Origin of the sequence: Erwinia sp. HR93, from assembly GCF_034555055.1 — a bacterium.
Taxonomy (GTDB): domain Bacteria; phylum Pseudomonadota; class Gammaproteobacteria; order Enterobacterales; family Enterobacteriaceae; genus Apirhabdus; species Apirhabdus apintestini.
Genome location: NZ_JAXUDP010000001.1, coordinates 458764 through 516434, shown reverse-complemented (window position 1 = coordinate 516434; position 57671 = coordinate 458764). Strand labels below are relative to the sequence as shown.

The following is a 57671-nucleotide window of genomic DNA, read 5'->3' as shown; positions in this document are numbered from 1 at the left end:
ATTTTTGGGTGGAAAAACAGCGATTATTTATTGAGAAATTATTTCTTCATGTAATCATTTATGGGTATGGGTATGGGTATGGGTATGGGTATGGGTATGGGTATGGGTATGGGTATGGGTATGGGTATGGGTATGGGTATGGGTATGGGTTCATACTTATTTTTTTACCGAAGGCGCTGTTACATTGCCGACAGAAAATAAGAAGATAGTATTTATTATTATCGAATGTTATCTATAGACGATTAAGAATAAATTGCTATAAGGGGGGAGGTGCACGTTTTATATCCCATAGTTTGGCGATGTAAAACGGGTAAGTGGTATTCATATCTATTGAAGGTCGGCACATAATCACTGAATGAGAATGGACCAGGAAGGTTATAATAAATCTGGTAGAGTAGATGGCTGTTTCTGTCGTTCTATCCGGCAATCGCTGCCGGATAGAACTACCTTATTACAGCGGGCCACCGCCGTTTGCGGTACTACCTGGGCCAAATTTGTCGCGGTAATCCGCTAACAGAGAACCGATGGTCTTATCATCGAAGATTGCTCCAGTCACGAATCCATATGCTGCGCCCATCATAGTAGGAATAATGAGACCGACTAACTGTGAAAGTGCGCCGAAACCCCAGCCGCCCGCGCCGCCCCATTTCCCGCCGATAGCCATACCTGTCGCCATGCCTTCAAAAAGGCCGTAGATAGCGCCGTTAACGGTTGCACCGCTGGCCATTGTAATCTCAGTAGCGTTTAGTTCTCTCATAATAATATCCTGATTGATCTGGGTTATATCCTTAGGTTTATACAAACAAACTTAATCAGCCTGTTTGTATAGATTAATTTAAAGCTAATCTGTAAGAGCGATAAATAGTAAAAAGCATTATTTTTGTAGATTAGGAAGCGGAATAGTGTATTAATTATAAGGGAATACCCCCTTGATTTAGGAATAACCTTTTGAAAAACGCCTAAATTCTATTATTAGCAATTGAATTTCGTCCGGGCTGGACTGCTCATATAAGATGCTATCTGCTGCCAGCGGTTATTATTTAATATTTTTGGTGTTATTTTTTGTCCATGACTGTTTTGAATAAATAATTCCTGTATAGAATAATAATATTTCATCGGTTGATATTAGTATTCTCTACCCTAAGTTGTATCTAAACTTTTGGTTCAGCGATTATTGTTGATGAATAAGGGGATTCATCCTGTTTCGGTTTATAAAATGATTGATGACTTAGTGGGTGGAGTATTTGAAAGATAGTGAAAATTATTTCCCCTGATGCCGATATTTATCTCTTTTCTAAGTAGCCTGATTGATTGTATTTTTTTCTGAATTTTTTATTATATTTACCAATATTGGCTGGGGAGTATAAGTATCTTATTGTTATGCGGTGGGGTTAGTTTAAGCCATAAAATATATTTTATAAATATATAAAGGTGGGCACTATTAATATACTGAATCACTACTAATTACCAGGTATATTTTTTGATGTTTCAAATAGAGAGACCTGAGAGTTTTTTCAACTTGAAGTAATATGAATGAGAACGTTAAACAATATTTTGGGCGTATGAACGGCCTTAGTCAGTGTAAAGGAGGCCATTGCAGAATGCGGTATCCTGGCAATGGCTTCCAGTAGAAAAGGGCCGCTATCCGGTATTACGCATACCCGCGGCGACACCGGCGATTGTTATCATCAGCGCTTGTTCCACGCGCGGATCCGGCTCCTGGCCCCGCTCTTGCGCATAACGGGAGCGGTGCAGTAATTCGGCCTGTAGCACATTTAGTGGATCGGTATAGATATTACGTAGCTGAATAGATTCTGCGATCCAGGGCAAATCTGCCATAAGGTGTGAATCATTCGCGATATCCAGAACGACTTTAATATCTTTTTCCAGCTGCTGGCGTAACTCTTCGCCTAAAGACCAAAGTTCACGCTGCACCAGGCGCTGATCATAATATTCGGCCAGCCATAAATCGGCCTTTGAAAAAACCATTTCCAGCATGCCAAGCCGCGTTGAAAAAAACGGCCAGTCGCGGCACATCGTTTCCAGGTCACTTTGTTTCCCGTTTTCCACCACTTTTTGCAGCGCGGCACCGGCGCCGAGCCAGGCGGGCAGCATCAGGCGATTTTGAGTCCAGGCGAAGATCCAGGGGATCGCGCGCAGCGATTCGACGCCGCCGCTAGGGCGACGTTTTGCCGGGCGCGAACCAAGCGGCAAACGCCCCAGCTCAACCTCAGGCGTGGCGGATCGAAAGTAAGAGACAAAATCGGCTTTTTCACGGACATAATCGCGATACATTTCGCAGGAGCGAACGGAAAGCTCATCCATAATTTCACGCCATGCCTGCTTCGGCTCCGGCGGCGGAAGCAGGTTTGCTTCCAGAATCGCGCTGGTATACAGGGATAAACTGCTAATTGTGACTTCAGGCAAACCGTATTTGAAACGAATCATCTCTCCCTGTTCGGTCACGCGCAGGCCGCCCTTCAGGCTTCCCGGCGGCTGGGAGAGCAAGGCGGCGTGTGCAGGTGCTCCGCCGCGCCCAATGGAGCCGCCGCGCCCGTGAAACAATGTCAGAGCGATATCGGCTTTTGCACAGGTTTTAATTAATGCATCCTGCGCCTGGTATTGCGCCCATGAAGCGGCCATAACGCCCGCGTCTTTTGCCGAGTCGGAGTAACCGATCATCACCATCTGTTTGCCCTGGATGAATCCGCGATACCAGTCGATATTGAGCAGTTGCGTCATCACGGCGTCGGCGTTATTCAGATCGTCGAGGGTTTCAAACAGCGGCGCGACCGGCAGCGCGAAGCGTATGCCGGCTTCTTTCAGTAAAAGATGAACGGCGAGTACGTCGGAAGGCGTTTTCGCCATTGAAATCACGTAGGCGGCAATCGAGCCCTGCGGCGCTTCAGCGATAACTTCACAGGTTTCAAGAACTTCTCGCGTTTCCGCACTGGGCTCCCACTGGCGCGGTAACAGCGGGCGCTGAGAATTGAGTTCCCGGATTAGGAACGCCTGTTTATCGGTTTCAGACCAGCTTTCATAATCGCCAAGCCCCAGATAACGCGTAAGTTCACCAAGCGCTTCGCTATGGCGCGTGCTTTCCTGGCGGATATCGATACGCACCAAAGGAACGCCGAAGCACTTTACCCGGCGCAGCGTATTCAGCAGATCGCCGTTCGCGATGATCCCCATGCCGCAGGCAGCCAGCGAAGAGTAACAGGCGTGCAGCGGTTCCCACAGCTGGTCATTATGGGTTAATAATCCCTGAGGTTTCGGCAGGCGCTCGCCTTTAAGGCGCGCTTCGAGCCACGTTTGCGTGGCCAGCAGCTGGCTGCGCAGGCCTTTCAGAATATATCGGTAAGGTTCAGACTCGCCGTTTGGGCCAACGCGCTGGCGCAGCGCGTCGGTGCATTCCACCATCGATAGTTCTGAAATCAGAACCTGAATATCTTTTAGAAACAGATCGGTTGCTTTCCAGCGGCTAAGCAGCAGAACGTGGCGCGTAATTTCAGCGGTTACGTTTGGATTGCCGTCGCGATCGCCGCCCATCCAGGAGGTAAAACGTACCGGGACAAAATCAACGGGCAGGCTATAGCCGATATGGATTTCCAGTTGCTCGTTTAATTCACGCAGATAGTCCGGCACGCCTTGCCATAGGCTATTTTCAACGACGGCAAACCCCCATTTCGCTTCATCAACGGGGCTAGGGCGCTGCTTGCGAATTTCATCAGTATGCCAGGATTGCGCAATAAGTTGACGCAAGCGGCGCATAATATGGTGGCGCTCATAGTCGGCAAGATCGGCGTTATCCAGCTGGCGCAGGCAGTTGTTAACTTCCACCATTTTATGAATCAGCGTGCGGCGCGTAATTTCCGTTGGGTGGGCAGTGAGCACTAATTCCAGTGAGAGAGATTCAACGGCGCGCTGAATGGCGGCGTTATCCAGATTCGGCTGCGATTTCAGCTTGCGCAGCGTCTGGGCGATAACTTCCGGGCTGCTCGCCGCTTCGCCTTTAGCAGAAATGCTGTGATATTGCTCCGCCGTATTGGCCAGGTTAAGGAACTGGCTGAACGCGCGGGCTACCGGCAATAATTCATCGTTAGAGAGATTTTGTAAGGTGGTAAGTAGCGCCTGGCGGTTGGTTTCATTGCCTGCGCGAGAGGATTTCGATAACTTGCGGATAGTTTCTACTCGTTCGAGAATTGTGTCTCCCAGCGCGCTTCGAATTGTCTCTCCGAGAAGTTTACCGAGCATACTGACATTGCTTCGCAAAGCGGAATATTGTTCGTTCATATGGCCCCAGACACCCTTTACCCGTGAATTCGGAAACCGCAGCCCGCGGTTTAACGTTATCGCTTTTATTCATTTTCCTGTTGCCCTGAAGGGGCATTGCCGTCTTTTATAAAGCCATGTAACACCGGATTCGTCAATGAGGGCGAAATCGCTTCAGCATAAGAACGAGGAAGATTTATGGCGCGAACGTCGATATCAATTTTACTCATCGACATTCGCTGAAAAAGCGTTAGCAAGCTGAGAAAAATTAATGCCAGCAAAAATGGTGTATCACCTGTGTGAGCAGCTCGCGGGTGGGTTTAATAAAGCGTGTTTCCAGGTACTCGTCTGGCTGATGGGCCTGATTAATGGAGCCCGGGCCGAGTACCAGCGTAGGACAAATCTCCTGAATAAACGGCGCTTCAGTGCAGTAGTTTACTGCGCCTGCGCGCGCGCCCAGCAATTTTTCTACCACTTGCACCAGTTTGCTATTCGGTGGGCATTCGTAGCCTGGAATCGGTGGATGTAATTCAGACAGGGTAAGGCGCCCGGGCCAGCGCTCGCTTACCGGTGCTAAGGCCTCAGCAAGTAATCCATCCAGTTCGCTCAATGTCATCCCCGGCAGCGGGCGAATATCCATGTGCATTTCACAGCAGGCGCATATTCGGTTTGAAGCATCGCCGCCGTGGATATGCCCCAGGTTGAGCGTCGGGTAGGGCACGGTAAAAGCGTCAAAACAATAGCGTTCTTTTAATGCGTCTCGCAGCGCCAGAACCGGCCCGATGGCGGCATGCATCAACTCAATAGCGTTGACGCCGCGTTCGGGATCGCTTGAATGGCCGGATTCGCCCAGGATGCGTATCGCGGTAGAAAGATGGCCTTTATGCGCGCGAATAGGCTGCAGCGATGTGGGTTCGCCGATAATGGCGCATTCCGGGCGCAGTGTACTGGTTGAGGCAAAATAGCGTGCACCGGCCATGGATGTTTCTTCATCCGCAGTGGCCAAAATATACAGCGGTTTTTTAAGCGCCCGCACATCGATATCGCGCAGGGCATCCAGAATAAAAGCAAAAAAGCCTTTCATATCGGCGCTTCCCAGCCCGTATAGCTTATTGTCGTGCTCCGTGAGTGTAAAGGGATCGCGCGTCCAGCGTCCGTCGTCAAAAGGAACGGTATCGGTATGCCCGGCCAGGAGTAGACCGCCGTTTCCACTGCCTGCGCTTGCCAGCATATTGAATTTATTACGCGTATCTGGCACGGGCTGCACATCAACCTCGAAGCCTAAGTCGTTAAACCACCCTGATAGCAGCTCAATGAGCGGTGCGTTGCTCTGATCTAATGCGGCTTCCGTTGCGCTGATAGAGGGAGTGGCGATGAGCGTGCGATAAATTTCGATAAAAGGCGGTAATTGTTTCTTCACGGTTGACAGGCCCCATGACTCAATGTTTAATAAAAATTCATTTATAGTGAATAAAAATACATGATGCAGCTGGCAATAAAAAGCGTATTCATAAAGGGTGATACACTTCGGTGCCTTATGGTTAGCCTCCTGTGCGGTACCAGCGTATTTTTTCTGATGAGAAAAGGTTTAGCTTAATGTTGAATACACTAATTGTAGGCGCAAGCGGTTACACCGGTGCGGAACTGGCCGCTTATGCCCATCGTCACCCCTCTATGAACATAACCGCTTTAACGGTATCCGCGCAAAGCCAGGATGCAGGGAAAAATATTTCCTCTTTGCATCCGCGGTTAAAAGGCTGCGTAGATCTACCGCTGGTGGGCGTGGATGACATCGCTCCGCTTGCTGCCGACGCGGATATCGTATTTCTGGCAACGGCGCATGAGGTAAGCCACTATCTTGTACCGCAGTGTCTGGCAGCCAATTGTGTAGTATTTGATTTATCCGGTGCTTATCGCGTTAACAATGTCGAATTTTATCCGAAATATTATGGTTTTACGCATCAGCACCCTGAGCTCTTAGCCCAGGCGGTATACGGGCTGGCGGAGTGGTGCAAGCCCGAACTTAAAGAAGCGCAGTTAATCGCGGTACCGGGATGTTATCCCACCGCCGCCCAGTTAGCGCTGCGTCCGCTCCTTGAGGGCGGGCTGTTAGATAGTCGCCAGCGCCCAGTTATTAATGCCGTGAGTGGGGTAAGCGGGGCGGGGCGCAAAGCTGCGCTTGGCAATAGTTTTTGTGAAGTCAGCCTGCACCCATACGGAATCTTTACGCATCGTCACAGTCCGGAAATCGCAACGCATTTAGGCACGCCGGTGATCTTTACGCCGCATTTGGGCGATTTTGCGCGCGGTATTCTGGAAACAATTACCTGCCGTCTTGCCGCTGGCGTTACCCGCGAGCAGGTAGCGCAGGCATATCAGGCCTGTTATCGCGATCGGCCGCTGATAAGGCTGTATGACGAGGCTTTCCCGGCGCTTAACAATGTGGTTGGGCTACCTTATTGCGACATTGGTTTTGCCGTAGACGGGGAGCATCTGATTGTCGTCGCGGCGGAAGATAATTTACTAAAAGGCGCGGCCGCTCAGGCTATCCAGTGTGCCAACATTCGTTTTGGTTTTGCGGAAACTGAGTCTCTGATTTAAGCGACGGGGGAACGATGAGTCCATTAATTATCAAATTAGGTGGCGTGCTTTTGGACAGTGAAGACGCGCTAACCCGCCTGTTTGAGGCGCTGGTTGCCTGGCGCAGCGATCGGGCGCGCCCGCTAGCGATCGTTCACGGCGGTGGCTGCGTAGTCGATGAGCTAATGAAAAAGCTGGCATTGCCGGTACAAAAAAAGAATGGGCTGCGTATCACGCCGGCGGATCAGATTGACATTATTACCGGCGCTCTGGCCGGAACGGCAAATAAAACTCTGCTAGCCCGCGCAAAACGACATGGCATCCAGGCCGTTGGCCTGTGCCTCAGCGATGGCGATAGCGTTAAGGTTACGCAATATGATGATGAGCTTGGCCACGTAGGTCGCGCGCAGCCGGGTGCGTCAGCGCTGCTAAGCGGCTTACTGGACGCAGGCTTTTTACCAATAGTGAGCTCTATCGGCATTACTGACGACGGTGCGCTCATGAACGTTAATGCCGATCAGGCGGCAACGGCGCTGGCGGCGACGCTGAAAGCGGATCTGGTGCTGCTGTCTGATGTGAGCGGTATTCTCGATGGCAAAGGGCAGCGTATCGCCGAAGTCAGTGCTGCGCAGGCTGATGTCCTAATTGCACAAGGGATTATTACCGATGGAATGGTTGTAAAAGTAAATGCGGCGCTGGAAGCGGCGCGGACATTAGGACGGCCGGTAGATATAGCCTCGTGGCGCCACGCTGAGCTGCTCCCCTCTTTATTCAACGGCGTGGCGATTGGCACCCGGATACTGGCATAAGTTAATAGCATTCTGAAGGAACAAATATGAAAAATCACGGCATTAAGAAAGTGGTTCTCGCCTATTCAGGCGGACTGGATACCTCGGCGATTATTCCGTGGCTCAAGGAGAATTATGACGGCTGCGAAGTCATCGCCTGCGTGGTGGATATTGGGCAGGACCGCGATGATTTACACGGCGTTGAACAGAAAGCGCTGCGCTCCGGTGCCAGTGAGTGCTACGTCGTTGATTTGCGTGAGACATTTATTCGCGATTATGTTTATCCGGTATTACAGACCGGCGCGCTGTATGAAGGCAGCTACCTGCTGGGCACCTCGATGGCGCGCCCGCTGATCGCGAAAGCGTTAGTGGATATCGCACATAAAGTGGGTGCAGATGCGTTATGTCACGGTGCTACCGGTAAAGGTAACGATCAGGTGCGTTTTGAGTCCGCATGGGCGGCGCTGGCACCAGAGCTAAAAGTGATTGCGCCATGGCGTGAATGGGATTTGCGCTCACGCGAGGCGCTGCTGGATTACCTAAAAGAGCGCGATATTCCAACTACCGCAACGCTCGAAAAAATTTATAGCCGTGATGAAAACGCCTGGCATATTTCTACCGAAGGCGGCGTACTGGAAAGCCCGTGGAACGCGGCCAATAAAGATTGCTGGGTGTGGACCGTCGATCCTCTAAACGCGCCGGACGAGCCTGAAGAGGTAACGGTGAGCGTTGAAAAAGGTCGTGTTGTCGCGGTAAATGGCAAAACGCTTACGCCGTTTCAGTGCCTGGAGATGCTAAATCAGATTGGTGCGAAACACGGCGTTGGGCGCGTGGATATTGTTGAGAACCGGCTGGTTGGCATTAAATCGCGCGGTTGTTATGAAACGCCTGGGGGCACCATTATGATGGCGGCGCTGCGTGGAGTTGAGCAACTGGTGCTGGATCGCGACTGTTTTAAATGGCGTGAACAACTGGGCCTTGAAATGTCGTATGTGATTTATGATGGCCGCTGGTTTGCGCCGCTGCGCCGCTCATTACAGGCTGCGGCTGAATCTCTGGCTGAAGAGGTGAACGGCGAGGTGGTTTTGCGGTTGTATAAGGGCCAGGTCACTGCGATCCAGAAAAAATCTCCTAATAGTCTGTATAACGAAGATTTTGCCACCTTTGGTGAAGACGATGTGTACGATCACAGCCATGCGGGCGGCTTTATTCGTCTTTTCTCCCTGTCATCGCGCATTCGCGCACTGAATGAAAAGCAATAAATCGAGGAATCGCGATGCAGATTAGCATCGCGACTATTTTACTGTTGGCCGTTCACCGTGCGAGCGGCCAATACAGGTCCGGCATGGAATTTAACGGAGCATAATTATGGCACTTTGGGGCGGGCGTTTTACTCAGGCAGCCGATCGGCGGTTTAAACTGTTTAATGATTCTTTGCGTTTTGATTATCGCCTGGCCGAGCAGGATATCGAAGGTTCCATTGCCTGGTCGAAAGCGCTCCTGAGCGTGCAGGTTCTGAGTGAAATGGAGCAGCAACAGCTTGAAAACGCCCTGAATGATTTGCTGAGCGAAGTGCGGGAGAGCCCTGAGCAAATTTTATCGAGCGGCGCTGAGGATATTCATAGTTGGGTTGAAGGGCAACTGATCGATAAAGTCGGCGATTTGGGTAAAAAACTTCATACCGGCCGTAGCCGTAACGATCAGGTGGCCACCGATCTCAAGCTATGGTGTAAAGCTCAGGTTGCAGAGCTGCTGGCAGCCTGTCGGAGTATGCAATCTGCGTTAATTGCAACAGCCGGTGAGAATATGGATGTCGTAATGCCGGGATATACGCACCTGCAGCGTGCGCAACCGGTCACTTTTGCGCACTGGTGCCTGGCTTATGTGGAGATGCTGGTGCGGGACGAGAGCCGGTTGCAGGATGCGTTAACGCGGCTGGATATCAGCCCGCTCGGCTGCGGCGCGCTGGCGGGAACGGCCTATAACATCGACAGGGAGCAGTTAGCTGGCTGGCTGGGATTCGCCTCGGCGACGCGAAACAGTCTGGATAGCGTGTCCGATCGCGATCACGTGCTGGAACTGCTCTCTGCGGCGGCCATTGGTATGGTCCATCTTTCACGTTTTGCTGAAGACCTCATCTTCTTCAACACCGGTGAGGCGGGATTTATTGAATTATCAGATAGCGTTACCTCGGGTTCTTCACTCATGCCGCAGAAGAAAAACCCAGACGCGCTGGAACTGATTCGCGGCAAGTGTGGACGTGTGCAAGGAGCGTTGACCGGGATGATGATGACGCTGAAAGGCCTTCCGCTAGCCTATAACAAAGATATGCAGGAAGATAAGGAAGGATTATTTGATGCGCTGGACACTTGGTTTGAATGCCTGCATATGGCGGAATTGACGCTGGAGGGGATCCAGCTACGGCGTGAACGCTGTGAAGAGGCGGCTCAACAAGGTTATGCCAACGCAACTGAGCTGGCTGATTATTTGGTCGCCCGGGGCGTCCCCTTTCGTGAGGCGCACCACATTGTCGGTGAAGTTGTTGTAGAGGCTATTGCTCAGGGAAAACCGCTGGAAGCATTGACGTTACAGGAATTACAGCGATTTAGCTCCGTTATTGATGAGGATGTTTATCCTGCGCTCTCACTTCAATCCTGTCTGGATAAGCGAAACGCTCAGGGCGGCGTCTCAGGTGAACAAGTTGCCAAAGCACTGGAATTCGCCAGGGCGCGTTTAAACATTTAGCGCACGCGCATAGCACCGAGCGATATTGGTAAGATCGGTGCTATTTATTGCCAACTAAAAGTTATCTGCTATCGACTAAGCCACCACTAGCCTTCTTTTACTTCCTTATTCATACATGCGCTGGTGCCCCCCCTGGAGAGAAATACCTCCTTCCATAACGATCGTTTTTTACTGCTACTATCCAGCCTCACCGTATACAGCGCTGTGTCTTTTTTAAGCATAACCCGTAAAAAAACGATCTTCTTGAAAAATTTCTTATCAAATTTTACCTAATCCATTGATCGCATGAATTCATTCTGGTGTTATTTTTATCTATATTTTTCGTGAGATAGGCGTATTTGTGACTATATTTGAGTTAATAAACAGCGTGAGTTTAGGTGTAAAACATACAAAAAATATATTTGTTTACTGGTTCTTAACTTAGCTGGGATATTTTGATGGTAAATAAAAAATGAAGTTGAATTATAACGTTATAGAACTATCTTTTAATATGTTTATTAAATCACAGCCCGTCTGGTGCTTATGAAGCTAAACAATATTTCTGCTTTATAGAGAGGGTTTATATTTTATCCCTACGAGGGGAAAAAGATTAATGAAGTTAACTTGTTGTTTTTTTATTGATTTATTTCCGTGATTTATCAGCCGGGGTTGCAGGGGGGTTAAAGGTGTTCATTTATTTTTGTATATAATGGCTGTTGTGTATGTATTATTCCCATTGGTTTTTTCAAAGACATCTACTTATTAGTGAGTGGCTAATTAAAGTTTATGGTTTAATTTAACTCTATTTTTTCGCCCTCTTATTATGCATAAGTAAATCTATTTTTTATTTAACAAGGCAATCAAATTTGCCACATAAAAATAATTTTTTTCTATAGTCGTTTTGTACACGGGCTGGGATATTAAATACGGTTCAGAGGAGATGATTCAAATAATCGAAGCTTCTGACGGTGTACTCTCAAGGATATAATTTTTCTTATCAAGGAAAGAAATATGCGTGAACTAAACGTTGATGAAGTGATCTCTGTATCAGGTGGTGCACCATTAACACCTGAACAAATCGTAAGCCGCCTTGGTGGCTCTATTCTGGCGGCAACCGTTGCGGCAATGAATGGCGCTGTGATTGGCTATAACCGTGGCGGTGATGCAACGGGGGTTTGGGGATTAAGTCTGATAGGTCAATTGGTTGGAGCTGCCGGTGGTGGGATTATTGGCGGTATTGGTGGCGCGGTAGGTGGGTTATTAGTTCCTTTCGATTATGTATACCAGCATGCTATTGATGCGGTGAAAAATATGATGGCCGGCGGCGTTAAGTAATTCATTTTTGCTTATTATATTAACCTATTATTTTCAAGGAATGATTATCATGCGTGAGTTAAATGCGGGCGAAATCTGCTGTGTTGCAGGTGCATATGGTGACAATATAGGAGCCAATATTGGCGAGGGAGTAATTTGTTCGCTTGGCGGGGCGGTATTAGTGAGCTGGCTTCTGGCTATTCAAGGCGGCAGTGCTGCTTTTAAACATGATTTAGTCGGTATTGGCGGTGGCTTAACCGCGCTGGCGGGGATGGTTGGCGGTGCATTCCTTGGTGCTGCTGCTGGTGCGGTTATCGGGCCATTCATTGGGTACGATCGTGGATTGAAAATTGCTTCAGATATGATTTATGGTCTAATGAAAGGCATGCCCGGGAAATCGGCTTAAAGCAAATTTATAAAAGTACAGCAAATAAGTTATTAATTCACTATAACAAGTTGAGTTGATTCTTACTTCATTATTTACAATGGATTGTTTTATAAAAATAGTGAGTATTCATTTTTTATAAATATGGATGTTTATTAAAGGGATTTCTATCGTTATTTTTCTTTATGGACTGATGATGGTGGAAGTCTTTTTTTATTCGTATATTTGATGCTATTTGGAATAATATGAAATACGTTACGGGTGTAGAACTCTAGTAATAAAAAAAGCGGACATTACTGTCCGCAAAGATTCACGTTGGCTATTAGCTCTTCATCGGAATCGTGTGGCTGCATTTAGCCGAAACTTCAGAAGGTAGCATCAGAAACCTTTATTAAGGGATGTAATCAATATTGTTTCTGGTTGCAGGGGATTATTCATTAGAATCCTTGATAGGGATAGTCATAAATTGCTATCATTTCTATCGTCATGAACTATCATGATGGCGGAGGATTAGCAATGAATATTCGTGATCTTGAGTATCTGGTGGCCCTTGCAGAGCACCGACATTTTCGTCGTGCGGCTGATGCTTGCTACGTGAGTCAGTCCACATTGAGCGGGCAAATCCGTAAACTTGAGGATGAGCTTGGCGTTATGTTGCTGGAACGAACCAGCCGTAAAGTTCTGTTCACTCAGGCTGGCTTATTGCTGGTGGATCAGGCGCGAACCGTATTGCGCGAAGTAAAAGTACTTAAAGAGATGGCGAGTCAGCAAGGCGAAACCATGTCCGGACCTCTCCATATAGGGCTAATTCCCACCGTAGGCCCTTATCTGTTACCCCATATTATTCCTATGCTGCATCAGGCTTTCCCGAAATTAGAGATGTATTTGCATGAAGCGCAAACGCATCAACTTTTGGCCCAGCTTGATAGCGGTAAACTGGATTGCGCGATACTGGCGTTGGTTAAAGAAAGCGAATCGTTTATTGAAGTGCCGCTGTTTGATGAGCCTATGTCGCTGGCTATCTATCAAGATCATCCGTGGGCTGGGCGCGATCGGGTGCCAATGTCTGATTTGGCCGGTGAAAAATTGCTGATGCTGGAAGATGGGCACTGTTTACGCGACCAGGCGATGGGATTTTGCTTCGAAGCCGGGGCCGACGAAGATACCCATTTCCGTGCAACCAGCCTTGAGACATTACGCAATATGGTGGCAGCCGGAAGCGGAATTACTCTCTTGCCTGCGCTTTCTGTGCCGCAGGAGCGCCAGCGTGATGGTGTGGTGTATCTACCGTGCTATAAGCCTGAGCCCAAACGTACCGTTGGCTTAGTTTATCGCCCTGGCTCGCCGCTGCGTAACCGTTATGAGCAGTTGGCAGAAGCCATCCGCTCACAGATGGACGGGCATTTCGAGGGGTAATTAAAATAAACGATTTAGCCCGTTGAGCGCTGCTACCCGATAGGCTTCTGCCATAGTAGGGTAGTTAAAGGTGGTGTTAACAAAGTATTCGAGCGTGTTACCGCCGCCTTTTTGTTCCATGATGGCCTGCCCAATATGGATAATTTCCGCCGCACGCTCGCCAAAGCAGTGAATCCCCAGTATCTCTTTGGTTTCCCGATGAAATAGAATTTTCAGCGTACCCACATTCATGCCAACAATCTGCGCGCGAGCGAGATGTTTAAACTGCGCGCGTCCCACTTCGTAAGGGACTTTCATGGCGGTGAGTTGTTGCTCGGTTTTCCCAACCGAACTGATTTCCGGAATGGTATAAATTCCGGTGGGGATATCCTCGACCAAATGCGCGTTGGCCTCCCCTTTTATCATAGCCTGAGCGGCTATCCGCCCCTGATCGTAGGCAGCGGAAGCAAGGCTGGGATAACCAATGACATCACCCACCGCCCAAACATGGGGCAGCGCGGTTTGATACATGCTGTTGACTTTTAACTGGCCGCGACTGTCTGTTTCCAGTCCAATGCGATGTAACGCCAGCGTATCAGTATTACCCGAACGGCCATTCGCATAGAGTAGGCAATCCGCTTTCACCTTCTTGCCGGATTTTAGGTGAACGATAACGCCATCATCAACGCCTTCTATTTTCTCGTATTCTTCGTTGTGGCGAATAACCACGCCGCTATTCCAGAAGTGATATGAGAGTGAATCGGACATTTCCTGATCGAGAAACGCCAACAGGCGATCCCGGGTATTAATCAAATCCACTTTAACGCTCATACCGCGAAAAATGGAGGCGTATTCACAGCCGATAACGCCCGCGCCATAAATAATGACGTGCTGAGGTTCATGATGCAGGCTCAAAATCGAATCGCTGTCATAAATACGCGAGTGCGTGAAGTTGACGTCATCCGGATGGTAGGGGCGAGACCCGCAGGCAATAACAAATTTCTCCGCGCTCAGCGTTTCTACGCTGCCGTCATGACACTCAAGCTGAAGCGTATGTTCGTCAATAAAACATGCATTGCCCTGTAGGATTTCACAGCGATTTCGTTCGTAAAATCCCCGGCGCATGTTAGTTTGCTGGCTAATTACGCTATCCGTGTGGCGCAAAATATCGGCAAATGATGAGCGCAGAAGGCGGGTATGATCGCTATATAAGGGATTCTGATTAAATTCAATAATACGGCTAACGGCGTGCCGCAGAGCCTTGGAAGGGATAGTGCCCCAGTGGGTACAACCGCCGCCAACGTTATGGTAGCGCTCAATAACGGCGACCCGGGCACCTTGTTTAGCCAGGCCCATGGCTGCTCCCTCGCCGCCGGGACCAGATCCGATAACGATAGCGTCGTAATCATATGAATGTGACATGGCGAAACTCACCTGTTTTTATACATCAAATCAACATAATGATAACATCGCGAACTGGAAGGCCCAATTAGAATTGTGCGTTTTTCTGCGTGCTGCGACGCTCGCCGCGTAAACAACCATTCACAATCCTTTATAACCCCAGCGGTTTTAATCTCTGATATAGTGCCGCTATGGTTTGAAGGATTCAGGCATCTGAATGGGTGTAAGAGCGCAGCAAAAAGAACGAACTCGACGTTCATTAATCGAGGCCGCATTTAGTCAGTTGAGCGCTGAAAGAAGTTTTGCCAGCCTGAGCTTACGCGAAGTGGCTCGCGAGGCAGGCATTGCCCCAACATCGTTTTACCGGCACTTCCGCGACGTCGATGAGCTGGGGTTAACGATGGTTGATGAGAGCGGCCTGATGCTACGCCAGCTAATGCGCCAGGCGCGTCAGCGCATCGCGAGAGGGGGTAGCGTAATACGCACTTCTGTTTCGACATTTATGGAGTTTATCGGTAATAATCCCAATGCTTTTCGTTTGCTATTGCGTGAGCGATCCGGAACCTCCGCGGCGTTTCGCGCCGCCGTTGCGCGCGAAATCCAGCACTTTATTGCTGAGCTGGCTGATTATCTGGAGCTGGAAAACCGCATGCCGCGAAGCTTTACCGAAGCGCAGGCTGAGGCGATGGTAACTATCGTTTTTAATGCCGGTGCCGAAGCGCTGGATATTGATGTGGAACAGCGATGTCTGCTGGAGGAGCGCCTGGTACTGCAGTTGCGTATGATTTCCAAAGGCGCCTATTACTGGTACCGGCGTGAGCAAGAGAAAATGGCGATCGCCCGGCACTTGCCTGGTGATAAAGTCGAATAACTGGATAGTTAAGGTTCAATGTTAGAATCATGAAAGCGTTTAATCAGGAGAGAAGTACCCTCGTTTTAGCTTTATTGGCCGGGCTATCGATTAACGGCGCCTGCTCTGCGCTATTTAGCCCTGCGGTTCCTTTCTCAATTTTCCCACTCATTTCGTTGATATTAACCGTTTGGGGATTGCACCAGCGCTATCTGCGTTGTGCAATGGCCGCAGGATTGCCGGGGATTGCAGCATCCTGCTTTGTGTTAGGCGTGCTGATTTATAGCGCCGTAGTTCGGGTGCAATATCCCGATATTGGTTCTAATTTCTTGCCATCAGTGCTTTCTGTAGCGCTGTTATTCTGGATTGGTTTTAGATTACGCGCCCGTTATTGGCCGTAAAAATGACGGGCTTAGTTTGCTGATTACCCAGACGGATTCGGCGGTGCGGGCGGCTAATTTGTAGCCCGCAAGATGAATACATCATTTATTATCGGCTGACGGAAAATCTTCGACGCGCAATGTGTTGGGCGCATTTCCCTGAGCCAGATGTGGCCGAAAGCGCCGGTGGAAAAGTAGTGGCAGGCGCAGATTATGTGCGCCGGGTTGTCTTTATAGAGGCGGCCGGGTAGGGTTTCGGCAAACGGCAAACGGCAAACGGCAAACGGCAAACGGCAAACGGCAAACGGCAAACGGCAAACGGCAAACGGCAAACGGCACGTTTTATTTCCGCTCCAGCAGAACGCCGCACTCCATATGGTGGGTATACGGGAACTGGTCAAACAGCGCCAGACGTTTGACATCATGCGTTTTAGTAAGCGTTTCGAGGTTCTTACACAGTGTTTCAGGATTGCAGGAGATATATAAAATCTGCGGCCAGCCTTGCACCATCTTTTCTGTTTCAGCATCCAGCCCGCTGCGCGGTGGATCGACAAAAATTGTGTTGCACTGGTATTCATGCAAATTGATGCCCTTAAGACGGTTGAAACTGCGTTCTCCGTTCAGAGCCTGAGTAAATTCCTCGGCGGACATGCGGATAATTTGTACATTATCGATGTGATTTGCGGCGATATTATATTGCGCTGCGGCAACCGAAGGTTTAGCGATTTCTGTTGCTAAAACGCGCCGGAAATTACGCGCCAGCGCCAGCGAAAAGTTGCCGTTACCGCAGTAAAGCTCTAATAGATCGCCCTCGGCGTCGGCCGTTACGTTTAGCGCCCATTCCAGCATTTGGATATTTACAGCGGCGTTAGGCTGCGTAAAGCTATTTTCAACCTGGCGATAGATCATTTCCCGGCCATCAACCAGAAGCCGTTCATCTACGTAATCCTGATCGAGCGCTATTTTGGTTTTTGTCGCTCGACCAATGAGATGCAGATTGAATCCTTTGGCACGCAGGGCGTTTCGCAGCGCCAAAGCGTGTTGTTTCCATTCATCATCCAGCGCGCGATGATATAGCAAAGTCACCACAGCCCGATCGCTTTGTGTTGAAAGATAGTCAATCTGAAAGAGTTTTTTCCGCAGCGCCGGGGTCTCACGCACGCCTGATAGAATTTCGCCCATCAGCGCATTAATTAATGCGCTGGCCGCCGGAAAAGAGTCAACCCGGATCCGGGCATGCGTCTGCTTATCAAAAATGATGTGATACAGGTCGTCGCCATCGTGCCAAACGCGAAATTCGGCTCGCATACGATAGTGACTTAGCGGCGAACGGAACACTTCCGGGATCAGTGAAGAATAAGGGGCCATCAACGTTTGCAAGCGTAGGACTTTCTCGGCCAGTTGTGCTTCATACTGATTAGTAGGTAAATGTTCAGGCGTCATATATCGTTCCAGGCGATAAAAAATACGCGGTGGATTGTAGGGGATAGCCGCGTGATGTCCAGTATTGAATCAAATGAAGCGCTTTCACAATTCTGGACACCTCTGTGCCGTAGCCTGTAGCATGCGCGCTCCGGTCTCCCCTGAGTGAAAAGGGAATCCAGTGCAATTCTGGAGCTGACGCGCAGCGGTAAAGACAGGCGGGATGAGAGCACTATTTGCAGACACTGTTGGTGTCAACATGCCACTTTAGCAAACAAAACGGTCAGGCTATGCCTGACAAACTGTTTGCCGCGGTTATGCTGATCTAATGGGAAGTCCTTGTCCATTATCGCCTCTAAGCCCGAAGACCTGCCGGAACTGTATCGCCTCCGGCGGTCTTATCGCGTGCTATCAAGACTGCCTGTGGCATCCGTTATTTTTGATTGGATGCTCCATTAATGATGATAAAAAAAATAATGCTGCTGTCGGCGCTGCCCGTCACGGCATTTTCCGGGTGGGCGCAGGAAAGCGCTCCCAATGTTATGGTAGTTAGTGCGGGCCGATTTCTTCAGCCCGTCTCTTCAGTTTTAGCACCGGCATCCGTCGTAACCCGTGATGACATTGAGCGCTGGCAGGTAAAAAGCGTTGCTGAGGCATTAACGCATTTGCCTGGCGTGGATATTGCGCAAAATGGCGGATTAGGGCAGACCAACTCTTTGTTTATTCGCGGAACTGAAAGCCGCCACGTGCTGCTGCTTATTGACGGTATTCGCTTGAATTCTGCAGGGATCAGCGGTTCATCGGATATTAGCCAAATTCCCTTGTCGCTTGTTCAGCGTATCGAATATGTGCGAGGCGCACGTTCAGCGGTGTATGGATCTGATGCTATCGGCGGTGTAGTCAATATTATTACTGGTCGCGAGCATGCGGGCACCACGATTGGTGCAGAAATGGGATCTCATGGCTACCAAAATGACACCATTGCTACTCAGCAAACGCTGGGAAATACGCGGATTACGCTGGCGGGGGATTATACCCACACTAAAGGTTTTGATGTGGTGGCAAACTTGCCGGATAACTATGGCGGCCCCCGTCAACCGGATCGGGACGGTTTTTTAAGCAAATCACTCTATGGCGCACTGGAACACCGGTTTAACGACGCCTTTTCAGGGTTTGTTCGCGGTTATAATTACGACAACCGGACAAGCTTTGATGGTTCATTGATTTATGATTCAAACTACAATGCTACAGGTATTATGGATACGCGCCAGCTATATACTCAGAGCTGGGATACCGGGCTACGTTATCAGGACGGCAGATTATCGTCTCAACTTATAGCGAGCTATAGCCACAGTAAAGATTACAACTACGACCCTCGTATTGGGCGTTACCGGACAGGGGCCACACTGGATGATGCCCGGCAATATAATCTGCAGTGGGGAAATACACTGCAAATAGCGCATGGCACGCTTAGCGCAGGCGTTGACTGGCAGAAAGAGACCACACAACCGGGCACGGCTTACTTATCAAAAGGACACGAAGCGCGGGATCTTGGCCTGTACGCGACCACGCAGCAGCAAATGGGAGACATTACGCTAGAAGGCGCCGTGCGCGGGGACGATATTTCTCGTCAGGGCCGGCATACGACATGGCAAACCAGTGCGGCCTGGCAGTTTGCAAAAGGTTATCGTCTGATTACCTCTTACGGCACGGCTTTCAAGGCGCCGAACCTCGGGCAACTTTATAGCGATTTTTACGGTAACTCACGGTTATCGCCTGAAGAGAGTCGGCAATGGGAAGCTGGTATTGAAGGAGACTCTGGGCCTGTTACCTGGCGTATCTCGGGCTATCGTAATGAAATAGATAATCTTATTGATGCTAATCCCACGACATGGCGATATGAAAATATCGGTAAGGCGCGGATCAAAGGCGTGGAAGCAACGGCCTCTTTTGATACCGGACCCGTCACGCATCAACTCTCATACGATTACTTAGATCCACGTAATGCAACTACGCATGAGGTACTGCTACGGCGCGCAAAACAGCAGGTAAAATATGCTTTGAACGGGCGCATATACCAGATGGGTTGGTCGCTGACGTACCGTTACCTTGGTGAGCGTTACGATCGCAACTTCAATGTGGTAACAAATCAAAAGGTAAAACTGGGCGGCGTGAGTCTTTGGGATGCTGCGCTTTCTTATCCTCTCACCTCCGCGTTAACCGTTCGTGGTAGAATCGCCAACCTGTTCGATAAAAATTACGAGACGGTTTATGGCTATCATACTGCAGGGCGAGAATACTTCTTGTCTGGCAGCTACTCCTTCTAATGGAAAGCCCACCGTGCTGGTATTTGATTCCGGCGTGGGTGGGCTATCGGTTTATGATGAAGTGCGCGCACTATTGCCCGGGTTGCATTATCTCTACGCTTTCGATAACGGAGCTTTTCCTTATGGGGAAAAGAGCGAAACGATTATTGTCGAGCGGGTGGTTACTATTGTTGAATCTATTCAGCAGCGATACCCTTTAGCGATGGTTATTGTTGCCTGCAACACCGCCAGTACGGTTTCTCTACCCGCATTACGTGAAAAATTCGCATTCCCGGTTGTGGGGGTTGTGCCAGCGATAAAACCGGCAGCGCGCTTAACGGTAAATGGGATAGTAGGGCTGCTGGCGACGCGAGCGACAGTGCGCCGCCCGTATACTCAAGATCTTATTGTCCGTTTTGCAATGGAATGCCAAATAGAATTATTAGGCTCGGCGGAGCTGGTTGAGTTAGCTGAAGCCAAATTGCACGGGCGCTCAGTGTCTCTGGGGGCTATCAGACAAATAGTACGCCCGTGGTTACGTATGCCAGAGCCTCCAGATACGGTAGTGCTAGGGTGTACGCATTTCCCTTTGCTTAAAGATGAGTTAGCGCAGGTATTGCCTTCAGGTACACGATTTGTGGATTCCGGGGCAGCAATTGCGCGTCGCACGGCCTGGCTATTAGAACATGAAGCACCGGCGATATTCTCTAAAGAAGAAAATAAAGCATTTTGCACAGAATTAACGACTGAAGCCTTGCAATTACTGCCGGTATTACGGCGTTACGGTTTCTCATCGCTGCAAAAAGTACCCTTTTAGGGCCGTTTTGAGTAAAAAAAGCACGAACGAGTCTTTTTTTGAAATAAGGGCTTGCCAGCGGCTCAATAGTCCCTATAATGCGCCTCCACTGACACGGCACAGAGGCTGAAAAGCCGCCGGCTCAGGCAGGATAAAGCATAAATAATTGCTTGACTCCAAAGCGGAAAAGCGTAACATACGCAGCCCGCGCCGCAGAGAACTTGCGGCACTGCTCTTTAACAATTTATCAGACAATCTGTGTGGGCACTCGAAAGCACTGATATCAACGTCTTCGGACGAAAAATGATTATCAAGTCTCAAGAGTGAACAACAGTTAATTCATTACGAACTAACAGTTTAATTCTTTGAGCATCAAACTTTAATTGAAGAGTTTGATCATGGCTCAGATTGAACGCTGGCGGCAGGCCTAACACATGCAAGTCGAGCGGCAGCGGAAAGAAGCTTGCTTCTTTGCCGGCGAGCGGCGGACGGGTGAGTAATGTCTGGGGATCTGCCCGATGGAGGGGGATAACCACTGGAAACGGTGGCTAATACCGCATAACGTCGCAAGACCAAAGTGGGGGACCTTCGGGCCTCACGCCATAGGATGAACCCAGATGGGATTAGCTAGTAGGTGGGGTAAAGGCTCACCTAGGCGACGATCTCTAGCTGGTCTGAGAGGATGACCAGCCACACTGGAACTGAGACACGGTCCAGACTCCTACGGGAGGCAGCAGTGGGGAATATTGCACAATGGGGGAAACCCTGATGCAGCCATGCCGCGTGTATGAAGAAGGCCTTCGGGTTGTAAAGTACTTTCAGCGGGGAGGAAGGCTGGTGGCTTAATACGCCATCAGATTGACGTTACCCGCAGAAGAAGCACCGGCTAACTCCGTGCCAGCAGCCGCGGTAATACGGAGGGTGCAAGCGTTAATCGGAATTACTGGGCGTAAAGCGCACGCAGGCGGTCTGTTAAGTCAGATGTGAAATCCCCGGGCTCAACCCGGGAACTGCATTTGAAACTGGCAGGCTTGAGTCTCGTAGAGGGGGGTAGAATTCCAGGTGTAGCGGTGAAATGCGTAGAGATCTGGAGGAATACCGGTGGCGAAGGCGGCCCCCTGGACGAAGACTGACGCTCAGGTGCGAAAGCGTGGGGAGCAAACAGGATTAGATACCCTGGTAGTCCACGCCGTAAACGATGTCTACTTGGAGGCTGTGGTCATGAACCGTGGCTTCCGGAGCTAACGCGTTAAGTAGACCGCCTGGGGAGTACGGCCGCAAGGTTAAAACTCAAATGAATTGACGGGGGCCCGCACAAGCGGTGGAGCATGTGGTTTAATTCGATGCAACGCGAAGAACCTTACCTGGTCTTGACATCCACAGAATTCTCCGGAGACGGAGAAGTGCCTTCGGGAACTGTGAGACAGGTGCTGCATGGCTGTCGTCAGCTCGTGTTGTGAAATGTTGGGTTAAGTCCCGCAACGAGCGCAACCCTTATCCTTTGTTGCCAGCGATTCGGTCGGGAACTCAAAGGAGACTGCCGGTGATAAACCGGAGGAAGGTGGGGATGACGTCAAGTCATCATGGCCCTTACGACCAGGGCTACACACGTGCTACAATGGCGCATACAAAGAGAAGCGACCTCGCGAGAGCAAGCGGACCTCATAAAGTGCGTCGTAGTCCGGATCGGAGTCTGCAACTCGACTCCGTGAAGTCGGAATCGCTAGTAATCGTGGATCAGAATGCCACGGTGAATACGTTCCCGGGCCTTGTACACACCGCCCGTCACACCATGGGAGTGGGTTGCAAAAGAAGTAGGTAGCTTAACCTTCGGGAGGGCGCTTACCACTTTGTGATTCATGACTGGGGTGAAGTCGTAACAAGGTAACCGTAGGGGAACCTGCGGTTGGATCACCTCCTTACCTGAAGATACGGTCTTTTGCAGTGCTCACACAGATTGTCTGATGAAAGAAAAGAAGCAGTGAAACCTCTACAGGCTTGTAGCTCAGGTGGTTAGAGCGCACCCCTGATAAGGGTGAGGTCGGTGGTTCAAGTCCACTCAGGCCTACCAAATTTCTCCTCATACTGCGTTATGGCATCGCTCGCATACCACGCCTTGCCTGAGAAGAAATTGCATTCTCTCAACAGAATGCAGGGTACGTGAGGTTTAACTACTTTATGGGGCTATAGCTCAGCTGGGAGAGCGCCTGCTTTGCACGCAGGAGGTCTGCGGTTCGATCCCGCATAGCTCCACCATAATCTACTTCAGAATGTACTGATAAGTGCATTGTGAAGTATCTGCTCTTTAACAATCCGGAACAAGCTGAAAATTGAAAATCCATAAACGGAATAACCGTTTAATGGGTCTCTCAAGCCTGCAGTCCGAAGACATCTTCGGGTTGTGAGGTTAAGCGAATAAGCGTACACGGTGGATGCCCTGGCAGTCAGAGGCGATGAAGGACGTGCTAATCTGCGAAAAGCGTCGGTAAGCTGATATGAGGCGTTATAACCGACGATGTCCGAATGGGGAAACCCAGTGCAATTCGTTGCACTATCATTAACTGAATCCATAGGTTAATGAGGCGAACCGGGAGAACTGAAACATCTAAGTACCCCGAGGAAAAGAAATCAACCGAGATTCCCTGAGTAGCGGCGAGCGAACGGGGAAGAGCCCAGAGTCTGAATCAGCGGGTGTGTTAATGGAACGGTCTGGAAAGTCCGGCGATACAGGGTGACAGCCCCGTACATGAAAATGCACCTGTTGTGAGCTCGATGAGTAGGGCGGGACACGTGGTATCCTGTCTGAATATGGGGGGACCATCCTCCAAGGCTAAATACTCCTGACTGACCGATAGTGAACCAGTACCGTGAGGGAAAGGCGAAAAGAACCCCGGCGAGGGGAGTGAAACAGAACCTGAAACCGTGTACGTACAAGCAGTGGGAGCCTTCCTTTATGGAGGGTGACTGCGTACCTTTTGTATAATGGGTCAGCGACTTATATTCTGTAGCAAGGTTAACCGAATAGGGGAGCCGAAGGGAAACCGAGTCTTAACCGGGCGCTAAGTTGCAGGGTATAGACCCGAAACCCGGTGATCTAGCCATGGGCAGGTTGAAGGTTGGGTAACACTAACTGGAGGACCGAACCGACTAATGTTGAAAAATTAGCGGATGACCTGTGGCTGGGGGTGAAAGGCCAATCAAACCGGGAGATAGCTGGTTCTCCCCGAAAGCTATTTAGGTAGCGCCTCGTGAATTCATCTCCGGGGGTAGAGCACTGTTTCGGCTAGGGGGCCATCCCGGCTTACCAACCCGATGCAAACTACGAATACCGGAGAATGTTATCACGGGAGACACACGGCGGGTGCTAACGTCCGTCGTGAAGAGGGAAACAACCCAGACCGCCAGCTAAGGTCCCAAAGTCATGGTTAAGTGGGAAACGATGTGGGAAGGCCCAGACAGCCAGGATGTTGGCTTAGAAGCAGCCATCATTTAAAGAAAGCGTAATAGCTCACTGGTCGAGTCGGCCTGCGCGGAAGATGTAACGGGGCTAAACCATGCACCGAAGCTGCGGCAGCGACACTAAGTGTTGTTGGGTAGGGGAGCGTTCTGTAAGCCGTCGAAGGTGGACTGTGAGGTCTGCTGGAGGTATCAGAAGTGCGAATGCTGACATGAGTAACGATAAAGCGGGTGAAAAGCCCGCTCGCCGGAAGACCAAGGGTTCCTGTCCAACGTTAATCGGGGCAGGGTGAGTCGACCCCTAAGGCGAGGCCGAAAGGCGTAGTCGATGGGAAACAGGTTAATATTCCTGTACTCGGTGTTACTGCGAAGGGGGGACGGAGAAGGCTATGTTAGCCGGGCGACGGTTGTCCCGGTTTAAGTGTGTAGGCGTGTGGACCAGGCAAATCCGGTCTGCTTTAACGCTGAGGCACGATGACGAGTCACTACGGTGATGAAGTAACAAATGCCCTGCTTCCAGGAAAAGCCTCTAAGCATCAGGTAACATCAAATCGTACCCCAAACCGACACAGGTGGTCAGGTAGAGAATACCAAGGCGCTTGAGAGAACCCGGGTGAAGGAACTAGGCAAAATGGTGCCGTAACTTCGGGAGAAGGCACGCTGGTGCGTAGGTGAAGTCACTTGCTGACGGAGCTGAAGCCAGTCGAAGATACCAGCTGGCTGCAACTGTTTATTAAAAACACAGCACTCTGCAAACACGAAAGTGGACGTATAGGGTGTGACGCCTGCCCGGTGCCGGAAGGTTAATTGATGGGGTTATCGCGTTGCGAGAAGCTCCTGATCGAAGCCCCGGTAAACGGCGGCCGTAACTATAACGGTCCTAAGGTAGCGAAATTCCTTGTCGGGTAAGTTCCGACCTGCACGAATGGCGTAATGATGGCCAGGCTGTCTCCACCCGGGACTCAGTGAAATTGAACTCGCTGTGAAGATGCAGTGTACCCGCGGCAAGACGGAAAGACCCCGTGAACCTTTACTATAGCTTGACACTGAACACTGGTCCTTGATGTGCAGGATAGGTGGGAGGCTTTGAAGTGTGGACGCCAGTCTGCACGGAGCCATCCTTGAAATACCACCCTTTAATGGCTGGTGTTCTAACGCAGGCCCGTAATCCGGGTCGCGGACAGTGTCTGGTGGGTAGTTTGACTGGGGCGGTCTCCTCCCAAAGAGTAACGGAGGAGCACGAAGGTGGGCTAATCCTGGTCGGACATCAGGAGGTTAGTGCAATGGCATAAGCCCGCTTGACTGCGAGAGTGACGGCTCGAGCAGGTGCGAAAGCAGGTCATAGTGATCCGGTGGTTCTGAATGGAAGGGCCATCGCTCAACGGATAAAAGGTACTCCGGGGATAACAGGCTGATACCGCCCAAGAGTTCATATCGACGGCGGTGTTTGGCACCTCGATGTCGGCTCATCACATCCTGGGGCTGAAGTAGGTCCCAAGGGTATGGCTGTTCGCCATTTAAAGTGGTACGCGAGCTGGGTTTAGAACGTCGTGAGACAGTTCGGTCCCTATCTGCCGTGGGCGCTGGAGAACTGAGGGGGGCTGCTCCTAGTACGAGAGGACCGGAGTGGACGCATCACTGGTGTTCGGGTTGTCATGCCAATGGCACTGCCCGGTAGCTAAATGCGGAAGAGATAAGTGCTGAAAGCATCTAAGCACGAAACTTGCCCCGAGATGAGTTCTCCCTGAGACTTAAAGTCTCCTGAAGGAACGTTGAAGACGACGACGTTGATAGGCCGGGTGTGTAAGCGCAGCGATGCGTTGAGCTAACCGGTACTAATGAACCGAGAGGCTTAACCTTACAACGCCGAAGGTGTTTTGAGGGATTGAGAGTATTTTCAGTTTGTGACGGATAAGACCCGTGGCGGCGCGAGAGTGCGGCGGCGGGTGACAGAATATGCCTGGCGGCGACAGCGCGGTGGTCCCACCTGACCCCATGCCGAACTCAGAAGTGAAACGCCGTAGCGCCGATGGTAGTGTGGGGCTTCCCCATGCGAGAGTAGGGAACTGCCAGGCTTTTAATTGCAGTAAACCGGGGAATATCCTGGTGTAATAAAAATTCGGTGGAGCGGTAGTTCAGTTGGTTAGAATACCTGCCTGTCACGCAGGGGGTCGCGGGTTCGAGTCCCGTCCGTTCCGCCACCCTATTAGGGGCGTAGTTCAATTGGTAGAGCACCGGTCTCCAAAACCGGGTGTTGGGAGTTCGAGTCTCTCCGCCCCTGCCAGAAATAATCCTTTGCTTCGGCAAAGGATTTTTTTTACCTTTTTCCTACTTCTACTTCTACTTCTACTTCTACTTCTACTTCTACTTCTACTTCTACTTCTACTTCTGTTAATCACAGTAAAAATGCCTGTTTAATGCTTCTAACAACGCTTGTATTAACTCTGCGTGAAAAACTCCCTTATAACGTCGATTATAAGGGAGTTTTTAGGAGTGTCTTTATATGCGTGAGTTTATCGCTATTCTGTAGCCAAACTGCATAAAAAGGACGAATGATATCGCTGCTATCGGTGACCTTATGGATCTCTGCTTTTTGATCCGCCCATGATGTAGGTAACCATGTACAGCCATTAAGCTGTGAGAGCATACTGACGGCGATTTCCACTGAGCTTGTTGTTAATACTGGAAGAGTATCTCCTAAAAGAAAATCCGCCTCGTATTGTTGAAAATCCGGCCCCCACTCCATGCGTAGATAAGTTAATGCCATCTTAGAGCGAGCAGGAGCATGACAGTAAAGCGCCAGCGTAAATTCCCCAACGCGCTGGCTGCTTAATTCATCCATCTTGGGCGCTTCGGTGGTGATTAATAGATCCAACTGACGCTCATGCAATTGTTTAACCAAAGATTGCCGCTGCGCTATTCTGGCTTCAAATTGCATACCCGGTTGGGTTTGGTATAGCCGAGAAAGCCAGCTTGTCAGAGCACACTCCCAGAGAGCTGCACTTGCGCCAATAGAGAGCTCATTATGTCGGGCAGTATGAGCGACATCTTTTTTTGCAGCTATCCAAGTGCTCATCAGATTTTCTGCATACGGTAGTAAGCGTTCTCCTGCAGGGGTAAGTCGAATATTATTTCTATGGCGTGTGAATAAATTAACGCCGAGCTGGGTTTCAAGCTGGCGAATACGGAAGCTAACCGCGGATTGGGTAAGATACAGGGCCTCAGCTGCCCGGCCAAAGTGTCGGGTTCGGCTGACTTCAAGGAAAGTTTTAAGTAATTCTGTATCCACTGCAAGCTCCTGAAATTTTTTTGTCGTTATGATTTAAATGTATTGTTTTACACTCTGTCAAGCGTAACTAATACTCCGCGCCATAAATAGCTCGGCCAAGAAGAATTAGGAGCGTATAAGATGGCGGAAAGCTTTACGACATCTAATCGGTTTTTCGACACTAAACATTATCCGCGTGGGTTTTCGCGCCACGGTGATTTTACGATTAAAGAGGCGCAGGTTCTGGAGCGTTATGGATACGCTTTTAATGAACTGGATCTTGGTAAACGTAACCCAGCAACTGCAGAAGAGCAGCAGTTTGTAGAGGTTTGCCGCGGGCAGCGTGAACCAGCAACAGAAGCTGAACGCGTATGGTCTAAATACATGGCTCGTATCAAACGACCCAGACGTTTTCACACGCTGTCAGGCGGCAAACCGCAAATGGATGGCGCAGAAGACTATACTGATACCGATGATTGATGTTTCAAAAGAGGCAGTGGTCTGGGCCTGAATACACTGCCAGTACACACTAATGATATTCAGGTGGGTACTCGCATATCAGCATAATCTGTCGGGGATCATCCCCGACAGTAACCTCGGCTACAGGTGGAATCCATTTTTTACTCAGCGTTTGATTCGAAACATCCGGGCTGATTTAGCGTGGATAGAATAGCAAAGGCATAGCCGGTTTTGTTTAGATCTAATTAGCCCTGCGAATTTCAAGTATGAGATATAGGTGACCTGCGATTGAACAAACAGAAAATCCCTTTCGTAAGCCAGGGCATTCAATCCTTCTCATTTTTTCTTTGTGGAGATAAGCATGAGTAAAGGGTTTTAAAGAGATTTTTTTGAAAATGGCTTATGAAACCATTTTCCCTAAATGAATAAGTAGTCTGTCTATCGCCCGATAACTCAGCGCTTCCTGTAAATGTTCTCGCTTAATTTCTTTTGCCTTTTCTATATCAGCGATAGTTCGCGCTACTTTTAATAATCGCTGCCAGGCGCGTACGGATAGCCCAAGCTGTAACAACGCCTCTTCAAGCCATTGTGCATCTTCTTTTTGAAGGCTACAAAACTTCGATATTTCATGGTTCGATAATCGTGCATTTAGTTTATCCTGGCGCTGTTGTTGCCGCTGCCAGCCATCAGCAACGCGGGTTTTGACTAACGCGCTACTTTCTCCAGGAGTAGGGTGCTGGCTTAATATTCCCGGAGGCAATAAAGGAATTTCTAAAGACATATCGAATCGGTCAAGGAAGGGGCCAGATAACCGTTCCAGATAACGTAAGGTTTGTTCCGGCGTGCAACGATTATGGTTCCCCTGGTAATGCCCCGTCGGGCTGGGATTCATTGCGGCAATAAGCTGGAAGCGTGCGGGATAGCAAATTTTAGCGCGCGTGCGAGAAATGGTGATTTCTCCGGACTCGATAGGTTCGCGCAGCGCATCTAAAACGCGCTTTTCAAATTGCGGTAATTCGTCCAGGAACAGGACACCATTATGCGCCAGTGAAATTTCACCGGGCAATGGCATAGCTCCACCGCCAACCATTGCCGTAAGAGACGCGCTATGGTGCGGGGTTCTGAAAGGGCGCTGGCGCCAGAGTTGCTGTAATCTTTGGGGGTTAACAAGGCTCATAATAGCCGCACTTTCAAGAGCTTCATGATTGCTTAATGGTGGTAAAAGCCCGTTGAGGCGGCTAGCTAGCATTGTTTTTCCCGTGCCCGGAGGGCCAATGAACATAAGGTTATGTCCTCCCGTCGCGGCGATTTCCAGCGCCCTTTTCCCCTGGTGCTGCCCAATAATTTCATTGAGGTCATGAGGTGCACTTTGATATTCAGATGATTGAAAGGGAGGAAACTGTAGCTCAGACCTGCCTTCCAAAAATGCGCATACATCTGTTAGGTGCGCGGCAATAAAGCTTTCTTCTGCGCCTGCCAGGCCTGCTTCAGCGGCGTTGTCTATGGCAATAACGGCGAATCGCTTTGATTTTCGAGCCTCCATGACGCTTGAGATTGCTCCACAAACCCCTCTTAGCGAGCCTGTAAGCGCTAATTCACCAATAAACTCATAGTTGCCTAGCCGATCGCCGTTAAGCTGCTCAGATGCAACCAGCAGGCCCAGGGCGATGGGCAAATCGTACCGCCCTCCTTCTTTGGGCAAATCTGCGGGTGCAAGATTGATGGTGATTTTACGAGCGGGGAATTGGTATCCACTATTGATTATTGCACTACGAACGCGATCCCGAGCCTCTCTCACCGTTGTTTCTGGTAGCCCTACCAGCGTCAATCCCGGAAGACCCGGGCTTATATGTACCTCAACGGTGACTAGTGGCGCAGTAATACCAAAAGCCGCTCGCGTATAAACAGTTGCTAGTGCCATAACTCCTCCCGTATGAGGAAACTATGGGCTAATTCATTTCCTTGTGGAATTATGCGGTTTTCTTATTGTGAAGAGATATCCAGAACTTAGTCTTTATTTGTTTATTTTTCATAGCAAATAGACGCTTACTCGAAGAAATTAGGCGTTAACTGATTTTCATATTTTTAAACCTGGCAGCGGCATCCATGAAATATTTTCATATTAAATTATCTTAATGATTAATAAGGGAATTATATTTCATCGCTTTAAACGTTATTTAAGTCTCTCGAAAAAAAGCTTGTCATTAATTTATGCTCTGTGTTACCTCTGTAGACATTACTTCGAAAGATGAAACGAACGGATTGTTAATGAAAGCTCTTCTAAGTGTGCTCAGCCTTGTCGTGATTAGCGTGGTGGTGATTATTAAACCATCGTGCGGGGCAGCATTTGGGAGAAGAAAGGCTTAAATATCAAGCCAGAATCGACAAAACCCCCGCACCGCCAGGTCCGGGGGTTTTTTATTGGTCAGTGTTATGCGATGAGGTGAGCAGAGAATGAGCAGTAGCACAAAATCCTGTTTATCGAACAGACGATCGGAGAAATAACTATGAATGGGGCACAGTGGGTAGTTCATGCGTTGCGAACGCAGGGTGTTAAAACAGTATTTGGATATCCTGGTGGAGCAATAATGCCGGTCTACGATGCACTGTATGACGGCGGCGTTGAACATCTACTGTGCCGACATGAGCAAGGCGCGGCAATGGCTGCAATTGGCTATGCGCGCGCAACGGGAAGTACGGGAGTATGTATTGCGACCTCCGGCCCGGGGGCGACAAATCTACTGACCGGGTTGGCAGATGCATTACTGGACTCCGTACCGGTGGTGGCTATCACCGGCCAGGTAGCCGCTCCCTTGATGGGCACTGATGCCTTTCAAGAAATTGATGTATTGGGATTATCGCTGGCCTGTACCAAACATAGTTTTTTAGTTCAGTCGCTGGACGAGTTGCCGCAAATTATCGCAGAAGCCTTTGAGATTGCGGGAACTGGCCGACCTGGACCGGTTTTGATTGATATTCCCAAAGATATTCAACTGACAGAAGGGGAGCCAGAACCGTTTTTGAGCGCGGTAAAAGACGCCGCAGACCTGCCGCTCCCGACGATGCGCCAGGCAAGGGAAATGCTCTTTGCTTCTAAAAAACCCGTGCTGTACATCGGCGGTGGAGTAGGGATGGCGCATGCCGTCCCCGCGCTGCACGAATTTATTGCGGCAACGAAGATTCCCTCCGTATGTACGCTGAAAGGGCTGGGATGCGTAGACGCTCAGGACCCTCATTACCTGGGAATGCTCGGGATGCACGGTAACCGGGCAGGCAATCTGGCAGTTCAACAGTGTGATTTATTGTTTGCTATCGGCGCGCGGTTTGACGATCGCGTTACCGGCAAGCTGAACACTTTTGCCCCAAATGCCCGCGTCATTCATTTGGATATCGATCCTGCAGAAATGAATAAACTGCGCCAGGCGCACATTGCTTTGCCGGGAGATATAAATCGCATCTTACCAGCCTTGCAGCAGGCGCTGGCAATTGATGAATGGCGCGCTGAAATTCGCGCGCTGAAGGCTGAGCACGCCTGGCGTTACGACCATCCCGGCGAGGCTATCTATGCCCCATTATTACTGAAGCAACTTTCAGAAAAGAAACCTGCTAATAGCGTAGTGACAACGGATGTCGGACAGCACCAAATGTGGGCGGCGCAGCACATGTCATTTAGTCGCCCGGAAAACTTTATCACCTCCAGCGGTTTGGGCACGATGGGGTTTGGGTTGCCTGCGGCCGTTGGCGCTCAGGTAGCGCGGCCAGAGGATATCGTTATTTGTGTTTCCGGCGATGGCTCATTCATGATGAACATCCAGGAGTTAGGGACGGTAAAACGTCGACGCCTGCCGTTGAAAATCGTGCTGCTGGACAACCAGCGGCTGGGGATGGTACGCCAGTGGCAGCAGCTTTTTTTCAGTGAGCGCTACAGTGAAACCAACCTCTCTGATAATCCCGACTTCCTCACGCTGGCCAGCGCGTTTGATATACCGGGCCAGCGTATTACCCGCAAAGATCAGGTTGATGCAGCGCTTAATACCATGCTGAACAGCCCCGGCCCCTATTTGCTTCACGTCTCGATTGATGCGCTTGAAAACGTTTGGCCTCTGGTGCCTCCCGGCGCTAGCAACTCACAAATGCTGGAGAAAGTTTCATGATACAACATCAACTTGCCGTGCAGGCGCGTTCACGCCCTGAAACGCTGGAGCGGGTAATACGCGTAATCCGCCACCGTGGTTTTCATATTTGCGCCATGAATATGGAGGCTGCCGGCAACCCCGGAGACATAAACATTGCGTTAACCATTGCCAGCCAGCGGCCGGTAGAACTACTGTTTACGCAATTAAATAAACTGGTGGATGTCGCCTGCGTTGAGATTCACCAATCCACATCACAACAAATTCGCGCCTGAGCGCAAAGGAAGAGAGTAATGACGACGAAGAAAGCTGACTACATCTGGTTCAATGGTGAGATGGTGCCGTGGGCGGAGGCGAAAGTTCACGTTATGTCGCACGCCCTGCATTACGGTACGTCGGTATTTGAAGGTATTCGCTGCTATGACTCTCATAAAGGACCGGTGGTATTTCGCCATCGCGAACACATGCAGCGCCTGCATGATTCCGCCAAAATTTACCGTTTCCCGGTGGCGTTAAGCGTTGATGCGCTAATGGAAGCCTGCCGTGACGTTCTGCGTAAAAACAAACTTTCAAGCGCCTATATTCGTCCGCTTGTCTTTGTGGGAGACGTCGGAATGGGTGTTAATCCGCCTGAAGGCTATAACACCGATATTATGATAGCCGCATTTCCGTGGGGAGCCTATTTAGGTGCAGAGGCGTTAGATCAGGGCATTGATGCCATGGTCTCCTCATGGAATCGCGCGGCGCCGAATACTATCCCTACCGCTGCAAAAGCGGGGGGAAATTATCTATCTTCTCTGTTAGTCGGTAGCGAAGCGCGGCGCCACGGCTACCAGGAGGGTATCGCGCTGGACGTACATGGCTATATCTCTGAAGGCGCAGGCGAAAATCTATTCGAAGTTAAAGACGGCGTGTTATTTACGCCGCCGTTTACCTCTTCCGCTCTGCCGGGCATTACGCGCGACGCCATCATTAAACTGGCGAAGAATGCCGGGATTGAAGTTCGTGAGCAGGTCTTATCCCGTGAATCGCTATACCTGGCAGATGAAGTCTTTATGTCAGGGACCGCCGCAGAAATTACCCCGGTACGCAGCGTTGACGGCATTCAGGTCGGAGAAGGGCGCTGTGGCCCGGTGACTAAACGTATTCAACAGGCATTCTTTGGCCTGTTTAGCGGTGAGACAGAAGATAAATGGGGCTGGCTGGATCCCGTGAACCCTGCCTAAAACGCGCACTATAACGCTTGCCTGCTTGCGCCAGCGCTCGTTCCCGCTGGTGCCTGAAAGGCCAACGATAAATAAGAAAGAACAAGACAGACTGGGAGTGTTAAGTATGCCGAAGTACCGTTCTGCGACAACGACACACGGCCGTAATATGGCGGGCGCCCGCGCGCTGTGGCGCGCCACTGGCATGACGGATGATGATTTTGGGAAGCCGATTATCGCCGTGGTTAACTCATTCACGCAGTTTGTCCCCGGCCACGTACATTTGCGCGATTTAGGGAAGCTGGTGGCAGAGCAAATTGAGGCGTCAGGCGGGGTTGCAAAAGAATTCAATACTATTGCGGTTGATGATGGTATTGCGATGGGACACGGCGGAATGCTCTATTCTCTGCCCTCGCGTGAGCTAATCGCGGACTCCGTTGAATACATGGTCAACGCGCACTGCGCCGATGCGATGGTATGCATTTCGAACTGCGATAAAATTACGCCAGGGATGCTTATGGCCGCGCTGCGGTTGAATATCCCGGTGATTTTTGTCTCGGGCGGCCCCATGGAAGCCGGCAAAACAAAACTTTCCGATAAAATTATCAAGCTGGATCTGGTGGATGCGATGATTCAGGGCGCCGACCCGAACGTTTCAGATAGCCAGAGCGAGCAGATAGAGCGCTCCGCATGCCCAACCTGCGGCTCCTGCTCCGGCATGTTTACCGCCAATTCCATGAACTGCCTTACTGAGGCGCTTGGGTTATCGCAGCCGGGCAATGGTTCGCTATTGGCAACGCACGCCGATCGTAAGACGCTGTTTATCAATGCGGGAAAGCGCATCGTTGAATTGACAAAGCGGTATTACGAGCAAGATGACGCCAGCGCGCTGCCGCGCAATATCGCGAATAAAGCGGCGTTCGAAAATGCGATGACGCTGGATATTGCGATGGGCGGATCGACAAACACCGTGCTGCATCTGCTGGCGGCCGCGCAGGAAGCGGAAATTGATTTTACCATGAGCGATATTGATAGGTTATCGCGCAGGGTGCCGCAATTATGCAAGGTCGCACCCAGCACGCAAAAATATCATATGGAAGATGTTCATCGGGCGGGCGGCGTTATTGCTATCCTGGGCGAACTGGAGCGCGCTGGATTGCTCAACCGTAACGTGAAGAACGCGCTGGGGCTGACGCTGGTGCAGACGCTGGCGCAGTATGATGTGATGCTGACGCAAGATGAAGACGTGAAACAAATGTATAGCGCTGGTCCTGCGGGGATCCGGACGACGCAGGCATTCTCCCAGTCATGCCGCTGGGATGCTCTGGATACCGATCGCGCGCAGGGATGTATTCGTTCCCGAGAGCACGCCTATAGCCAGGACGGCGGGCTGGCGGTGCTGTACGGCAATTTTGCGGAAAACGGCTGCATCGTTAAAACCGCCGGCGTGGACGAAGGAAACCTGACGTTCAAAGGGGCGGCAAAAGTCTTTGAGAGCCAGGAAGAGGCAGTAGACGCGATTTTAGGCGGCGGAGTGGTCGCCGGCGATGTCGTGGTTATTCGCTATGAAGGCCCGAAAGGCGGCCCTGGCATGCAGGAAATGCTGTATCCCACCAGTTTTCTCAAGTCGATGGGGTTAGGTAAATCCTGCGCGCTAATTACCGATGGGCGTTTTTCCGGTGGCACCTCAGGGCTTTCCATTGGGCATGTTTCTCCGGAAGCGGCGAGTGGCGGCAATATCGGCCTGATTGAAAATGGCGATGTTATTACTATCGATATCCCTGGGCGCAGTATTCAGCTTGATGTCAGTGACCGTGAATTGGCCGCGCGGCGGGAAGTACAGGATGCGCGAGGCGCAGACGCCTGGACTCCGCGCAACCGGCAGCGCGAAGTTTCCTATGCACTGCGCGCCTACGCAAGCCTGGCCACCAGCGCCGATCGGGGCGCCGTGCGTGATAAAAGCAAGCTGGGGGGATAACCGATGCCAGCGACCCAACGTAGCGCAGACGCGCTGAGTGGCGCGGAATATCTACGGGCGATCCTGCGCTCGCCGGTCTATGAAGTGGTCCAGAAAACGCCGCTGCAGACGATGGGCAAGCTGTCTGCGCGCCTGGATAACGTCATCCTGGTGAAGCGTGAAGACCGCCAGCCGGTACACAGCTTCAAACTGCGCGGCGCTTACGCGATGATAGCGGGGCTTACGGCGGAGCAAAAAGCCCACGGCGTCATTACCGCTTCAGCGGGGAACCACGCCCAGGGCGTGGCGCTTTCCGCGCAGCGCTTACAAATTCAGGCGCTGATAGTTATGCCCGTTACCACACCGGATATTAAGGTGGATGCCGTTCGCGGCTTTGGTGCAGAAGTACTGCTATACGGGAACAATTTCGACGAGGCCAAGGCGAAAGCCATCGCGTTGGCTGAACAACAGGGGTACACCTATGTTCCCCCGTTCGATCATCCGGCCGTTATCGCCGGGCAAGGCACCCTGGCGCTGGAGTTGTTGCAGCAGGATGCTCATATCGACAGGATTTTTGTGCCGGTCGGTGGCGGTGGCCTGGCGGCTGGCGTGGCCGTGCTCATCAAGCAGCTTATGCCGCAAATTAAAGTGATTGCCGTAGAAGCCGAAGATGCCGCCTGCCTGCGCGCAGCGCTGGAGGCGGGGCAGCCCGTTGATTTACCGCGCGTAGGCCTGTTTGCCGAAGGCGTGGCGGTCAAACGTATCGGCGATGAGACGTTCCGTTTATGTCAGGCGCATATTGACGATATTGTCACCGTGGACAGCGATGCGATTTGCGCCGCCATGAAAGATTTGTTCGACGATGTGCGCGCCGTTGCAGAACCGTCCGGTGCGCTGGCGCTGGCGGGAATGAAAAAATATATCCAGCAGCACGCTATTCGCGGCGAGCGGCTGGCGCACGTGCTTTCCGGCGCTAACGTTAACTTCCACGGTTTGCGCTATGTGTCCGAGCGGTGTGAACTGGGGGAGCAGCGTGAAGCGCTGCTGGCGGTGACTATTCCTGAAGAGAAAGGCAGCTTTCTCACTTTTTGTCAGCAATTAGGCGGCCGGGCGATCACGGAGTTTAATTATCGTTTAGCTGACAGCCGTTCCGCCTGTATTTTTGTTGGGGTGCGCCTGAGCCGCGGTTTTGAAGAACGGCGGGAGATCATTCAGCTCTTAACGGATCGGGGTTATGGCGTGGTCGATCTCTCTGATGATGAGATGGCCAAGCTGCATGTGCGCTATATGGTGGGCGGGCGTCCTTCGCGTGCGCTACGCGAGCGTTTATACAGTTTTGAATTCCCGGAAGCGCCGGGGGCGCTGCTGAAATTCCTTCAAACGCTGGGTACGCACTGGAATATTTCACTGTTCCACTATCGGAGCCACGGCACCGATTACGGGCGCGTTCTCGCGGCATTCGAACTGGAACAGCACGAGCCGAATTTTGATACGCGCCTGCATGAACTGGGCTATGAGTGTCATGATGAAACGGATAACCCGGCATTTCGTTTCTTTTTGGCCGGTTAGCGTTGCCCGGGTAATAGTTTCCAGAAGGCATTAATTAGCGGCTCATGCAGCCGCTTTTTTTGTGCGCAAACGCCGAGTTCGAACGGCGTTTTATCATCGCTGCGCTCCATTATCTGGATACGATTACGCACCGGTTCAGGGCTATTTTCCAGTACAACTTCAGGAATGAGAGCAACGCCGCAGCCGAGTGCGACCATAGAGACCATGGCTTCGTGTCCGCCGACCGTGGCATAAATAATGGGATTACTGATTTTCTGGCGCCGGAACCATAACTCAATCCGCCGCCTGACTGGCCCCTGATCGGGCAAAATAAACGGGATTTCTTCCCAGCTCGGGGATGCCTGACTGACCTGCGTGCGCACCGGGCAGGGAAGCGCGGGCGCAATCATGGCAATCGGCAGATAGTCCAGCGTGGAAAAGGCGACCGCAGCGGGCAGCGCCTCGGGCTTGCCGGCGATAGCTAAATCGGCTTCCCCCGACAGCGCTTTCTCTACGGCATCGGCCGCATCCCCCGTGGTGAGTTTTATCTCAACCAGCGGATGTTCAGCGCGGAAACGATCGAGGATGGGCGGCAGGTGGCTATAGGCGGCAGTCACAGAGCAGAACAGATGCAATTCGCCAAGCAGTGAAGGGCCCTGTTGATCGATAGTGTGGCGCAATTGCTGGTATTGCAATAGCGTTCGCTGAGCGAACATTCGCAGCTCCTCGCCTGCCTCCGTCAACGTGACGGTCCGGTTATCGCGAATAAATAAGGCCTGCCCTAAATCCTCTTCCAGGCGCTGAATTTGCCGGGAGAGCGTGGAAGGGCTGACGTGCATGGCCCTGGCGCTACGGCCAAAATGGCGGCTTTCGGCCAGATGTATAAATGTTTTTAGGTCGCGAAAATCCACGGTGATGAAGCCCTCTTACATGCGTTGCGGAAAATGCAACGTAATGTTGTTAATATATCAATTTCAGCAACGTATTTCCTGTCATATAGTGAATCTCAACGGGCAAGCGGCGGGTGAGTCATTCAGGTTGTTTAACCGCTTCGCGCAAAGGCCAGAAAAATAACAGGCATCACACAACATCGACGGAGTATGACATGGCTAACTACTTTAATACGCTGAATTTGCGCCAACAGTTGGCGCAATTAGGGAAGTGTCGCTTTATGGGGCGCGAGGAATTTGCCGACGGCGCCAATTACCTTAAAGGGAAAAAAGTAGTCATTGTTGGCTGTGGCGCCCAGGGGCTAAATCAGGGATTGAATATGCGCGACTCCGGCCTGGATATCGCTTACGCGCTGCGGGCAGAAGCGATTGCGGAAAAACGCGCGTCCTGGCGGAAAGCGACGGAAAACGGGTTTCGGGTGGGCACTTATGAAGAACTGATCCCGCAGGCGGATTTGGTTGTCAACCTGACGCCGGACAAACAGCACTCCGACGTGGTGAAAACCGTACAGCCGATGATGAAAGATGGTGCGGCGCTGGGCTATTCCCATGGCTTCAATATTGTCGAAGTCGGTGAGCAAATTCGTAAGGATATTACGGTCGTGATGGTAGCGCCAAAATGCCCGGGAACGGAAGTTCGTGAAGAATATAAACGGGGATTTGGCGTGCCGACGCTGGTTGCCGTGCATCCGGAGAACGATCCGCGCGGCGAAGGAATGGCGATTGCGAAAGCCTGGGCCGCAGCAACCGGCGGCCATCGCGCCGGCGTGCTTGAATCTTCATTCGTTGCAGAAGTGAAGTCTGATTTGATGGGCGAGCAGACAATCTTGTGCGGCATGCTGCAAACCGGCTCGCTGCTGTGCTTCGATAAAATGGTTGCAGATGGCGCTGACCCTGCCTGGGCGGAGAAGTTTATTCAATACGGCTGGGAAACCGTTACCGAAGCCCTGAAGCAAGGCGGAATAACTCTGATGATGGACAGATTGTCCAACCCGGCCAAACTGCGCGCCTACGCGCTGTCTGAACAGTTGAAAACGATAATGACGCCGCTGTTTCAGAAGCATATGGACGATATTATTTCCGGCGCATTTTCTTCCGGCATGATGGCGGATTGGGCAGATGACGATAAAAAACTGCTAACGTGGCGCGAAGAAACGGGAAAAACGGCCTTCGAAAACGCGCCTCAGTATGCGGATAAAATTGAAGAGCAGGAATACTTTGATTACGGCGTGCTGATGATTGCTATGGTTAAAGCCGGCGTTGAACTGGCGTTCGATACTATGGTTGCTTCGGGCATTATAGAAGAATCTGCTTATTACGAATCGCTGCATGAATTACCGCTGATCGCGAATACCATTGCCCGTAAGCGCTTATATGAAATGAACGTGGTTATTTCAGATACCGCAGAGTATGGAAATTATCTGTTCTCGAATGCCTGTATTCCGCTACTAAAAGAATTTATGACCACGTTACAAAAGGGGGATTTAGGACAGGCTTTCCCTGAAAAGGCGGTAGACAATGCCCAATTGCGCGATGTTAACGAAGCTATCCGCGAACACGCTATCGAACAGGTTGGGCGGAAATTACGCGGCTATATGACGGATATGAAACGTATTGCGGTGGCCGGTTAACTTCTGCGCCCGGTGAGAGTGTGGGTGTGAATTGGTACTTGCGTCGCGTGCTTTTACGATGTGATACATTTCTATAAATGCGGCGGCCTAAACGTATTATGTTAGCCGCCGCTATGTTTTATACGGCACGACGTAGCGCAATCACCGAATCCGATACGTCGCTTTCCTGACCCTGCGGCCCTTTCATTACGCGGGAAACATCATCGCAGAAAACGATTTCCCATCCTTCAGGGACCGGCTCTAGCTGCGAGAAAGCCTCTTTGGCAGACAAAAAAGGACGATCGGCATGTTTTCCCCAGCATGGCGGCTTCGCATGTGAGGTGATAAGTAACATACCTCCCGGTGCGATGCGATCAAATGCCGCGCGGAAAATGGTGAAGCGATCGAAAGTCAAAGGAGATTCAAGGAAAGAGGCGACGATGAGATCGTATTGCCCCTGTGGGAAGCTTTGCGTCAGGTCGTGTTGTGTAAAAGCGATGTTCCCATCGACCCCGGCGCGACTGGCGTTTGCGCGAGCGTATTCCAGGGCCCTGGAGGATAAGTCTAGTGCGGTAACTTGCCAGCCTTTTTTGGCGAGCCATACGGCATCGTCCCCGCGCCCGCAGCCAAGCTCCAGCGCCTTGCCTGGTGACAGATGTTCGGTAAAACGCACCAGAATTTTTCCGGGGATCCCATTCGTTAAAGGGGACATCGCCTGATAATGATCTTCCCAAAATGCAATGGGTGATATCTCAGCGTCAGACATTATCTTCTCCTGTTGCTTTAATCTTATGTAACAACAAAAGTATCATAATATTTTCATCCGTCAATCTATCAGAGACGGTAATGATGTGAGGGAGGCTTGTTAGTTTTCCGCGCATGTCATAATGTGAGCGGCATGAAAATGAATAACTCTTTCTCTGCGACGCTGCATATTCTTTTGCATCTCATGCAGATGGAAAAACCGCTAACATCGGAGCAAATGGCGGCATTTATTGACGGAAATCCGGCATTTATTCGCAAAGTTCTGGCTGGATTGCGTGAGCGGAAAATTGTGGACTCCAGTAAAGGCCATCACGGTGGCTGGACGTTATCCCGGGCCGCTTATGACGTGACGCTGTATGATATTTATATAGCGCTGGGCTCTCCGGCACTTTTTGCTCTGGGAAACCGCAATGACAATCCGCAATGCCTGGTGGAAAAAGGGGTGAACAGAGTGATGTCACAAACGCTGGCGGATGCAGAAACGCTTATTCTGGAAAGGTTTAAGCACCTCACGTTAGAGGAGGTGGGAGCGGAGTTTATCCACTACTTAAATGAAAAAGGGCAGGCGCAGTAGCGCTCTGCCTCGTACTATCTCAATTTCGGTACAATACTTTGATGATGTGATAGCCGAACTGTGTGTGCAGCGGGCCGGTTGGCTCCAGCACCGGGCAGGAAAACACAACCTTATCAAAGGCCGGAACCATTTGTCCCTGACGGAATTCACCCAAATGACCGCCTTTTTTGCCTGACGGGCAAATTGAGTGCTTTTTCGCCAGCTTTTCGAAATCGCCGCCGTTTTTAATTTGCTCCAGTAAATCCAAAGCCAGTTTTTCTTCTTTTACAAGGATATGGAGAGCTGCTGCCGTTTTTGCCATGTTAGCGCCTTGAGTCAGTGTGTATGTGGTCGATATACTACCACGCGTTTTTCCCTCGACGAACCTGAAGCGCCAGAGACGCCGGCTGTAGATATGCGCTCTGTGCCTGAAATGGCTTTTACTTTACTGTCATTGAGTAACCTTTCTTATGCGCCTGAACCCTGCTCAGCAAGATGCCGTTGAATTTGTGACCGGACCCTGTCTGGTGCTGGCGGGTGCCGGTTCCGGTAAGACTCGCGTTATTACCAATAAAATCGCACATCTAATCCGCGGATGCGGATATCAGGCGAAGCACATCGCCGCTGTCACCTTCACGAATAAAGCGGCGCGTGAAATGAAAGAGCGCGTTGCGCAGACGCTGGGGCGTAAAGAAGCGCGGGGATTGATTATTTCGACGTTTCATACGCTGGGCCTGGAAATCATCAAACGTGAATATGCCGCCTTAGGCATGAAATCCAATTTCTCCCTCTTCGATGATACGGACCAAACCGCATTATTAAAGGAATTAAGCGAAGGCCTGCTGGATGACGATAAAACTGTGCTTCAGCAGCTAATCTCGACAATCTCCAATTGGAAAAACGATCTTTTAACGCCGGTGCAGGCGGCGGCACAGGCGCGCGGCGAGCGGGATCGCGTATTCGCGCACTGTTATGGTTTATATGATGCGCATATGAAAGCGTGCAATGTACTGGATTTTGACGATCTTATTTTGCTGCCAACGCTACTGCTACAGCGTAATGAAGAGGTGCGCGAGCGCTGGCAGAATAAAATTCGCTATCTGCTGGTGGATGAATATCAGGATACCAACACCAGCCAGTATGAACTGGTGAAACTACTGGCGGGAAACCGCGCCCGGTTTACCGTGGTGGGCGATGACGATCAGTCAATTTATTCCTGGCGCGGCGCGCGCCCGCAAAACCTGATACTTCTGAATAAAGACTTTCCGACGCTGCGGGTTATCAAACTTGAGCAAAACTATCGGTCATCCGGGCGCATCCTTAAAGCGGCGAATATCCTGATTGCAAACAACCCGCACGTATTTGAAAAGCGATTGTTTTCTGAACTGGGTTACGGCGCAGAAATGAAGGTAGTGACGGCCACTCATGAGGAGCATGAGGCCGAGCGCGTTGCCGGCGAGCTTATCGCTCATCATTTTATTAATAAAACGCAGTACAAAGACTACGCGATTTTGTATCGCGGCAATCATCAGTCGCGGGTGTTCGAGAAGCTGCTTATGCAAAACCGCATACCCTATCGCATTTCTGGCGGCACCTCATTTTTTTCTCGTCCGGAAATTAAGGATTTATTAGCTTATTTGCGCGTGCTGACCAATCCCGATGATGATTCTGCTTTTTTACGCATTGTAAACACGCCCAAGCGTGAAATTGGCCCGGCGACGCTGCAAAAACTGGGCGAATGGGCGAATGGGCGTAATAAAAGTCTATTTAATGCCAGCTTCGATTTGGGGTTGAGCCAAACGCTGACCGGACGCGGGCTGGAAGCACTTACGCGGTTTACCCAGTGGCTGAGTGAGATAATAAAAACCGCTGAGCGAGAGCCGGTGGCTGCGGTGCGCGATTTAATACGCGGCATTGATTACGAAAGTTGGCTATATGAAACCTCCCCCAGCCCGAAAGCGGCCGAAATGCGTATGAAAAACGTAAATCAGCTATTTAGCTGGATGACGGAGATGCTGGAAGGCAGCGAGCTGGACGAGCCGATGACGCTGACGCAGGTAGTCACTCGTTTTACTCTGCGCGATATGATGGAGCGTGGAGAGAGCGATGAGGACCTGGATCAGGTTCAACTGATGACACTACATGCGTCAAAAGGCCTTGAGTTTCCTTATGTTTTCCTGGTGGGAATGGAAGAAGGGCTACTGCCGCATCAGAGCAGTATCGATGAAGATAATGTGGATGAAGAGCGTCGGCTGGCCTACGTGGGTATTACCCGCGCTCAAAAAGAGCTAACGTTTACGCTATGTAAGGAACGGCGTCAATATGGCGAACTGGTTCGCCCTGAACCGAGCCGCTTTTTGTTGGAATTGCCTCAGGACGATGTGGTTTGGGAGACAGAGCGTAAAGTTATCAGCCAGGAAGAGCGAATGAAAACGGGGCAAAGCCGCGTTGCGGGCCTGAGGGCGATGCTGGAAAAAGCGAAAAAATAGCGCTAATAGGATCGGGAATCCGGCTGATTTTTATATCGGTTTGCATGGACTACACGTTGGCGCAGGTAATAACGTGATTCTCTGTACGCTATCTGCCATGGCGCTATCTGTATGAGAAATCGTTATCTTCTGCGCCTGACTATAATATTCGTTATCGATAAGCTAGCCAGATTCACTTACCGCCTTATAGGGCTAAGCCTGAATAATTTCCAGCGTCCAGTGCGCATAGCTTTGCCAGCGCCGTTCCTGCTCAAGAAGCTCTGCGCGTAACGGGTGCGCTCCCAGCCATCCAGTCGGCAGCGTGAGAGTCAGCGTATTGTTCTCTTTACGCGCGCGCAGATGCATTTCCGGGAGTGCGTCGTCGTGGCGGCGGCTGGCAAAAATAATCGCCAGGCGTAGTAAACGGCACATATGCTCAGCGGTGTGCGAAGTTACGGCATTTTGTTGACTTAATAGCGGTAGGTCGATGCTGTTACTTTGATTCTGCAGCAGTATCGCCAGGAGTTTCTTTTGTGCGGGCGTGAAGCCTGGAAGGTCGAGATGGCGAACTAAGTAAGCGGCGTGCTGTGGAGCAAATTTAAAATCGACGCTCAGGCCTATTTCGTGGATCTGACAGGCGCTTTCCACTATTTCGCAACATTGTTCATCCAGCGCCCAGTCGCCATTTACCTGACGAATAAAATTGCGTACCAGGCGCGCTACGCGCTGTGCCTGGCCTGCATCAATTGCAAAGCGGCGCTGAATATTGTTAAGCGTGCGGCTGCGAATATCCCGATCGCCGGTGAGATGTAGCATTCCGTAGATCAGGCCTTCACGCAGGGCGCCGCCTGCCAGCGTCATACTGTCAATGCTCAGTTCCTGAAATAGCGCTATCAAAATGGAGAGACCGCTTGGGAAAACCAGCGCCCGTTCCAGGGTCAGGCCATCGATATCCAGCTCTTCGAGTCTGCCGCACTGAATCGCACGCTGTTTGAGTTGCTGCAGTTTGGCAAGCGTTATTCGCTCGTCCATGCCCTGAGCAACCATGATTTCCTGCAGTGCCTGAACGGTGCCAGAGGCGCCGACGCAGATATGCCATCCGCGCGCTCGTAGCGTAGATGCGGCAGGGCGGATAATCATGCGCGCGGCGTTTTCGGCGCGGTGGAAATTTTCCTCAATCAAATTTCGATCGCCAAAATAGCGCTCCAGCCACGTGACGCATCCCATCGATAAACTAAAAAGTTCTGTAGCCTGCGCGCCGCTGCCGGTTACCAGCTCGGTACTGCCGCCGCCGATATCAACAACCAGGCGGCTATCCGGGCCGCCGGTAGTATGTGCAACGCCCTGATAAATCAGCCGCGCTTCTTCTTCTCCGCTAATGACATTTATTGTAATGCCCAAAATTTGCTGAGCCTTTTCCAGAAACGCGTCTGCATTTTTTGCCAGCCGCAGCGTTGCGGTAGCAACAACGCGGACACTGTCTGTGGGAATGTCCTGCAGTTGTTCTGCAAATAGCTGCAGACATTGCCAGCCGCGCGTCATGGCTTCATCGGAGAGTATTTCGTCTTCAGTCAGCCCGGCGGCGAGCCTGACTTTACGCTTAATACGAGCCACGGTCTGAATGCTGCCAGCGACCTCACGCACAACTAACATATGGAAGCTATTGGATCCCAAATCGATAGCGGCGTATAGCGATGAGGCGCTTAGCATATCAGTTAACCTGAGCGGCGACGGTTGCGGGAAGTATTGCGACGCGGGCCATTACCGGAGCGAGGGCGCGTAAGCCGTTTTGGCGGTGGCAATTCATTCATAAGCGCATCCGGATTATATTTACTGACCGGGATCATATGGCCAATGTAGCTTTCAATCGCGGGTAAATTAAGCGCATATTCCTCACAGGCGAGACTAATAGAATGACCGCTGGCACCAGCGCGTCCGGTACGACCAATACGGTGGACATAGTCTTCACAGTCATCCGGGAGGTCGTAATTAAATACGTGTGTTACGGCCGGAATATGCAGGCCGCGCGCGGCGACATCGGTGGCAACCAGAATGTCCAGCGAGCCATTGGTGAACTCATCCAGAATGCGCAGGCGTTTTTTCTGCGGTACGTCGCCGGTGAGCAATCCGACACGATGTCCGTCGGCCGCCAGGTGCCCCCAGATATCTTCGCAGCGATGTTTTGTATTGGCGAAAATAATCGCGCGATCCGGCCATTCTTCTTCAATCAGCGTTTGCAGCAGGCGCATTTTTTCTACGTTTGACGGATAGAAAAGTTCTTCTTTAATGCGATGCCCGGTCTTTTGTTCCGGTTCTACTTCAACGTATTCCGCGTTATTCATTTGCTCAAAAGCCAGTTCGCGTACCCGATAAGAGAGCGTGGCGGAAAACAGCATGTTTAAACGTTCAGTGGCCGTAGGCATGCGGCGAAATAACCAGCGGATATCTTTAATAAACCCAAGATCGTACATACGATCGGCTTCATCAAGAACCACCACCTGGATTGCGTTCAGATTGATGTGATTTTGTTTGGCGTAGTCAATGAGGCGCCCGGTGGTACCGACCAGTATGTCGACACCTTTTTCCAGCACTTTTAACTGCTTATCATAGCCATCGCCGCCGTAGGCAAGGCCGAGTTTGAGTCCTGTGGCCTGCGCCAGAGGTTCTGCATCTGAGTGAATTTGCACCGCCAGCTCACGCGTCGGCGCCATGATCAGCGCGCGTGGCTGATTGATTTGACGTCCCTCAGGCGCCGGATGGGAGAGTAAATAGTGGAACGTGGACGTCAGAAACGCCATCGTTTTACCGGTACCGGTTTGCGCCTGCCCTGCCACATCCCGGCCCGCTAGCGTTAAAGGCAGCGCCAGCGACTGGATTGGGGTGCAGTTATAAAACCCTTTCTTTTCAAGGGCTTCAACTACTTTAGGGTGCAGGGCGAAGTCGGAAAACTTCTGTTCTGTTAAATGTGTTTTGCTCATAGTGTGGTAGAATATCAGCTTATTATTGCTTTACGAAAGCGTATCCGTTGAAATAAAGTCAACCTAAATGTTGGTGAGGCTGTGCTTTCCTTACGCTTTGTCGGATCGGCATCGCCTTTGTGGTGCGATGAGCGTGGGGTGAACAGCGTACCGTATTTATAATTAACAGCCTAAATTTACACCAATAAGCCGGGCATAATCCTGTGGAGTTAAGTATGAGCGATAAAATTATTCACCTGACAGACGACAGTTTTGACACGGATGTACTTAAGGCAGAAGGACTAGTTCTGGTCGACTTCTGGGCCGAATGGTGTGGTCCGTGCAAAATGATTGCCCCAATTCTTGATGAAATCGCAGTGGAATATGAAGGCAAATTGACCGTCGCTAAGTTGAATATCGATCAAAATCCGGGCACTGCGCCGAAATATGGTATCCGCGGTATCCCTACGCTACTGCTGTTTAAAGGCGGCGAAGTGGCGGCAACGAAAGTCGGGGCGCTGTCCAAAGGACAGCTGAAAGAATTCCTGGATGCTAACCTGGCGTAAAATAATCGGATGCCGGTGCGTGCGTGGTCTAAAATTTCTCCAGACTGCTGGACGCCCGGCGTCAGTCATGCTAACTTAGCCTAACTGCATTTTGAACTTACCTTATAGTTTAAATCTTGTTATACCCGAAGTTTCCGTACAGACAGTGCCTTACTAATGTCGTGTGCAGAGGAAAGTAAGTCGATTTCGGGCCTGTTACCCAATCCGTTTTGTCGTTCCAGCTCTGAGCGTTTCTGTGACCAGATCGCAATCGGACACGGGGTGATGGCCATTAACAGGCATGGATGATCCTGCCATACCGTTCACATAATAGTTCGAGATTTACCCCGAGTTTAAGAACCCACCATTATGAATCTTACCGAATTAAAAAATACGCCGGTTTCTGAGCTAATTACTCTCGGCGAAAGCATGGGTCTGGAAAACCTGGCCCGTATGCGCAAACAGGATATTATTTTCGCCATCCTGAAACAGCATGCCAAAAGCGGCGAAGATATTTTTGGCGATGGCGTGCTGGAGATATTACAGGATGGATTTGGTTTCCTCCGCTCTGCAGACAGCTCCTACCTCGCCGGTCCCGATGATATCTACGTTTCTCCCAGCCAAATTCGCCGCTTCAACTTACGTACTGGTGATACCATTGCCGGGAAAATTCGTCCGCCGAAAGAGGGCGAGCGTTACTTTGCGCTGCTAAAAGTTAATGAAGTTAACTACGACAAACCGGAAAATGCGCGCAGCAAAATCCTGTTTGAAAACTTAACGCCGCTGCATGCAAACTCACGTTTGCGTATGGAGCGCGGCAACGGATCTACCGAAGACTTAACCGCTCGCGTGCTGGATTTGGCATCGCCAATAGGGCGCGGGCAGCGTGGTTTGATCGTTGCACCGCCGAAAGCCGGTAAAACGATGCTGCTGCAGAATATCGCCCAGAGTATCGCCTACAATCACCCGGACTGTGTGCTGATGGTGCTGCTAATTGACGAACGCCCGGAAGAAGTTACTGAGATGCAGCGTTTGGTGAAGGGCGAAGTTGTCGCGTCTACCTTTGATGAGCCAGCCTCCCGCCACGTGCAGGTCGCGGAAATGGTCATCGAAAAAGCGAAGCGACTGGTTGAGCATAAAAAAGACGTTATTATCCTGCTCGACTCTATTACTCGCCTGGCACGTGCTTATAACACGGTCGTTCCGGCCTCCGGTAAAGTGCTGACCGGCGGGGTTGACGCAAATGCGCTACACCGTCCGAAGCGTTTCTTTGGTGCCGCGCGTAACGTAGAAGAAGGCGGCAGTCTGACAATTATCGCAACCGCGCTTATCGATACTGGCTCTAAAATGGATGAAGTCATCTACGAAGAGTTTAAAGGTACCGGTAATATGGAATTGCACCTTTCCCGCAAAATCGCAGAAAAACGCGTCTTCCCGGCGATTGATTACAACCGTTCCGGTACGCGTAAAGAAGAGTTGCTCACTACGCCTGAAGAACTGCAAAAAATGTGGATCCTGCGCAAAATCATCCATCCAATGGGCGAGATTGACGCAATGGAATTCTTAATTGGCAAACTGGCTATGACCAAAACCAATGATGAATTTTTTGACATGATGAAGCGTTCGTAATTGCAGGAAACTCGGGGGAGCGCCACGTTTTAACGTGGCGTTTTTCTTTTCCTCTTTATACGACCGTGCCGTCACTGCTATATTTGTCGTGTTTCCATGGATGACACTTTTGGCAGGGTATAAATCGCTCAGTCATAGTTGAATAATACGCCGTTTGTTCAGCCTCACCGATGCGTTTCCGGCATAATATGGAGACTGGTGGTTGTACTGGCGCTGAACGTACATTTTGCAGAGAGCGCTCATTGTGAATTTTATCTCCGCTAGTACTGAGTTAATCAGTATTTTTTTGTTCACAACCGTCTTCCTTTTTTTTGCCCGCAAGGCTGCTAAAAAGATAGGTCTTGTTGACCGGCCGAACTTTCGCAAACGTCACCAGGGCGTCATCCCGCTTGTTGGCGGCATTTCCGTTTACGCGGGGATATGCTTTACCTTCCTCCTCGCTGATTATTATATTCCTCATGCTGCGCTGTACCTGAGCTGTGCCGGTGTGCTCGTCTTTATCGGCGCACTGGACGATCGCTATGACATCAGCGTGAAAATACGAGCGACTATCCAGGCCACGATTGGCATTGTCATGATGGTCGTCGGCAAACTTTATCTAAGTAGCCTGGGCCATATTTTTGGTTCCTGGGAGCTGGTGCTCGGGCCGTTCGGTTATTTTTTAACGCTGTTTGCCGTATGGGCGGCGATCAATGCTTTTAACATGGTTGACGGCATTGATGGGCTACTGGGTGGTCTTTCCTGCGTGTCGTTTGCCGCAATGGGGATTATCTTATGGTTTGACGGTCAGGTTAGCCTCGCCATGTGGTGCTTTGCTATGATTGCCGCCATTCTTCCTTATATTTTACTCAATCTGGGCATCCTCGGGCGGCGCTATAAAGTATTTATGGGCGATGCAGGTAGCACGCTGATAGGGTTTACGGTCATCTGGATTTTACTGGAGACAACCCAGGGAAAACGTCATCCTATAAGCCCGGTGACTGCGCTATGGATTATCGCCATTCCTCTTATGGATATGGTCGCCATCATGTATCGTCGTTTGCGTAAAGGGATGAGTCCTTTTTCGGCCGACAGGCAGCATATTCACCATTTAATTATGCGGGCGGGATTTACCTCACGACAGGCATTCGTATTGATTACGCTATCTGCCGCGCTACTGGCTGCAATCGGTGTGATATCTGAATACCTGCATATCATTCCTGAATGGGCGATGTTGGTTCTGTTTTTACTGGCATTCATGCTCTATGGCTATTGCATTAAGAGAGCCTGGAAAGTCGCGCGTTTTGTAAAACGCATAAAACGCCGGATGCGGCGCAGAGAAAGCAGCCCGGACCTGATTAAATAAAATACAGGGGATGTCATGAAACAACAGGTATCCGTAAACAGCCGCGCGGGTGTTGAAGAGAATGAGCTGGATATTCGCGGACTGTTTTATACGCTATGGCGCGGTAAGTTCTGGATTATCGGCTGTGCGGTAATTTTTGCCATTCTCGTCATGGTGTATGCGTTTTTTGCACGCCAGGAGTGGAGCTCGACTGCGATTACTGATAGGCCGACCGTTAATATGCTGGGCGGATACTATTCGCAGCAGCAGTTTCTGCGTAATCTCAACGTGAATGGCGGCCCGTTACCCATTGAGCTGCCTTCCGTGATGGATGAAGCTTACAAAGAGTTCATCATGCAGCTCTCTTCATGGGATACCCGCCGCGAGTTCTGGCTGCAAACTGATTATTACCGTCAGCGCCAGGTCGGGAACAGTAAAGCCGACGCGGCGACGCTGGATGAGCTGATAGACAATATTCAGTTCACGGCCGGGGATATCACGCGTAACTTGAATGATAGCGTGAAGCTCATCGCCGAAACCTCGGCAGACGCGAATAATCTGTTGCGCCAGTATGTTGCATTCGCCAGCGAACGCGCTTCACGCCACCTTAACGATGAACTAAAAGGGGCATGGGCTGCGCGAAATATTCAGTTAAAAGCGCAGGTTAAGCGTCAGGAAGCCGTGGCACAGGCGCTATACAAGCGCCGCCTGCACAGCCTGCAGCAGGCGTTGACCATCGCTGAGCAGCATAATATTGCGCGCAGCGAGGCAGACGTGCCCGCAAACGAGCTACCTGAATCAGAGATGTTTATGCTGGGACGTGCCATGCTGCAGGCTCGCCTGGAAAACTTACAGGCGATCGGCCCTTCTTACGATGTCGATTACGATCAAAATAAAGCGATGCTGGCGACGCTCGATGTCGGGCCGACGCTGGAGCCGCGTTTTCAGACCTATCGTTATCTACGCACTCCGGAAGAACCTGTAAAAAGAGACAGTCCGCGTCGCGCATTCCTGCTGATTATGTGGGGATGCGTCGGCGCGCTGATCGGTGCAGGAATTGCGCTGGTCCGTCGTCGCCCGCGTCGTTGAATCACTCTCTGTGGCGGGAGCAGGGCGACTACCCCACAGGGTAATTTGAGGTAGATAACTGTGAAAGTGTTAACCGTTTTTGGTACACGTCCTGAGGCTATAAAAATGGCGCCGCTGGTTCATGCGCTGGCGGCCGATCCTGCATTTGAAGCTAAAGTTTGTGTCACGGCCCAGCATCGTGAAATGTTAGATCAGGTGCTGGATCTGTTTTCTATTAAGCCTGACTATGACCTGAATATTATGAGTCCCGGACAGGGGTTGACGGAAATTACGTGCCGGATTCTTGAAGGCTTAAAACCCGTGCTGGAATCTTTCCGTCCGGATGTGGTGCTGGTGCATGGTGATACTACTACTACCATTGCGACCAGCCTTGCAGCCTTTTATCAGCGTATCGCGGTGGGGCACGTTGAGGCGGGATTGCGCACTGGCGATCTCTATTCTCCATGGCCTGAAGAGGCCAACAGAACGCTGACGGGACATCTTGCCCGTTTTCACTTTGCCCCAACGGAAACCTCCCGACAGAATCTGCTGCGCGAAAATATCGCTCCGGAGAAGATTTTCGTGACCGGCAATACCGTGGTCGATGCTTTGCTGTCGATGCGCGATCGTATTCTTAACAATGAAGACGAAAGTCAGGCGCTGCGCGCTCGCTATCCATTCCTGCAGGCCGATAAAAAAATGATCCTGGTGACGGGGCATCGCCGGGAAAGTTTTGGCAGTGGGTTTGAACATATCTGTCAGGCGCTGGCGCAGATAGCCGCTGAAAACCCGGACGTACAGATTGTCTATCCGGTACATCTGAACCCGAATGTTAGTGAGCCGGTGAATCGCATTCTGAGCCATGTTGAAAACGTCATTCTGATTGCGCCTCAGGATTACCGTCCCTTTGTATGGCTCATGAACCACGCCTGGATGATTTTGACCGATTCAGGCGGCATTCAGGAAGAAGCGCCATCATTAGGTAAGCCGGTACTGGTGATGCGCGATACTACAGAGCGCCCGGAAGCAGTAGAAGCAGGAACAGTGCGTTTAGTAGGGACAAATACTCACACCATCGTTGAAGAAGTTACCCGGCTGCTACACGATAAGCATGCCTACCAGGCCATGAGCCAGGCACATAACCCCTATGGCGATGGAAAAGCCTCTGCGCGCATTATTGCAGCGTTGAAAAATAATCGGACGACACTATGAGTTTTGACACTATCTCAGTGATTGGCCTGGGATATATAGGCTTGCCGACCGCGGCGGCCTTTGCCTCACGGCGCAGGCGCGTCGTGGGGATTGATATAAATGTAGAAACCGTAAATACCATCAATCGCGGTGAAATCCACATTGTTGAACCCGAACTGGATACGGCGGTAAAAAATGCCGTACAGGGAGGCTGGCTCAGCGCGCGAACGATACCAGTGGCGGCAGACGCTTACCTCATTGCGGTACCGACGCCTTTTAAAGACGGGCATGAGCCCGATATGGTCTATGTTCAGGCGGCCGCAGAGTCTATTGCTCCGGTGTTAACCAAAGGCGCGCTGGTTATCATTGAATCGACGTCGCCGGTGGGCACGACTGAGCAGGTTGCGCAGTGGCTCGCGAAACTTCGCCCGGATCTCACTTTTCCGCAGCAGGCGGGCGAGCAGGCAGATGTAAATATCGCCTACTGCCCTGAGCGGGTACTGCCTGGGAAGATTATGGCGGAACTGGTTGCCAACGATCGCGTTATTGGCGGATTAACGCCCACTTGTTCTGCGCGCGCCAGCGACCTTTATCGCCTGTTCTTAAAAGGTGAATGTATCGAGACTACCGCGCGAACGGCGGAAATGTGTAAATTGACGGAAAATAGCTTTCGCGACGTGAATATTGCATTTGCCAATGAATTATCGCTTATCTGCGCGGATAAAGGCATTGACGTCTGGGAGTTGATTCGTCTGGCAAATCGCCATCCGCGCGTCAATATATTGCAGCCAGGGCCAGGCGTAGGCGGACACTGTATCGCCGTCGATCCGTGGTTTATTGTGGCACAAAGCCCTGAAGAAGCGCGGTTAATCCGCACGGCGCGTGAAGTGAACGATGCTAAACCTGACTGGGTCGTTCAGCAGGTTAAAGCGGCGGTTGCCGACTGCCTGTCAGAAACGCACCGCCGCGCCAGTGAGATAACGATTGCCTGTTTTGGACTGGCGTTCAAGCCCGATATTGATGACTTACGGGAAAGCCCGTCGATGACGATTGTCAACGCCCTGGCTGAATGGCACGCCGGCGCGCTGCTGGCGGTTGAACCCAATATCCATACGCTGCCCCCAACGCTTGCGCCGCGCTGTGAACTGGTTGATATCTCCGCCGCGCTGGCGCGCGCTGATGTACTGGTAATGCTGGTCGATCACCGCGCGTTTAAGGCGATCGACGCCGGGAATATTCTTCAGCCGTGGATAGTTGACACCCGGGGCGTATGGCGTTGAGTTTGTCGTCGACCCCCGTTTTGTGTGCGGATCTGCTGCCTCTTGAGTGGGAAAGCGGATTCTTTGGCCTGCGTACTGCACGCGTGAATTTCTCAGCGAGCGCAGGTCCTCTGACGGAGGCCCAGCTCCAGGCTTTTGACCGGATTCAGGCAAAGGTAAACGCCGCTGATGATTCGCATCTGGATGTGCTTCAGGCACAGGGTTTTCGCCTGGTTGACGGCGAGGTAAATCTTAGTCTTCCTCTGACTCAGAACTATGTAGACGCTGGGCTGACCGCAGCGACGGAGCTGGATATTCCACCACTGCGCTCAATGGCGGACGCAGTGTTTCAGTACAGTCGTTTCCGTGCCCCCTGGTACACGCCTGGCGCCAGCGCGCGTTTTTATTCGCGCTGGGTGGAGAATGCGGTGAAGGGAACGTTTGACGATATCTGCCTGGTGTTACGTGAAGGCGGAGCGCTGCGAGGTTTTGTTACACTGCGGCAGGTTAATGATAACGACGCCCGGATAGGTCTGCTGGCCGGTCGCGGCGTCGGGGATGCGTTAATGCAGGCGGCGTGTCACTGGAGCGCAGAGCGCGGCCTGACGCGGCTGTGGGTCGCTACGCAGCCCGGCAATCGGGCGGCACTTAATTGCTATCTCAGAAGCGGCGCTGGTATTGAGAACGTCGCGTATTGGTTATACAGGTGAAATCATGATTCCATTTAACGCGCCGCCGGTAGTGGGGACGGAGAAAGATTATTTGCAGTCTGCCATAGAGAGCGGGAAGCTGTGCGGCGATGGCGCGTTTACCCGACGCTGCCAGCAGTGGATGGAACAGCGTTTTAACGTACGTAAGGTACTCCTGACGCCCTCTTGCACTGCCTCTCTGGAAATGGCGGCGCTGCTAATTGATATTCAGCCCGGCGATGAAGTGATCGTGCCGAGCTATACCTTTGTGTCGACGGCGAATGCGTTTGCCCTTCGCGGCGCACGCCTCGTGTTTGTCGATATCCGTCCTGATACCATGAATATCGATGAGCGGAAAATCGAAGCGGCTATTACAGAAAAAACCCGCGCGATTGTTCCTGTCCATTACGCGGGCGTCGCCTGTGAAATGGATACGATTATGCGTATTGCCAACGCGCATAAGCTATGGGTAATTGAGGATGCCGCGCAGGGCGTGATGTCTACTTACAAAGGCAGGGCGCTGGGCACCATCGGCCATATTGGTTGTTTTAGTTTTCATGAAACGAAAAATTACACTGCCGGTGGCGAAGGCGGTGCGACGCTTGTCAACGATGCGGAACTTGTTGCACGGGCAGAGATTATTCGTGAAAAAGGGACGAACCGCAGCCAGTTTTTTCGCGGCCAGGTGGATAAATATACGTGGCGTGACCTGGGATCGAGTTTTCTCATGTCGGATTTACAGGCCGCCTACCTGTGGGCGCAGCTTGAAGCCGCCGATACCATTAATCGCCAGCGCTTAACGCTGTGGCAAACCTACTACGATGCCCTGTTGCCGCTGATGCAAAAGGGGCGTATTGAATTGCCGACGCTGCCTGCAGAATGTAACCACAATGCGCATATGTTTTATATCAAACTGCGCGATGAGGCGGATCGCGAGCGGCTTATCGCCTGGCTGAAAGAGGCGGAAATCCTGGCCGTTTTTCATTATATCCCGCTGCACAGTAGCCCGGCGGGCCAGCAATACGGTTATTTTCACGGGAAAGACGACTATACGACGCGCGAAAGTGAGCGCTTATTACGCCTGCCGCTCTTCTACAACCTTGCTCCCGTTAACCAGCGCACGGTGATTAATTCATTAGTGAGTTATCTCGCCTGATGTCGCTGGCAAAAGCCTCGGTATGGACGGCAACCTCTACGCTTGTAAAAATCGGTGCCGGGCTGTTGGTAGTAAAGCTGCTGGCGTTAGCCTACGGCCCTTCGGGCGTTGGTATGGCGGGCAATTTCCGACAGCTTATTACCGTGCTCGGCGTGCTAGCTGGCGCAGGTATTTTCAACGGCGTGACCAAATACGTCGCTCAGTACCACGACGAACCTGCGCGGCTTCGTCGCGTAGCCGGGACGGCCTCAGCGATGGTGCTTGGCTTTTCGACTTTACTGGCTTTAGGTTTTCTGCTGGCGGCGCCTTTAATAAGCATTGCGCTATTCGGGCATGCGGATTATGTGAACATAATCCGGCTGGTGGCGCTTATCCAGTTTGGTATTGCCTGGGCAAATCTGGCGCTGGCGGTTATCAAAGGGTTTCGAAATGCGGCCATTAATGCGCTGGCGCTGATTATCGGCAGCTTTGTCGGCGTACTGGCGTACTTCGTCTGCTGGCGAACTGGGGGCTACCCGGGCGCGCTAATTGGGCTGGCGTTAGTGCCGGCGCTAATTGTTTTCCCTGCCATGTTATTACTGGCGCGCAGCCGGGCTATGCCGCTTAACTATTTCGCACCTTGTTGGGATAAACCTCTGGCGGCGGGGCTGGCGAAATTTACCGCGATGGCGCTGATGACCTCCGTTACCATGCCCGTCGCCTACGTCATGATGCGTAATCTCCTGGCGATGCGCTATGGATGGGATGCGGTTGGGATTTGGCAAGGCGTTAGCAGTATCTCGGATGCTTATTTACAGTTTATTACGGCCGCGTTTAGCGTTTGGCTATTGCCGACTCTTGCCCGCCTAAGTGAAAAACCGGCGATAAGCCATGAGATTATTAAAGCGTTGCGCTTCGTGCTACCGGCGGTGGCGATAGCGAGTCTACTAGTTTGGTTGCTGCGAGATGTGGCTATCTGGCTGCTATTTTCCCCGAAGTTTACCGCAATGCGCGATCTCTTCGGCTGGCAATTATGCGGCGATGTGCTGAAAGTCGGCGCCTATGTGTTTGGCTATTTGATAATCGCGCGCGCGTCGCTGCGTTTGTACCTGGTAGCAGAAGTTAGCCAGTTTATCCTGCTTACCGGGTTGTCCCACTGGCTAATTCCAAAGAATGGAGCGCTGGGAGCAACGCAGGCTTATATGGCGACCTATATCGTGTGGTTTGCTCTGTGCTGTACTGGTTTCCTGATCTGGCGGAGGCGGCCATGACGGCGCTTATACACGTGTTGGGATCGGATATCCCGCATCATAATCGTACGATGCTGGCGTTTTTCCAGGATACGCTGGGCGCACCTGAACAAGGGCGCCATTTTATGGTAGTCAGTAACGATCCTGGCCTGCAACAGGTGTGGCCGGGGCTGAAGATCGCCCGTTTCCCGGACAAAAAATCGCTGGCGCGGGCGGTGGTGGCCATCGCGCGTAACCAGCGGGCGCAGCGCTTCTTTTTCCACGGGCAGTTTAATGTAAGCCTATGGCTTGCCTTGCTCACTGGCGGTTTACGGCCAAATCAGGTGAGCTGGCATATGTGGGGCGCAGATCTTTATGAAGCCGCTTCCAGCGTGAAATTTCGCCTTTTTTATCTTCTGCGCCGTCGTGCGCAGGGGCGCGTTGGCCGCGTATTCGGCACGCGCGGCGATTTGCGCTACTTTAGCCAACGGCATTCCGGTGTGCCAACGGAGTTACTCTATTTTCCTACGCGTATGGATCCGGCGTTAAATTCATCGGGCAAAATACGGAAAATGGGAGGACGACTGACGATTTTGATAGGAAATTCTGGCGATCGCAGTAATCTTCACATTTCCGCGCTGCATGAAATTTACCGGCAATTTGGCGATACGGTCAAAATTATTATTCCTATGGGCTATCCCGAAGGGAATAGCGCCTGGATTGAGGAAGTGGCGCGCGAGGGGCAGGCGCTGTTCAGCCCGGAGAATCTGACCATCCTGCGTGACCGTATGCCGTTTGAAGATTACCTTGCTCTGCTGCAGACCTGCGATCTCGGCTACTTTATCTTCGAGCGCCAGCAGGGCATTGGTACGCTGTGCTTGCTGATTCAGGCCGGGGTGCCGTGTGTCTTAAGCCGTAAAAACCCGTTTTGGTGCGATATGGCGGAACAGCAGGTACCGGTGCTCTTTGCCGGTGAGCCGCTGGATGAGAAGAAGATCCGAGAAGCACAGCAACAGTTGCAAAATAGGGACAAACGACAGATAGCTTTCTTTAGCCCGAACTATATTGCGGGCTGGCGGCGTGCGCTGCTGATTGCATCGGGAGAAAGTACATGACATTGCTGGAGTTTAGTGGTCTGTTCGTGATTTGGCTGCTATCGATTATATTTATCGGCACCCTAACCTGGCGTGAAATTCGTCGGGCACGCTTTAACTTCACTGTATTCTTTTCGCTGCTATTTTTATTAACCTTCTATTTCGGTTTCCCGCTGACGGCGGTACTGGTCTTTCGCTTTAACGTCGCCGTTGTTCCCGCTGCAGAATTGCAGCAGGCCCTGATTTGTGCGAGTGCGTTCTATGCCATTTACTCTGTGGCTTATAAAATGCGACTGCGTCCGGCGCGGCGAGATCAAGCGCCTGCGTTATTTACGATGAATCGGGTAGAAACCCACCTGACTTTTTATCTTCTTCTGGCCGTCGCGCTGGTAAGCGTGGCCGTTTTTTTTCTGCACAATGGCTTTCTACTTTTTAAGTTGCATTCATACAGCGAAATCTTTTCAAGCCAGGTGTCCGGCGTTGCTCTGAAACGTTTTTTCTACTTCTTCATCCCGGCGATGCTGGTGCTCTATTTTTTACGTCAGGATCGTAAAGCGTGGCTGTTT

At 51.2% G+C, this 57671-nt stretch carries 45 protein-coding genes, 4 tRNA genes, 3 rRNA genes and 1 riboswitch (1 of these 53 running past the window's edge); of the genes, 39 read left to right on the top strand and 13 right to left on the bottom strand.

Going from position 1 to position 57671, the window contains the following annotated elements:
• Positions 1–451 precede the first annotated feature (451 nt).
• The 4 genes from SFA31_RS02410 to argE all read right to left on the bottom strand — a co-directional run bounded on the left by SFA31_RS02410 (position 452) and on the right by argE (position 5692).
• Complete coding sequence (locus SFA31_RS02410; RefSeq protein WP_322836540.1) at positions 452–757, bottom strand: hypothetical protein; 306 nt, start codon at positions 755–757, stop codon at positions 452–454.
• Positions 758–1641: 884 nt separating this feature from the next.
• On the bottom strand, positions 1642–4293 hold the full coding sequence (gene ppc, locus SFA31_RS02405; RefSeq protein WP_322836539.1) for a phosphoenolpyruvate carboxylase: 2652 nt from the start codon (positions 4291–4293) through the stop codon (positions 1642–1644).
• Between the two features lie 65 nt (positions 4294–4358).
• Positions 4359–4502: a hypothetical protein gene (locus SFA31_RS02400; RefSeq protein WP_322836538.1), complete on the bottom strand. Its 144-nt coding sequence runs from the start codon at positions 4500–4502 to the stop codon at positions 4359–4361.
• Between the two features lie 38 nt (positions 4503–4540).
• A complete protein-coding gene (gene argE, locus SFA31_RS02395) occupies positions 4541–5692 on the bottom strand; it encodes an acetylornithine deacetylase (RefSeq protein WP_322836537.1) in 1152 nt (383 codons plus the stop codon).
• Positions 5693–5868: 176 nt separating this feature from the next.
• On the opposite strand from argE, the gene argC reads away from it, so the two are divergent.
• The 7 genes from argC (at position 5869) to oxyR (ending at position 13479) form a co-directional block, all read left to right on the top strand.
• Positions 5869–6873 (top strand): N-acetyl-gamma-glutamyl-phosphate reductase, encoded by a 1005-nt coding sequence (gene argC, locus SFA31_RS02390; protein WP_322836536.1) that lies wholly within the window; start codon positions 5869–5871, stop codon positions 6871–6873.
• A 14-nt stretch (positions 6874–6887) separates the two neighbouring features.
• On the top strand, positions 6888–7661 hold the full coding sequence (gene argB / locus SFA31_RS02385; protein ID WP_322836535.1) for an acetylglutamate kinase: 774 nt from the start codon (positions 6888–6890) through the stop codon (positions 7659–7661).
• A 26-nt stretch (positions 7662–7687) separates the two neighbouring features.
• Positions 7688–8902 (top strand): argininosuccinate synthase, encoded by a 1215-nt coding sequence (locus SFA31_RS02380; RefSeq protein WP_322836534.1) that lies wholly within the window; start codon positions 7688–7690, stop codon positions 8900–8902.
• A 106-nt stretch (positions 8903–9008) separates the two neighbouring features.
• Entirely contained in the window at positions 9009–10385 is a 1377-nt protein-coding gene (gene argH, locus SFA31_RS02375; protein ID WP_322836533.1) for an argininosuccinate lyase, read from the top strand.
• 990 nt (positions 10386–11375) lie between these two features.
• Positions 11376–11699: a colicin V synthesis protein gene (locus tag SFA31_RS02370; protein ID WP_322836532.1), complete on the top strand. Its 324-nt coding sequence runs from the start codon at positions 11376–11378 to the stop codon at positions 11697–11699.
• Between the two features lie 7 nt (positions 11700–11706).
• The gene (locus SFA31_RS02365; protein WP_322836531.1) at positions 11707–12084 is read left to right on the top strand and encodes a hypothetical protein; all 378 of its coding nucleotides are present in this window, start codon (positions 11707–11709) and stop codon (positions 12082–12084) included.
• Positions 12085–12579: 495 nt separating this feature from the next.
• Positions 12580–13479, top strand: coding sequence for a DNA-binding transcriptional regulator OxyR (gene oxyR, locus SFA31_RS02360; RefSeq protein ID WP_322836530.1), 900 nt, complete (start codon positions 12580–12582; stop codon positions 13477–13479).
• Here the strand turns inward: oxyR and sthA are convergent, their stop codons facing one another.
• Positions 13480–14880: a Si-specific NAD(P)(+) transhydrogenase gene (gene sthA, locus SFA31_RS02355; protein ID WP_322836529.1), complete on the bottom strand. Its 1401-nt coding sequence runs from the start codon at positions 14878–14880 to the stop codon at positions 13480–13482. It abuts the gene before it with no gap.
• 196 nt (positions 14881–15076) lie between these two features.
• Here sthA and fabR point away from each other — a divergent pair, with 196 nt between their 5' ends.
• Both fabR and SFA31_RS02345 read left to right on the top strand, forming a co-directional pair.
• Positions 15077–15730: an HTH-type transcriptional repressor FabR gene (fabR, locus tag SFA31_RS02350; protein ID WP_322836528.1), complete on the top strand. Its 654-nt coding sequence runs from the start codon at positions 15077–15079 to the stop codon at positions 15728–15730.
• A gap of 29 nt (positions 15731–15759) precedes the next feature.
• Positions 15760–16110, top strand: coding sequence for a YijD family membrane protein (locus tag SFA31_RS02345; RefSeq protein ID WP_322836527.1), 351 nt, complete (start codon positions 15760–15762; stop codon positions 16108–16110).
• Between the two features lie 321 nt (positions 16111–16431).
• Here the strand turns inward: SFA31_RS02345 and trmA are convergent, their stop codons facing one another.
• The gene (gene trmA, locus SFA31_RS02340) at positions 16432–17532 is read right to left on the bottom strand and encodes a tRNA (uridine(54)-C5)-methyltransferase TrmA (protein WP_322836526.1); all 1101 of its coding nucleotides are present in this window, start codon (positions 17530–17532) and stop codon (positions 16432–16434) included.
• A 114-nt stretch (positions 17533–17646) separates the two neighbouring features.
• Positions 17647–17903, top strand: a riboswitch (cobalamin riboswitch).
• 69 nt (positions 17904–17972) lie between these two features.
• Between trmA and btuB the strand changes: the two genes are divergently transcribed.
• From btuB to SFA31_RS02295, 9 genes are all read left to right on the top strand, one after another.
• Entirely contained in the window at positions 17973–19838 is a 1866-nt protein-coding gene (gene btuB / locus SFA31_RS02335) for a TonB-dependent vitamin B12 receptor BtuB (RefSeq protein WP_322839277.1), read from the top strand.
• On the top strand, positions 19783–20634 hold the full coding sequence (gene murI / locus SFA31_RS02330; RefSeq protein ID WP_322836525.1) for a glutamate racemase: 852 nt from the start codon (positions 19783–19785) through the stop codon (positions 20632–20634). The genes btuB and murI overlap by 56 nt, the downstream gene beginning before the upstream one ends.
• 359 nt (positions 20635–20993) lie before the next feature.
• Positions 20994–22535 (top strand): 16S ribosomal RNA (locus SFA31_RS02325).
• A gap of 72 nt (positions 22536–22607) precedes the next feature.
• A tRNA-Ile gene (locus tag SFA31_RS02320) sits at positions 22608–22684 on the top strand.
• A 109-nt stretch (positions 22685–22793) separates the two neighbouring features.
• A tRNA-Ala gene (locus tag SFA31_RS02315) sits at positions 22794–22869 on the top strand.
• A gap of 149 nt (positions 22870–23018) precedes the next feature.
• Positions 23019–25929: ribosomal RNA gene (locus SFA31_RS02310) — 23S ribosomal RNA — on the top strand.
• 99 nt (positions 25930–26028) lie between these two features.
• Positions 26029–26144: ribosomal RNA gene (rrf, locus tag SFA31_RS02305) — 5S ribosomal RNA — on the top strand.
• The 16S, 23S and 5S rRNA genes sit together here with 4 tRNA genes alongside, the layout of an rRNA operon.
• A 49-nt stretch (positions 26145–26193) precedes the next feature.
• Positions 26194–26270, top strand: a tRNA-Asp gene (locus SFA31_RS02300).
• Positions 26271–26277: 7 nt separating this feature from the next.
• Positions 26278–26353, top strand: a tRNA-Trp gene (locus tag SFA31_RS02295).
• A 189-nt stretch (positions 26354–26542) separates the two neighbouring features.
• Here SFA31_RS02295 and hdfR read toward each other — a convergent pair.
• Complete coding sequence (hdfR, locus tag SFA31_RS02290) at positions 26543–27388, bottom strand: HTH-type transcriptional regulator HdfR (RefSeq protein WP_416208344.1); 846 nt, start codon at positions 27386–27388, stop codon at positions 26543–26545.
• Positions 27389–27478: 90 nt separating this feature from the next.
• Here hdfR and SFA31_RS02285 point away from each other — a divergent pair, with 90 nt between their 5' ends.
• Positions 27479–27817: a DUF413 domain-containing protein gene (locus SFA31_RS02285; RefSeq protein ID WP_322836523.1), complete on the top strand. Its 339-nt coding sequence runs from the start codon at positions 27479–27481 to the stop codon at positions 27815–27817.
• A 379-nt stretch (positions 27818–28196) separates the two neighbouring features.
• Here SFA31_RS02285 and SFA31_RS02280 read toward each other — a convergent pair whose 3' ends face one another.
• The gene (locus tag SFA31_RS02280) at positions 28197–29717 is read right to left on the bottom strand and encodes a YifB family Mg chelatase-like AAA ATPase (protein ID WP_322836522.1); all 1521 of its coding nucleotides are present in this window, start codon (positions 29715–29717) and stop codon (positions 28197–28199) included.
• A gap of 347 nt (positions 29718–30064) precedes the next feature.
• Here SFA31_RS02280 and ilvL point away from each other — a divergent pair, with 347 nt between their 5' ends.
• The 6 genes from ilvL to ilvA all read left to right on the top strand — a co-directional run bounded on the left by ilvL (position 30065) and on the right by ilvA (position 36660).
• Positions 30065–30163 carry an ilv operon leader peptide gene (gene ilvL / locus SFA31_RS02275; protein WP_322836521.1) on the top strand — a complete coding sequence of 33 codons (99 nt, stop codon included), beginning with the start codon at positions 30065–30067 and terminating at the stop codon, positions 30161–30163.
• Between the two features lie 140 nt (positions 30164–30303).
• Positions 30304–31950: an acetolactate synthase 2 catalytic subunit gene (gene ilvG / locus SFA31_RS02270; RefSeq protein WP_322836520.1), complete on the top strand. Its 1647-nt coding sequence runs from the start codon at positions 30304–30306 to the stop codon at positions 31948–31950.
• Positions 31947–32204: an acetolactate synthase 2 small subunit gene (gene ilvM / locus SFA31_RS02265; protein ID WP_322836519.1), complete on the top strand. Its 258-nt coding sequence runs from the start codon at positions 31947–31949 to the stop codon at positions 32202–32204. Before ilvG ends, ilvM begins: the two co-directional genes overlap by 4 nt.
• An 18-nt stretch (positions 32205–32222) precedes the next feature.
• On the top strand, positions 32223–33155 hold the full coding sequence (gene ilvE, locus SFA31_RS02260) for a branched-chain-amino-acid transaminase (protein ID WP_322836518.1): 933 nt from the start codon (positions 32223–32225) through the stop codon (positions 33153–33155).
• Positions 33156–33261: 106 nt separating this feature from the next.
• The gene (gene ilvD / locus SFA31_RS02255) at positions 33262–35112 is read left to right on the top strand and encodes a dihydroxy-acid dehydratase (protein ID WP_322836517.1); all 1851 of its coding nucleotides are present in this window, start codon (positions 33262–33264) and stop codon (positions 35110–35112) included.
• A gap of 3 nt (positions 35113–35115) precedes the next feature.
• Entirely contained in the window at positions 35116–36660 is a 1545-nt protein-coding gene (gene ilvA, locus SFA31_RS02250) for a threonine ammonia-lyase, biosynthetic (RefSeq protein ID WP_322836516.1), read from the top strand.
• Here the strand turns inward: ilvA and ilvY are convergent.
• Complete coding sequence (gene ilvY, locus SFA31_RS02245) at positions 36657–37550, bottom strand: HTH-type transcriptional activator IlvY (protein ID WP_322836515.1); 894 nt, start codon at positions 37548–37550, stop codon at positions 36657–36659. The two genes, ilvA and ilvY, sit on opposite strands and share 4 nt — an antisense overlap.
• A 194-nt stretch (positions 37551–37744) precedes the next feature.
• Here ilvY and ilvC point away from each other — a divergent pair, with 194 nt between their 5' ends.
• Entirely contained in the window at positions 37745–39220 is a 1476-nt protein-coding gene (gene ilvC / locus SFA31_RS02240; RefSeq protein WP_322836514.1) for a ketol-acid reductoisomerase, read from the top strand.
• A 118-nt stretch (positions 39221–39338) separates the two neighbouring features.
• Here the strand turns inward: ilvC and SFA31_RS02235 are convergent, their stop codons facing one another.
• The gene (locus SFA31_RS02235) at positions 39339–39965 is read right to left on the bottom strand and encodes a class I SAM-dependent methyltransferase (protein WP_322836513.1); all 627 of its coding nucleotides are present in this window, start codon (positions 39963–39965) and stop codon (positions 39339–39341) included.
• 132 nt (positions 39966–40097) lie between these two features.
• Here SFA31_RS02235 and SFA31_RS02230 point away from each other — a divergent pair, with 132 nt between their 5' ends.
• Positions 40098–40538: an Rrf2 family transcriptional regulator gene (locus tag SFA31_RS02230; RefSeq protein WP_322836512.1), complete on the top strand. Its 441-nt coding sequence runs from the start codon at positions 40098–40100 to the stop codon at positions 40536–40538.
• A 19-nt stretch (positions 40539–40557) separates the two neighbouring features.
• Here the strand turns inward: SFA31_RS02230 and ppiC are convergent, their stop codons facing one another.
• Complete coding sequence (ppiC, locus tag SFA31_RS02225) at positions 40558–40839, bottom strand: peptidylprolyl isomerase PpiC (RefSeq protein ID WP_001140255.1); 282 nt, start codon at positions 40837–40839, stop codon at positions 40558–40560.
• A gap of 148 nt (positions 40840–40987) precedes the next feature.
• On the opposite strand from ppiC, the gene rep reads away from it, so the two are divergent.
• Positions 40988–43006 carry a DNA helicase Rep gene (gene rep / locus SFA31_RS02220; protein ID WP_322836511.1) on the top strand — a complete coding sequence of 673 codons (2019 nt, stop codon included), beginning with the start codon at positions 40988–40990 and terminating at the stop codon, positions 43004–43006.
• A 192-nt stretch (positions 43007–43198) separates the two neighbouring features.
• Here rep and gppA read toward each other — a convergent pair whose 3' ends face one another.
• Together gppA and rhlB are read right to left on the bottom strand one after the other, a co-directional pair.
• Entirely contained in the window at positions 43199–44695 is a 1497-nt protein-coding gene (gene gppA / locus SFA31_RS02215) for a guanosine-5'-triphosphate,3'-diphosphate diphosphatase (RefSeq protein WP_322836510.1), read from the bottom strand.
• Between the two features lie 5 nt (positions 44696–44700).
• Positions 44701–45963, bottom strand: coding sequence for an ATP-dependent RNA helicase RhlB (gene rhlB, locus SFA31_RS02210; RefSeq protein WP_322836509.1), 1263 nt, complete (start codon positions 45961–45963; stop codon positions 44701–44703).
• Between the two features lie 215 nt (positions 45964–46178).
• Between rhlB and trxA the strand changes: the two genes are divergently transcribed.
• The 11 genes from trxA to wzyE all read left to right on the top strand — a co-directional run.
• A complete protein-coding gene (trxA, locus tag SFA31_RS02205; RefSeq protein WP_322836508.1) occupies positions 46179–46508 on the top strand; it encodes a thioredoxin TrxA in 330 nt (109 codons plus the stop codon).
• A gap of 348 nt (positions 46509–46856) precedes the next feature.
• Complete coding sequence (gene rho / locus SFA31_RS02200) at positions 46857–48116, top strand: transcription termination factor Rho (protein WP_322836507.1); 1260 nt, start codon at positions 46857–46859, stop codon at positions 48114–48116.
• 244 nt (positions 48117–48360) lie between these two features.
• Positions 48361–49461: a UDP-N-acetylglucosamine--undecaprenyl-phosphate N-acetylglucosaminephosphotransferase gene (gene wecA / locus SFA31_RS02195; RefSeq protein ID WP_322836506.1), complete on the top strand. Its 1101-nt coding sequence runs from the start codon at positions 48361–48363 to the stop codon at positions 49459–49461.
• 15 nt (positions 49462–49476) lie between these two features.
• A complete protein-coding gene (gene wzzE, locus SFA31_RS02190) occupies positions 49477–50529 on the top strand; it encodes an ECA polysaccharide chain length modulation protein (protein ID WP_322836505.1) in 1053 nt (350 codons plus the stop codon).
• A gap of 60 nt (positions 50530–50589) precedes the next feature.
• A complete protein-coding gene (wecB, locus tag SFA31_RS02185) occupies positions 50590–51720 on the top strand; it encodes a non-hydrolyzing UDP-N-acetylglucosamine 2-epimerase (protein ID WP_322836504.1) in 1131 nt (376 codons plus the stop codon).
• Positions 51717–52979, top strand: coding sequence for a UDP-N-acetyl-D-mannosamine dehydrogenase (gene wecC, locus SFA31_RS02180; RefSeq protein ID WP_322836503.1), 1263 nt, complete (start codon positions 51717–51719; stop codon positions 52977–52979). Before wecB ends, wecC begins: the two co-directional genes overlap by 4 nt.
• On the top strand, positions 52970–53668 hold the full coding sequence (gene rffC, locus SFA31_RS02175) for a dTDP-4-amino-4,6-dideoxy-D-galactose acyltransferase (protein ID WP_322836502.1): 699 nt from the start codon (positions 52970–52972) through the stop codon (positions 53666–53668). The genes wecC and rffC overlap by 10 nt, the downstream gene beginning before the upstream one ends.
• A 4-nt stretch (positions 53669–53672) precedes the next feature.
• On the top strand, positions 53673–54803 hold the full coding sequence (gene rffA, locus SFA31_RS02170; RefSeq protein WP_322836501.1) for a dTDP-4-amino-4,6-dideoxygalactose transaminase: 1131 nt from the start codon (positions 53673–53675) through the stop codon (positions 54801–54803).
• A complete protein-coding gene (gene wzxE, locus SFA31_RS02165) occupies positions 54803–56053 on the top strand; it encodes a lipid III flippase WzxE (RefSeq protein ID WP_322836500.1) in 1251 nt (416 codons plus the stop codon). The genes rffA and wzxE overlap by 1 nt, the downstream gene beginning before the upstream one ends.
• Positions 56050–57126: a TDP-N-acetylfucosamine:lipid II N-acetylfucosaminyltransferase gene (locus SFA31_RS02160; RefSeq protein WP_322836499.1), complete on the top strand. Its 1077-nt coding sequence runs from the start codon at positions 56050–56052 to the stop codon at positions 57124–57126. The genes wzxE and SFA31_RS02160 overlap by 4 nt, the downstream gene beginning before the upstream one ends.
• Positions 57123–57671, top strand: partial view of an ECA oligosaccharide polymerase gene (wzyE, locus tag SFA31_RS02155; RefSeq protein ID WP_322836498.1) — the beginning only. Its footprint extends 810 nt past the window's final position; the window shows 549 of its 1359 coding nt (coding positions 1–549); its start codon is at positions 57123–57125; its stop codon lies off the right edge, out of view. Before SFA31_RS02160 ends, wzyE begins: the two co-directional genes overlap by 4 nt.

Coding starts and splice junctions, on each gene's coding strand:
- SFA31_RS02410 (WP_322836540.1), bottom strand. CDS start 757: ATGAGAGAACTAAACGCTACTGAGATTACAATGGCCAGCGGTGCAACC.
- ppc (WP_322836539.1), bottom strand. CDS start 4,293: ATGAACGAACAATATTCCGCTTTGCGAAGCAATGTCAGTATGCTCGGT.
- SFA31_RS02400 (WP_322836538.1), bottom strand. CDS start 4,502: ATGAGTAAAATTGATATCGACGTTCGCGCCATAAATCTTCCTCGTTCT.
- argC (WP_322836536.1), top strand. CDS start 5,869: ATGTTGAATACACTAATTGTAGGCGCAAGCGGTTACACCGGTGCGGAA.
- argB (WP_322836535.1), top strand. CDS start 6,888: ATGAGTCCATTAATTATCAAATTAGGTGGCGTGCTTTTGGACAGTGAA.
- SFA31_RS02380 (WP_322836534.1), top strand. CDS start 7,688: ATGAAAAATCACGGCATTAAGAAAGTGGTTCTCGCCTATTCAGGCGGA.
- argH (WP_322836533.1), top strand. CDS start 9,009: ATGGCACTTTGGGGCGGGCGTTTTACTCAGGCAGCCGATCGGCGGTTT.
- SFA31_RS02370 (WP_322836532.1), top strand. CDS start 11,376: ATGCGTGAACTAAACGTTGATGAAGTGATCTCTGTATCAGGTGGTGCA.
- oxyR (WP_322836530.1), top strand. CDS start 12,580: ATGAATATTCGTGATCTTGAGTATCTGGTGGCCCTTGCAGAGCACCGA.
- sthA (WP_322836529.1), bottom strand. CDS start 14,880: ATGTCACATTCATATGATTACGACGCTATCGTTATCGGATCTGGTCCC.
- fabR (WP_322836528.1), top strand. CDS start 15,077: ATGGGTGTAAGAGCGCAGCAAAAAGAACGAACTCGACGTTCATTAATC.
- SFA31_RS02345 (WP_322836527.1), top strand. CDS start 15,760: ATGAAAGCGTTTAATCAGGAGAGAAGTACCCTCGTTTTAGCTTTATTG.
- trmA (WP_322836526.1), bottom strand. CDS start 17,532: ATGACGCCTGAACATTTACCTACTAATCAGTATGAAGCACAACTGGCC.
- btuB (WP_322839277.1), top strand. CDS start 17,973: ATGATAAAAAAAATAATGCTGCTGTCGGCGCTGCCCGTCACGGCATTT.
- murI (WP_322836525.1), top strand. CDS start 19,783: ATGGCTATCATACTGCAGGGCGAGAATACTTCTTGTCTGGCAGCTACT.
- SFA31_RS02285 (WP_322836523.1), top strand. CDS start 27,479: ATGGCGGAAAGCTTTACGACATCTAATCGGTTTTTCGACACTAAACAT.
- SFA31_RS02280 (WP_322836522.1), bottom strand. CDS start 29,717: ATGGCACTAGCAACTGTTTATACGCGAGCGGCTTTTGGTATTACTGCG.
- ilvL (WP_322836521.1), top strand. CDS start 30,065: ATGAAAGCTCTTCTAAGTGTGCTCAGCCTTGTCGTGATTAGCGTGGTG.
- ilvG (WP_322836520.1), top strand. CDS start 30,304: ATGAATGGGGCACAGTGGGTAGTTCATGCGTTGCGAACGCAGGGTGTT.
- ilvM (WP_322836519.1), top strand. CDS start 31,947: ATGATACAACATCAACTTGCCGTGCAGGCGCGTTCACGCCCTGAAACG.
- ilvE (WP_322836518.1), top strand. CDS start 32,223: ATGACGACGAAGAAAGCTGACTACATCTGGTTCAATGGTGAGATGGTG.
- ilvD (WP_322836517.1), top strand. CDS start 33,262: ATGCCGAAGTACCGTTCTGCGACAACGACACACGGCCGTAATATGGCG.
- ilvA (WP_322836516.1), top strand. CDS start 35,116: ATGCCAGCGACCCAACGTAGCGCAGACGCGCTGAGTGGCGCGGAATAT.
- ilvC (WP_322836514.1), top strand. CDS start 37,745: ATGGCTAACTACTTTAATACGCTGAATTTGCGCCAACAGTTGGCGCAA.
- SFA31_RS02235 (WP_322836513.1), bottom strand. CDS start 39,965: ATGTCTGACGCTGAGATATCACCCATTGCATTTTGGGAAGATCATTAT.
- SFA31_RS02230 (WP_322836512.1), top strand. CDS start 40,098: ATGAAAATGAATAACTCTTTCTCTGCGACGCTGCATATTCTTTTGCAT.
- ppiC (WP_001140255.1), bottom strand. CDS start 40,839: ATGGCAAAAACGGCAGCAGCTCTCCATATCCTTGTAAAAGAAGAAAAA.
- rep (WP_322836511.1), top strand. CDS start 40,988: ATGCGCCTGAACCCTGCTCAGCAAGATGCCGTTGAATTTGTGACCGGA.
- gppA (WP_322836510.1), bottom strand. CDS start 44,695: ATGCTAAGCGCCTCATCGCTATACGCCGCTATCGATTTGGGATCCAAT.
- rhlB (WP_322836509.1), bottom strand. CDS start 45,963: ATGAGCAAAACACATTTAACAGAACAGAAGTTTTCCGACTTCGCCCTG.
- trxA (WP_322836508.1), top strand. CDS start 46,179: ATGAGCGATAAAATTATTCACCTGACAGACGACAGTTTTGACACGGAT.
- rho (WP_322836507.1), top strand. CDS start 46,857: ATGAATCTTACCGAATTAAAAAATACGCCGGTTTCTGAGCTAATTACT.
- wzzE (WP_322836505.1), top strand. CDS start 49,477: ATGAAACAACAGGTATCCGTAAACAGCCGCGCGGGTGTTGAAGAGAAT.
- wecC (WP_322836503.1), top strand. CDS start 51,717: ATGAGTTTTGACACTATCTCAGTGATTGGCCTGGGATATATAGGCTTG.
- rffC (WP_322836502.1), top strand. CDS start 52,970: ATGGCGTTGAGTTTGTCGTCGACCCCCGTTTTGTGTGCGGATCTGCTG.
- rffA (WP_322836501.1), top strand. CDS start 53,673: ATGATTCCATTTAACGCGCCGCCGGTAGTGGGGACGGAGAAAGATTAT.
- wzxE (WP_322836500.1), top strand. CDS start 54,803: ATGTCGCTGGCAAAAGCCTCGGTATGGACGGCAACCTCTACGCTTGTA.
- SFA31_RS02160 (WP_322836499.1), top strand. CDS start 56,050: ATGACGGCGCTTATACACGTGTTGGGATCGGATATCCCGCATCATAAT.